50 protein-coding genes and 5 tRNA genes (1 of these 55 running past the window's edge) are annotated in these 57,671 nt (G+C 33.1%); 12 read left to right on the forward strand and 43 right to left on the reverse strand.

Features of this window, described 5'->3' with window-relative positions; translation table 11 throughout:
- On the reverse strand, positions 1–3,613 hold a 3,613-nt coding region (locus ACTG3Y_RS03950), incomplete at its 3' end, for a beta strand repeat-containing protein (protein ID WP_439151630.1).
- 390 nt (positions 3,614–4,003) lie between these two features.
- Here ACTG3Y_RS03950 and ACTG3Y_RS03955 point away from each other — a divergent pair.
- Positions 4,004–5,593, forward strand: coding sequence for a peptide chain release factor 3 (locus ACTG3Y_RS03955; RefSeq protein WP_439151631.1), 1,590 nt, complete (start codon positions 4,004–4,006; stop codon positions 5,591–5,593).
- A gap of 139 nt (positions 5,594–5,732) precedes the next feature.
- Entirely contained in the window at positions 5,733–5,963 is a 231-nt protein-coding gene (locus tag ACTG3Y_RS03960; RefSeq protein WP_439151632.1) for a (4Fe-4S)-binding protein, read from the forward strand.
- A gap of 244 nt (positions 5,964–6,207) precedes the next feature.
- Here the strand turns inward: ACTG3Y_RS03960 and ACTG3Y_RS03965 are convergent, their stop codons facing one another.
- The 23 genes from ACTG3Y_RS03965 to ACTG3Y_RS04075 form a co-directional block, all read right to left on the reverse strand.
- Positions 6,208–6,525 (reverse strand): DUF3467 domain-containing protein, encoded by a 318-nt coding sequence (locus ACTG3Y_RS03965; RefSeq protein ID WP_439151633.1) that lies wholly within the window; start codon positions 6,523–6,525, stop codon positions 6,208–6,210.
- Between the two features lie 175 nt (positions 6,526–6,700).
- Positions 6,701–11,002, reverse strand: coding sequence for a DNA-directed RNA polymerase subunit beta' (gene rpoC / locus ACTG3Y_RS03970; RefSeq protein ID WP_439151634.1), 4,302 nt, complete (start codon positions 11,000–11,002; stop codon positions 6,701–6,703).
- A gap of 61 nt (positions 11,003–11,063) precedes the next feature.
- The gene (gene rpoB / locus ACTG3Y_RS03975; protein ID WP_439151635.1) at positions 11,064–14,876 is read right to left on the reverse strand and encodes a DNA-directed RNA polymerase subunit beta; all 3,813 of its coding nucleotides are present in this window, start codon (positions 14,874–14,876) and stop codon (positions 11,064–11,066) included.
- Between the two features lie 123 nt (positions 14,877–14,999).
- A complete protein-coding gene (gene rplL, locus ACTG3Y_RS03980; RefSeq protein ID WP_439151636.1) occupies positions 15,000–15,377 on the reverse strand; it encodes a 50S ribosomal protein L7/L12 in 378 nt (125 codons plus the stop codon).
- A 58-nt stretch (positions 15,378–15,435) separates the two neighbouring features.
- A complete protein-coding gene (gene rplJ / locus ACTG3Y_RS03985; RefSeq protein ID WP_439151637.1) occupies positions 15,436–15,957 on the reverse strand; it encodes a 50S ribosomal protein L10 in 522 nt (173 codons plus the stop codon).
- 19 nt (positions 15,958–15,976) lie between these two features.
- Positions 15,977–16,666: a 50S ribosomal protein L1 gene (gene rplA, locus ACTG3Y_RS03990; protein WP_439151638.1), complete on the reverse strand. Its 690-nt coding sequence runs from the start codon at positions 16,664–16,666 to the stop codon at positions 15,977–15,979.
- Between the two features lie 10 nt (positions 16,667–16,676).
- Entirely contained in the window at positions 16,677–17,117 is a 441-nt protein-coding gene (gene rplK, locus ACTG3Y_RS03995) for a 50S ribosomal protein L11 (protein ID WP_411767705.1), read from the reverse strand.
- Between the two features lie 72 nt (positions 17,118–17,189).
- The gene (nusG, locus tag ACTG3Y_RS04000; protein WP_439151639.1) at positions 17,190–17,735 is read right to left on the reverse strand and encodes a transcription termination/antitermination protein NusG; all 546 of its coding nucleotides are present in this window, start codon (positions 17,733–17,735) and stop codon (positions 17,190–17,192) included.
- Positions 17,736–17,754: 19 nt separating this feature from the next.
- Positions 17,755–17,949: a preprotein translocase subunit SecE gene (gene secE / locus ACTG3Y_RS04005; protein WP_439151640.1), complete on the reverse strand. Its 195-nt coding sequence runs from the start codon at positions 17,947–17,949 to the stop codon at positions 17,755–17,757.
- 45 nt (positions 17,950–17,994) lie between these two features.
- Positions 17,995–18,067: transfer RNA gene (locus tag ACTG3Y_RS04010), tRNA-Trp, on the reverse strand.
- A gap of 118 nt (positions 18,068–18,185) precedes the next feature.
- On the reverse strand, positions 18,186–19,373 hold the full coding sequence (tuf, locus tag ACTG3Y_RS04015) for an elongation factor Tu (protein ID WP_439151641.1): 1,188 nt from the start codon (positions 19,371–19,373) through the stop codon (positions 18,186–18,188).
- Positions 19,374–19,440: 67 nt separating this feature from the next.
- A tRNA-Thr gene (locus tag ACTG3Y_RS04020) sits at positions 19,441–19,512 on the reverse strand.
- 55 nt (positions 19,513–19,567) lie between these two features.
- A tRNA-Gly gene (locus ACTG3Y_RS04025) sits at positions 19,568–19,640 on the reverse strand.
- A 154-nt stretch (positions 19,641–19,794) separates the two neighbouring features.
- Positions 19,795–19,877, reverse strand: a tRNA-Tyr gene (locus ACTG3Y_RS04030).
- A 28-nt stretch (positions 19,878–19,905) separates the two neighbouring features.
- Positions 19,906–19,979: transfer RNA gene (locus ACTG3Y_RS04035), tRNA-Thr, on the reverse strand.
- 111 nt (positions 19,980–20,090) lie between these two features.
- Complete coding sequence (gene hpf / locus ACTG3Y_RS04040; protein WP_439151642.1) at positions 20,091–20,393, reverse strand: ribosome hibernation-promoting factor, HPF/YfiA family; 303 nt, start codon at positions 20,391–20,393, stop codon at positions 20,091–20,093.
- A gap of 74 nt (positions 20,394–20,467) precedes the next feature.
- Positions 20,468–21,358 (reverse strand): tyrosine-type recombinase/integrase, encoded by an 891-nt coding sequence (locus ACTG3Y_RS04045; RefSeq protein ID WP_439151643.1) that lies wholly within the window; start codon positions 21,356–21,358, stop codon positions 20,468–20,470.
- 111 nt (positions 21,359–21,469) lie between these two features.
- Complete coding sequence (locus ACTG3Y_RS04050) at positions 21,470–22,636, reverse strand: acyl-CoA dehydrogenase family protein (protein ID WP_439151644.1); 1,167 nt, start codon at positions 22,634–22,636, stop codon at positions 21,470–21,472.
- Between the two features lie 15 nt (positions 22,637–22,651).
- The gene (locus ACTG3Y_RS04055; protein ID WP_439151645.1) at positions 22,652–23,524 is read right to left on the reverse strand and encodes a ComEA family DNA-binding protein; all 873 of its coding nucleotides are present in this window, start codon (positions 23,522–23,524) and stop codon (positions 22,652–22,654) included.
- Between the two features lie 15 nt (positions 23,525–23,539).
- Positions 23,540–25,165, reverse strand: coding sequence for an alanine/glycine:cation symporter family protein (locus ACTG3Y_RS04060; RefSeq protein ID WP_439151646.1), 1,626 nt, complete (start codon positions 25,163–25,165; stop codon positions 23,540–23,542).
- A 97-nt stretch (positions 25,166–25,262) separates the two neighbouring features.
- Positions 25,263–26,291 (reverse strand): potassium channel family protein, encoded by a 1,029-nt coding sequence (locus ACTG3Y_RS04065; protein ID WP_439151647.1) that lies wholly within the window; start codon positions 26,289–26,291, stop codon positions 25,263–25,265.
- Positions 26,288–26,515, reverse strand: a complete 228-nt coding sequence (locus tag ACTG3Y_RS04070) for a PspC domain-containing protein (protein ID WP_439151648.1) — start codon at positions 26,513–26,515, stop codon at positions 26,288–26,290. Before ACTG3Y_RS04070 ends, ACTG3Y_RS04065 begins: the two co-directional genes overlap by 4 nt.
- 13 nt (positions 26,516–26,528) lie before the next feature.
- Positions 26,529–27,800, reverse strand: a complete 1,272-nt coding sequence (locus ACTG3Y_RS04075; protein WP_439151649.1) for a DUF2851 family protein — start codon at positions 27,798–27,800, stop codon at positions 26,529–26,531.
- Positions 27,801–27,929: 129 nt separating this feature from the next.
- Here ACTG3Y_RS04075 and ACTG3Y_RS04080 point away from each other — a divergent pair, with 129 nt between their 5' ends.
- The 3 genes from ACTG3Y_RS04080 to ACTG3Y_RS04090 all read left to right on the forward strand — a co-directional run bounded on the left by ACTG3Y_RS04080 (position 27,930) and on the right by ACTG3Y_RS04090 (position 29,543).
- A complete protein-coding gene (locus ACTG3Y_RS04080) occupies positions 27,930–28,385 on the forward strand; it encodes a hypothetical protein (RefSeq protein ID WP_439151650.1) in 456 nt (151 codons plus the stop codon).
- A 57-nt stretch (positions 28,386–28,442) separates the two neighbouring features.
- The gene (locus tag ACTG3Y_RS04085; protein ID WP_439151651.1) at positions 28,443–29,072 is read left to right on the forward strand and encodes a hypothetical protein; all 630 of its coding nucleotides are present in this window, start codon (positions 28,443–28,445) and stop codon (positions 29,070–29,072) included.
- 63 nt (positions 29,073–29,135) lie between these two features.
- A complete protein-coding gene (locus ACTG3Y_RS04090) occupies positions 29,136–29,543 on the forward strand; it encodes a hypothetical protein (RefSeq protein WP_439151652.1) in 408 nt (135 codons plus the stop codon).
- A 74-nt stretch (positions 29,544–29,617) separates the two neighbouring features.
- On the opposite strand, the gene ACTG3Y_RS04095 is transcribed toward ACTG3Y_RS04090, so the two are convergent.
- Both ACTG3Y_RS04095 and ACTG3Y_RS04100 read right to left on the reverse strand, forming a co-directional pair.
- On the reverse strand, positions 29,618–30,598 hold the full coding sequence (locus ACTG3Y_RS04095) for a PLP-dependent cysteine synthase family protein (RefSeq protein WP_439151653.1): 981 nt from the start codon (positions 30,596–30,598) through the stop codon (positions 29,618–29,620).
- Between the two features lie 73 nt (positions 30,599–30,671).
- Positions 30,672–31,904 carry an ABC transporter permease gene (locus ACTG3Y_RS04100; RefSeq protein WP_439151654.1) on the reverse strand — a complete coding sequence of 411 codons (1,233 nt, stop codon included), beginning with the start codon at positions 31,902–31,904 and terminating at the stop codon, positions 30,672–30,674.
- 8 nt (positions 31,905–31,912) lie between these two features.
- Here ACTG3Y_RS04100 and ACTG3Y_RS04105 point away from each other — a divergent pair, with 8 nt between their 5' ends.
- On the forward strand, positions 31,913–33,181 hold the full coding sequence (locus ACTG3Y_RS04105; protein ID WP_439151655.1) for an exo-beta-N-acetylmuramidase NamZ family protein: 1,269 nt from the start codon (positions 31,913–31,915) through the stop codon (positions 33,179–33,181).
- Here ACTG3Y_RS04105 and ACTG3Y_RS04110 read toward each other — a convergent pair whose 3' ends face one another.
- The 5 genes from ACTG3Y_RS04110 to ACTG3Y_RS04130 all read right to left on the reverse strand — a co-directional run bounded on the left by ACTG3Y_RS04110 (position 33,182) and on the right by ACTG3Y_RS04130 (position 36,915).
- Positions 33,182–33,619 carry a hypothetical protein gene (locus ACTG3Y_RS04110; RefSeq protein WP_439151656.1) on the reverse strand — a complete coding sequence of 146 codons (438 nt, stop codon included), beginning with the start codon at positions 33,617–33,619 and terminating at the stop codon, positions 33,182–33,184.
- Positions 33,620–33,761: 142 nt separating this feature from the next.
- Positions 33,762–34,676 (reverse strand): glycerophosphodiester phosphodiesterase family protein, encoded by a 915-nt coding sequence (locus ACTG3Y_RS04115; RefSeq protein ID WP_439151657.1) that lies wholly within the window; start codon positions 34,674–34,676, stop codon positions 33,762–33,764.
- Complete coding sequence (locus ACTG3Y_RS04120) at positions 34,639–35,481, reverse strand: sterol desaturase family protein (protein ID WP_439151658.1); 843 nt, start codon at positions 35,479–35,481, stop codon at positions 34,639–34,641. The genes ACTG3Y_RS04115 and ACTG3Y_RS04120 overlap by 38 nt, the downstream gene beginning before the upstream one ends.
- A 5-nt stretch (positions 35,482–35,486) precedes the next feature.
- Positions 35,487–36,386, reverse strand: a complete 900-nt coding sequence (locus ACTG3Y_RS04125; protein ID WP_439151659.1) for a hypothetical protein — start codon at positions 36,384–36,386, stop codon at positions 35,487–35,489.
- Between the two features lie 37 nt (positions 36,387–36,423).
- Positions 36,424–36,915 carry a YkgJ family cysteine cluster protein gene (locus tag ACTG3Y_RS04130; protein WP_439151660.1) on the reverse strand — a complete coding sequence of 164 codons (492 nt, stop codon included), beginning with the start codon at positions 36,913–36,915 and terminating at the stop codon, positions 36,424–36,426.
- 65 nt (positions 36,916–36,980) lie between these two features.
- Here ACTG3Y_RS04130 and ACTG3Y_RS04135 point away from each other — a divergent pair, with 65 nt between their 5' ends.
- Positions 36,981–37,685 carry a class I SAM-dependent methyltransferase gene (locus ACTG3Y_RS04135; protein ID WP_439151661.1) on the forward strand — a complete coding sequence of 235 codons (705 nt, stop codon included), beginning with the start codon at positions 36,981–36,983 and terminating at the stop codon, positions 37,683–37,685.
- Between the two features lie 39 nt (positions 37,686–37,724).
- Here the strand turns inward: ACTG3Y_RS04135 and ACTG3Y_RS04140 are convergent, their stop codons facing one another.
- The 3 genes from ACTG3Y_RS04140 to ACTG3Y_RS04150 all read right to left on the reverse strand — a co-directional run bounded on the left by ACTG3Y_RS04140 (position 37,725) and on the right by ACTG3Y_RS04150 (position 44,228).
- Positions 37,725–39,458 carry a TonB-dependent receptor gene (locus ACTG3Y_RS04140; RefSeq protein ID WP_439151662.1) on the reverse strand — a complete coding sequence of 578 codons (1,734 nt, stop codon included), beginning with the start codon at positions 39,456–39,458 and terminating at the stop codon, positions 37,725–37,727.
- Between the two features lie 29 nt (positions 39,459–39,487).
- Positions 39,488–42,511 (reverse strand): tetratricopeptide repeat protein, encoded by a 3,024-nt coding sequence (locus ACTG3Y_RS04145; RefSeq protein WP_439151663.1) that lies wholly within the window; start codon positions 42,509–42,511, stop codon positions 39,488–39,490.
- A gap of 115 nt (positions 42,512–42,626) precedes the next feature.
- Positions 42,627–44,228: a hypothetical protein gene (locus ACTG3Y_RS04150; RefSeq protein ID WP_439151664.1), complete on the reverse strand. Its 1,602-nt coding sequence runs from the start codon at positions 44,226–44,228 to the stop codon at positions 42,627–42,629.
- A gap of 100 nt (positions 44,229–44,328) precedes the next feature.
- Here ACTG3Y_RS04150 and ACTG3Y_RS04155 point away from each other — a divergent pair, with 100 nt between their 5' ends.
- Positions 44,329–45,012, forward strand: coding sequence for a cell division ATP-binding protein FtsE (locus ACTG3Y_RS04155; protein ID WP_439151665.1), 684 nt, complete (start codon positions 44,329–44,331; stop codon positions 45,010–45,012).
- A gap of 2 nt (positions 45,013–45,014) precedes the next feature.
- Positions 45,015–45,884, forward strand: coding sequence for a hypothetical protein (locus tag ACTG3Y_RS04160; protein WP_439151666.1), 870 nt, complete (start codon positions 45,015–45,017; stop codon positions 45,882–45,884).
- A gap of 8 nt (positions 45,885–45,892) precedes the next feature.
- Here the strand turns inward: ACTG3Y_RS04160 and ACTG3Y_RS04165 are convergent, their stop codons facing one another.
- Positions 45,893–46,714, reverse strand: a complete 822-nt coding sequence (locus ACTG3Y_RS04165; RefSeq protein WP_439151667.1) for a 2OG-Fe(II) oxygenase — start codon at positions 46,712–46,714, stop codon at positions 45,893–45,895.
- Positions 46,715–46,838: 124 nt separating this feature from the next.
- Between ACTG3Y_RS04165 and ACTG3Y_RS04170 the strand changes: the two genes are divergently transcribed.
- The gene (locus tag ACTG3Y_RS04170; RefSeq protein ID WP_439151668.1) at positions 46,839–48,143 is read left to right on the forward strand and encodes a capsular polysaccharide export protein, LipB/KpsS family; all 1,305 of its coding nucleotides are present in this window, start codon (positions 46,839–46,841) and stop codon (positions 48,141–48,143) included.
- A complete protein-coding gene (locus ACTG3Y_RS04175) occupies positions 48,144–49,082 on the forward strand; it encodes a glycosyltransferase family 2 protein (RefSeq protein ID WP_439151669.1) in 939 nt (312 codons plus the stop codon).
- A gap of 27 nt (positions 49,083–49,109) precedes the next feature.
- Here the strand turns inward: ACTG3Y_RS04175 and ACTG3Y_RS04180 are convergent, their stop codons facing one another.
- Positions 49,110–50,204 carry a glycosyltransferase gene (locus tag ACTG3Y_RS04180; RefSeq protein WP_439151670.1) on the reverse strand — a complete coding sequence of 365 codons (1,095 nt, stop codon included), beginning with the start codon at positions 50,202–50,204 and terminating at the stop codon, positions 49,110–49,112.
- Between the two features lie 29 nt (positions 50,205–50,233).
- On the opposite strand from ACTG3Y_RS04180, the gene ACTG3Y_RS04185 reads away from it, so the two are divergent.
- Positions 50,234–51,391, forward strand: a complete 1,158-nt coding sequence (locus tag ACTG3Y_RS04185) for a glycosyltransferase (protein ID WP_439151671.1) — start codon at positions 50,234–50,236, stop codon at positions 51,389–51,391.
- On the opposite strand, the gene ACTG3Y_RS04190 is transcribed toward ACTG3Y_RS04185, so the two are convergent.
- The 7 genes from ACTG3Y_RS04190 to typA all read right to left on the reverse strand — a co-directional run.
- The gene (locus tag ACTG3Y_RS04190) at positions 51,388–52,677 is read right to left on the reverse strand and encodes an O-antigen translocase (RefSeq protein ID WP_439151672.1); all 1,290 of its coding nucleotides are present in this window, start codon (positions 52,675–52,677) and stop codon (positions 51,388–51,390) included. The genes ACTG3Y_RS04185 and ACTG3Y_RS04190 overlap by 4 nt on opposite strands.
- Before the next feature lie 10 nt (positions 52,678–52,687).
- Positions 52,688–53,995 (reverse strand): O-antigen translocase, encoded by a 1,308-nt coding sequence (locus ACTG3Y_RS04195; protein WP_439151673.1) that lies wholly within the window; start codon positions 53,993–53,995, stop codon positions 52,688–52,690.
- A 57-nt stretch (positions 53,996–54,052) separates the two neighbouring features.
- Complete coding sequence (locus ACTG3Y_RS04200) at positions 54,053–54,448, reverse strand: sugar 3,4-ketoisomerase (RefSeq protein WP_439151674.1); 396 nt, start codon at positions 54,446–54,448, stop codon at positions 54,053–54,055.
- A gap of 10 nt (positions 54,449–54,458) precedes the next feature.
- On the reverse strand, positions 54,459–55,028 hold the full coding sequence (locus ACTG3Y_RS04205) for an acyltransferase (protein WP_439151675.1): 570 nt from the start codon (positions 55,026–55,028) through the stop codon (positions 54,459–54,461).
- A gap of 163 nt (positions 55,029–55,191) precedes the next feature.
- Positions 55,192–56,280: a DegT/DnrJ/EryC1/StrS family aminotransferase gene (locus tag ACTG3Y_RS04210; protein WP_439151676.1), complete on the reverse strand. Its 1,089-nt coding sequence runs from the start codon at positions 56,278–56,280 to the stop codon at positions 55,192–55,194.
- Positions 56,281–56,288: 8 nt separating this feature from the next.
- A complete protein-coding gene (locus tag ACTG3Y_RS04215) occupies positions 56,289–57,236 on the reverse strand; it encodes a FemAB family protein (RefSeq protein ID WP_439151677.1) in 948 nt (315 codons plus the stop codon).
- Positions 57,237–57,296: 60 nt separating this feature from the next.
- Positions 57,297–57,671 carry the 3' portion of a translational GTPase TypA gene (typA, locus tag ACTG3Y_RS04220; RefSeq protein WP_439151678.1) on the reverse strand. The gene runs 1,425 nt beyond the window's last position, so 375 of the gene's 1,800 nt are visible here — the last part of the coding sequence; its start codon lies off the right edge, out of view; the stop codon is at positions 57,297–57,299.

Consider the following 57,671-nt stretch of genomic DNA (forward strand, 5'->3'; position numbering starts at 1 on the left):
AAAAAGTAGTATCATAAATGATAAACGCTTTACCATCTCCACCATCACCAGTCGTTGCACCTGATTGTGTTACTCTAATTCCACGTAAAGTTGTACCCGAAGGTACGAATGCTGTTAACGGATAAATTGCCATATGGACATTTTGAGTAAAATCAGTTTCTACACCTGTATCAAAATAATCTGTAGGATCTACAGTAACTATTGTTCCTATCGGAGTATATGTATTATTTAATGCTTGAACTGTTACTTCATTATTACCATCCCTTTCTGTTATAACAACATATCTGTTGGATGCCGCATTAATTAATTTATTATATCTAAACTCAACAAAATCTGTGGGTGATATTGTATTATCTAATGACAGATAATGTCTTAGGTCATTTTCTGAATTTGCAGCCAATAAAGAAGGGTTAAATATTGCTGGCCCATCTGTAACATTGGCTTGCGGAAATGTTTGATCTCTTATAAATTGGCTTGTTGCTGCTGGATTATCAAATTGATAGTTTGCCTGATTTGGTCTGAATATTCCTGTAAATGGATTCGGTTGACCTGCTATGGTGACAGAATTAAGTACGGCAGGAGTATTTGTTGCTGCAGCTGCAGTTATATTTAAAGTTACATCTCCACTTGCAACTGGACCTGTTGGATTTCCTGGTGGAATAATATCTGGACATTCATCATCACTACACTCAAATGGTGCTGTGAATACATTACTATTTGTAAATGTACAAGCTCCGTCATCTGAGAATGTTGCTGTCAAATCAATATTACCTCCGTCTGCAGGTAATACTACATCAACAAAAGTATGCGGTGAGGTTAAACCAACAGCAGTAACTGAAGCCGTGCCATCACCAGTTAAATCTAATGTTCCTGTAGCTGGAGCAAAATTAAATGTAACTGTTATGTCAGCAGTAAAAGTATCATCTGTTAAAATCGCAGGTGTTCCGTTGTCAGAACATACATCAATATTAGATTCAGTAATACTTGATATAAAACAAACATCACACGCAGATGTGTCACCAGAATCCGTTACACTTGAATTTGTACCTAGATATGTTGCAGTAACAACAGTTCCGTCTGTATTGACCTCACCTTCGCCTAAGATCAAAGGGTCACCCGCACCATATTGCTCACCATCGCCACTATCGGCGTTAATATCGCTATATGCTTCATTTGCATCACTACATCCATCACCATCACTATCAGTATCTAAATGATTTGAAATTCCATTATCATCACTATCGTAAACATCCGGGATTCCGTCTCCATTAGTATCTGTATAATTAGTAGTAGAACCATCGCCTGTTCCACCGTTGTCAATATTATCTGCAAAATTAGGAACTCCATCACCATCTTCATCGCCAAGTGGGTCATTGCTACCTTCAGCTTCAGCTGTATCTAAAATTCCGTCATTATCATCATCTAAATCTTCAGAATCTAAAACTCCATCGTTATCGGAATCTGTAACATCTCTAAAATCAACATCATTTAAACCGTCAGTATCCTGTAATATTGCGGTATCGTTTATTATACCATTTGGATCTTCTAGCCCTGTAGTAATATCAACGGCGTCATCTAACCCGTCAAAATCTGAATCATTACCAGTTAATGTGATTACAGATTCTATAGTATCACTTAAGCCATCATTATCAGAATCTGTATCTAAATAATCAGGAACTGTGTCTCCATTTAGAAGTGGTCCATCTGTATTAACAACAGCTATTCCATTGCTGCCAGACGGTCCACTTAGGTTTGAATCATAAATATCTGGAAGTCCATCACCATCTATATCATCAGGAAGTCCATCGTTGTTAGAATCTGCAGGTGGGTTATAACCCACCGTAGTCTGCGCTTCATTATTATCTGGAATACCATCTCCATCAGAATCTAAATCATATCCGTTTGGAATTCCATCACCATCAGTATCCGTAAAATTAGTGAGTGGGTTATTATCTAAATCTAGATTTTCATCTTCTTCCGTATCTAAAATACCATCGTTATCATCATCAATATCAACAGAGTCTAAAATTCCGTCTCCATCCCAATCTAATGGGTTTGCACCTATCTCACAACCGAATCCGTCGTTTTGACCCGATGGATCAGCAATTAATACTTTAGTGAACGCTGTCCCAGTTGTAGCTGTTGTAACATCTACTATCTGATATATATCGCCATTTCCATTATTAAATGCATAAAAATTATCTTGTTCGTCCTGCCAAACTGCCCCAAAAGTTGGATTTGTAATTGGGTCAGTATTTGTGGTTGCATTTGCAAGTGCTAAATTAAAACGTTGTGATACTCCAGTTGTAATATCGACTTTAGTCAGTCTTGGAGTAGTTAATGCACCATTCATAGTCATACCATAAACATAGTTACCAATCGAAGCGTAATCTGCAGCCCCTGAAAATGTTCCTGATACCGTAGTATTTGATGCAGGGCGTGATGCAGGATAAGATACGATTCCAGTTACATCAAATGTAACTATATAATCTGTACCAGCATTTGAATTAATATAACCTACCGTGTTTCCAATTGAAAATAATCTAAATGTAAATCCTGCTGAAGCACCAGTTACTGTTATTTCCCCGACAAAAGAATAATTATTTGAAGGGTCATAAACTCTAACTACGTTACCTCCTGTACTTGAATAAACATATTGAGTAGCGGCACTGTAAGCACTATTTGTTGCCGAATTATTTGATACTCCAGGAAGAGTTCCAATATTTACATAAGCCTGGAGAAATCGATTTAATCTAAATATTTCAGTTGTTCCATTACCACTATTCCCTCGAGTTTGATAAAACGAATTAATTACTCCACATTGTAAAGAAGCCAATGTGCAAACGGAAGAAATAACGTCTGTAACAGCAGAATTAGTTCCTAAAGAATAGACCACACCAACTTCAATAACCAAACCATTACCATCTACTGTTGCCGGATCAACGATACCAAACTGCCCACCGTCGTTACCATCAGCACCATTGAATCCGTAAGCCTCGTTGGCGTCGCTACAACTATCATTATCGCTATCAAGATTTTGAAAATCAAAACTTCCATCACTATTTGTATCAATTGGCAGTTGTAATTCTGCTATATCATCAGCTCCGTTAGAATTTATATCCGCAAATCCAGAATCGTTTATATCAATACGTCCATCAGTATTTGTATCTTGTAATCCATAACCTGCTTCTTGTACATCGTAGATTCCGTCATTGTCTGCATCTAAATCTAGATAATCTGGAATACCGTCCATATCAGTATCTGTAGGATTAGTAGCTGGATCATTGTCTAAATCGGTATTAAAGTCTTCTATACTATCTAAAATGCCATCGTTATCATCATCTAAATCAGAACCATTCTCCACCAAGTCAAAATCACAATCACCAGTCGAAGACGTATCTGCACATTGCGCATTGACCGTATTTGAAAACAAGGCTAATAATAAAAACAGTAGCGCAACACGCTTTATTAAATTAATAGAAAACGAGAATCGATTTGTGATTTTCATAATAATGTTGGGTATTGGATGAGTTGAAAATATAGAATTAAATGCGAAAGATTCCATCCTAATTTTTGTTGTAGGCTGTTCAGAGAATCGGGTAAAGATTTTCATAATAATATTTTATAAATATATTCTTCTAAAACGTAATATCGTAAAGTCAGGTTAGTCGGTAAAGTGCAAATATATTCGTTAAAGTGTGATAAACAAATAATTTCGTAAGATTATTCTGTTTAAGAATAGTCTTATTCATTTAAATTTAATTCAGACGTATTAGGAAGTCTGTAGGTTAAACAATATTTGACTAAACAAAAAAACTCGAAAAGATTGGCTATTAATCAACTTGTGAAGTATTTAATAATAAAAATTATCTTAAATTTTTCTTAAAGCGAAAATACAAAAAAAGGGAATTAGCAATAGTTAAATATTTTGAGATTAATCGATGGATTCAATTTATATTAAGTCTAAATATACCCTTATATTTGCAGTCATTTTTAAAGATTTATGGGTTTCACAGAAGAAATTAAAAGACGACGAACTTTTGGAATAATATCGCATCCTGACGCTGGTAAAACAACGCTTACTGAAAAATTATTGTTGTTTGGTGGCGCCATACAAGAAGCTGGTGCTGTAAAAAGTAATAAAATAAAAAAAGGAGCTACGAGTGACTTTATGGAAATTGAGCGTCAGCGTGGTATTTCTGTAGCTACATCTGTATTAGCTTTTGAATATGACGGCATTAAAATTAATATCTTAGATACACCTGGTCACAAGGACTTTGCTGAAGACACCTTTAGAACCTTAACTGCCGTAGACAGCGTTATCGTTGTTATTGATGTTGCAAAAGGTGTTGAGGAACAAACAGAAAAATTAGTTGAAGTTTGTCGCATGCGAAATATCCCTATGATTGTCTTTATAAACAAATTAGATAGAGAAGGTAAAGATGCGTTTGATCTTTTAGATGAAGTTGAACAAAAATTAGGGTTAAGAGTTACACCGATGAGTTTCCCAATTGGTATGGGCTATGATTTTAAAGGTATCTATAATTTATGGGAAAAGAACGTAAATCTTTTCACAGAAGACAGCAAACAACATATTAATGATACTATTGAGATTACTGACCTAAATTCTTCAGAATTGGATAAACTGGTTGGTGATAAAGCCGCTGAAACCCTACGTGATGAAATTGAATTAGTAGATGGTATTTATCCAAAATTTAATAAGACTGAATACTTGGATGGTCATCTACAACCTGTATTTTTTGGTTCAGCATTAAATAATTTTGGTGTCAGGGAACTGCTAGATTGCTTTATTGAAATAGCACCTAAACCAAGACCAAAGCAAAGTGAGGAGCGTTTAGTGAAACCTGATGAAGATAAATTTACTGGATTTGTGTTTAAAATACATGCCAATATGGATCCTAATCACCGAAACCGGTTAGCATTTATTAAAATTGTTTCTGGTGAGTTTAAAAGAAATACGCCATACCTTCACGTGAGACTCAACAAAAAACTTAAATTCTCTAGTCCAAATGCCTTTTTTGCCGAAAAGAAAGAAATTGTAGATATATCTTATCCTGGTGATATTGTGGGCTTACAAGATACAGGGAACTTTAAAATTGGTGATACCTTAACTGAAGGAGAAATTATTAATTATAAAGGAGTTCCTAGTTTTTCACCAGAGCATTTTAGATATATCAATAATGCAGACCCTATGAAATCCAAACAACTATATAAAGGGATAGACCAACTAATGGATGAAGGTGTAGCCCAATTATTTACATTAGACTATAACGGAAGAAAAGTTATAGGTACGGTCGGAGCATTACAATATGAAGTTATACAATACAGACTTGAACATGAGTATGGTGCCAAGTGTACTTATGAAAACTTAAATGTTCACAAAGCTTGTTGGGTAAAAGCTGAAGACGAAAAAAATGAAGAATTTAAAGAATTTATACGCGTAAAGCAGCGCTACTTAGCCAAAGATAAACAAGGTCAGTTAGTATTTTTAGCAGATTCTATGTTCTCATTACAAATGACACAGCAAAAATACCCAAGCATTGCCTTCCATATGACTTCAGAATTTGAATAATTTGAGCGTGCAGTTCATCGAATGATGGTTTAAATTATAGCTTTTAATCGATGTTATTTGCTTTTTGTCGATGTTTTAATTATTCTTACTAATCAATTTATACATTCAATATAAGATAAATCCCAAACTAATCTACTTTATGGAAACAAATGCCAACGTTTTCAGTAATGATGATATTACTATAACCTACAACCCAAAATGTTGTGCGAATGCAGAACTTTGCGCAAAACAACTCTCAGATGTATTTAGAAGTGCTGTTATACCATGGATTAATTTAGATGGTGCAAAAACAGACCAAATTATTCAACAAGTTAAAAAATGCCCTACTGGTGCATTACAATATTATTTAAATCAAAAAGATGTCGCCTAATTAAACAGGTAATTGAAACGCTTAAAAAAACCCTTTGAAAATGATTTCAAAGGGTTTTTAATTTTTTTGCTTAACAATAAAAGTGTCAAGATAATAAAATTGGTATTTAGAAATTCATCAAAACACACCTAAAGCCCACTCAAGGAGACCTTCCTTTTATTTAAGCTTGACCTGTTGGTGCGAAATTCAAAGGAATTGGTGGCTGCTCATGTAAACATGTCGAGCAACTTATTATCTTATAAAATTAAGCTTGTCCGGTTGGTCCGAAATTCAATGGAATTGGTGGTTGCTCGTAATCTTTGATTTCACCATGGGCTTTTTCAAAACGTGTAACATTATCACCTAATGCTTTTAATAATCTTTTAGCATGTTGTGGAGTTAATATTATACGAGACTTTACTTTACTCTTTGGAGTGCCTGGCATAATACTCACAAAATCTACTACGAATTCTGAAACAGAGTGATTTATAATCGCTAGGTTAGAATATGTTCCTTCTGCAACTTTTTCATCTAATTCTATATTAATTTGCCCTTTTTTAGGAGTTTTCTTTTCGTCTGCCATCTTATTTTATTTTTTATTCTTTTTTTAAATTATTAAAAAAGCCTTCAAACTTAATTAGATTGAAGGCTTTTGTTTTATGATATTAGCTCAGTTCAATGAGATCCCGAAACTAGTTCGGGATAAATTCGACTAGCAGACTTTACTACGCCTTCGGCTTGTAAAGTCCGAGTCTCATTTAGTTAAAATTCATTTCTTCTTTAGCCTTCATCATTTCATCAAACTCTTCTTTAGAACCTACAATAATGCTATCGTATTCTCTAACACCTGTACCTGCTGGAATTCTGTGACCAACAATTACATTTTCTTTAAGTCCTTCTAAAGTATCAACCTTACCATTAACTGCAGCTTCATTTAACACTTTTGTAGTTTCCTGGAAAGATGCTGCTGAGATAAATGACTTGGTCTGTAATGATGCTCTAGTAATACCTTGTAAGATAGGTGTTGCTGTAGCTGGACTAACATCTCTGGCAGTTACAAGATTCTTATCTTCTCTACGCAACCTAGAATTTTCATCTCTTAGATCTCTAACTGATACGATCTGACCTGATTTTAAATTCTCAGAATCACCGGCGTCTTCAACCACCTTCATTCCGAACATTCTATCATTTTCTTCAATGAAATCCGATTTGTGAACTAATTGATTTTCTAAGAAAATGGTATCACCAGAATCAATAATTCTTACTTTACGCATCATCTGTCTTACAACAACTTCAAAGTGCTTGTCATTAATCTTCACACCTTGTAAACGATATACTTCTTGCACTTCGTTAACTAAGTATTGTTGTACAGCTGATGGCCCTTTGATATTTAAGATATCGTTTGGTGTTATAGAACCATCTGATAATGGCATACCAGCTTTGACATAATCATTTTCCTGTACAAGAATCTGATTAGATAACTTCACTAAGTATTTCTTAATCTCACCTAATTTAGATTCAATGATAATCTCACGGTTACCACGTTTTATTTTACCGAAAGACACCACACCATCAATCTCACTTACTACAGCAGGATTAGAAGGATTACGTGCCTCAAATAATTCAGTTACACGTGGAAGACCACCAGTAATATCACCAGCTTTAGCTGATTTTCTAGGGATCTTAACTAAAATCTTACCGATATCAATTTTCTCACCGTCATCAATCATGATGTGAGCACCAACAGGTAAGTTATATGAACGAATTGTTTCACCTTTCTTATCTTCAATTAACAAGGTAGGAATCAATTTCTTGTTTCTAGATTCTGAAATTACTTTTTCTTGGAAACCAGTTTGTTCATCAATTTCTACTTGATAAGTCACACCTTGTTCAATGTTTTCATACTTCACTTTACCAGCAAATTCTGAAATAATTACACCGTTGTAAGGATCCCATTGACAAATTACATCACCTTTCTTAACTTTTTTACCTGGCTTCACAAAAATGTGAGAACCGTATGGAATATTATTAGTACTTAAAACAATGCCTGTTTTTGCGTCTACTAATTTAAGTTCTGAAGTTCTAGAAATTACAACATCTACTTCATTACCCTCTTTATCTTTAGACTTAACTGTTTTTAAATCTTCAATTTCTGCAACACCGTCAAACTTTACAGTTAATTTATTCTCTTCAGAAATGTTACCTGCAATACCACCAACATGGAACGTACGCAGCGTTAACTGTGTACCAGGCTCACCAATAGACTGAGCAGCAACGACACCAACAGCTTCACCTCTTTGTACCATTTTACCAGTAGCAAGATTACGGCCGTAACATTTAACACAGATTCCTTTTTTAGCTTCACATGTTAATGGCGAACGTACTTCAATAGACTCAATCGGAGAATCACCGATTTTCTTAGCAATGGCATCATTAATATGACCTCCAGCTTCGATTATCAATTCTTCAGTCAATGGATTGTAAACATCATTAAGTGATGTTCTACCAACAATCCTTGCTTCTAATTTTTCAACGATTTCTTCATTTTTCTTAAGTGCTGAAACTTCAATACCTCTTAGAGTACCACAATCTTCCTCGTATACAATAACATCTTGTGATACATCCACTAAACGACGTGTTAAGTAACCAGCATCAGCTGTCTTAAGTGCAGTATCGGCAAGACCTTTACGCGCACCGTGAGTAGAGATAAAGTATTCTAAAATTGAAAGTCCCTCTTTAAAGTTAGAAAGAATTGGATTTTCAATAATTTCTCCACCACCAGCATTAGATTTTTTAGGCTTAGCCATTAATCCACGCATACCTGTTAACTGACGAATCTGTTCTTTCGATCCACGAGCTCCAGAATCTAACATCATAAATACTGAGTTAAACCCTTGTTGATCTTCACGAATACGCTTCATAGACAATTCTGTTAATTCAGCATTTGTCGATGTCCAGATATCAATAACTTGGTTATAACGTTCGTTATTAGTAATAAGTCCCATATTATAGTTACCCATTATACCATCTACTTGCTTATTAGCAGCATCGATCATTGTGTGCTTTTCTTGCGGAATAATAATATCACCTAAACTAAATGATAACCCACCTTGGAATGCAAACTTATAACCTAATGTCTTAATTTCATCTAAGAACTCTGCAGTTTCAGGTACAGATGTTACTTTAAGAATACCATGAATAATATCTCTTAAAGACTTCTTAGTTAATACCTCATTGATATAACCTGCTGCTTCAGGTACTTTTTCATTAAAAAGTACACGACCAACCGTAGTTTCAATAATTTGAGTAGTTAACTCTCCTTCTTCATTAAAGTCTTTTGTTCTAACCTTAATCCCTGCATTAAGGTCTACCATCTTCTCATTGTAAGCAATAGTTACTTCCTCTGGAGAGTAAAAGGTTAAGCCTTCACCTTTTACAGTATAGTCTTTATCTGTTTTTCTATGCTTGGTCATATAATATAAACCAAGTACCATATCTTGAGAAGGTACAGTTACTGGTGATCCGTTTGCAGGATTCAGAATATTATGAGAAGCTAACATTAATAGTTGCGCTTCTAATATTGCTTCTGGTCCTAATGGTAAATGCACAGCCATCTGGTCACCATCGAAATCGGCATTAAATGCAGTACACACTAATGGGTGTAACTGAATTGCTTTACCTTCGATAAGCTTTGGCTGGAATGCTTGGATACCAAGTCTGTGTAACGTTGGAGCACGGTTTAGTAACACTGGATGTCCTTTTAGAACATTTTCTAAGATATCCCAAACAACAGGCTCTTTTCTATCTATAATTTTCTTCGCAGATTTTACAGTTTTTACGATACCTCTTTCTATTAATTTTCTAATAATAAAAGGCTTGTAAAGCTCTGCAGCCATACCTTTTGGCAATCCGCACTCAAATAATTTTAATTCTGGTCCAACTACAATTACGGAACGTGCAGAATAATCAACACGCTTACCAAGTAAGTTTTGACGGAAACGTCCTTGCTTACCTTTAAGTGAATCTGATAATGATTTTAATGGTCTGTTAGAATCCGTTTTTACGGCAGACGATTTACGTGTGTTATCAAATAATGAATCTACTGATTCTTGTAACATACGTTTTTCATTACGTAAAATCACTTCTGGTGCTTTAATCTCAACTAATCTTTTAAGACGATTATTACGGATTATTACACGACGATAAAGATCGTTCAAATCTGATGTTGCAAAACGACCACCATCTAAAGGCACTAAAGGCCTTAATTCTGGTGGAATTACAGGAACAGCCTTCATAATCATCCATTCTGGTCTGTTCTCTCTGTTTTTATTCGAATCTCTAAAGGCTTCAACTACTTGTAAACGCTTTAAAGCCTCAGTTTTACGTTGCTTAGAAGTTTCGTTATTTGCTTTGTGTCTTAAATCATATGATAGTTGATCTAAATCTATTCTTGCTAATAAGTCAATTAAACATTCAGCACCCATTTTAGCTATAAACTTATTCGGGTCTGAATCTTCTAAATATTGATTTTCTTGTGGAAGTGTTTCAAGAATATTTAAATATTCTTCTTCCGTTAGGAAATCCATTTTTTGTACTGGTTCACCTTCAGCATTCACAGCAGTTCCTGGTTGAATAACTACATAACGCTCATAATAGATTATCATATCTAATTTCTTAGATGGTAATCCAAGAAGGTATCCTATTTTATTTGGTAAAGAACGGAAATACCAGATATGAGCTACAGGAACAACTAAATTGATATGACCTACTCTATCTCTACGTACTTTTTTCTCCGTTACTTCTACACCACAACGATCACACACAATACCCTTGTAACGAATTCTTTTATACTTTCCACAAGCACATTCAAAATCCTTTACAGGACCAAAAATACGCTCACAAAATAAACCATCACGCTCAGGTTTGTGCGTTCTATAATTAATAGTTTCTGGCTTTAATACTTCACCACGTGACGCTGCTAAAACAGATTCAGGTGATGATAAACCGATAGAAATTTTATTAAACTTCTGTACTGTATTTTTATCTTGTCTTCTTGCCATGTTATTTTTAATATTCAGTTTGAAGAAGCAGTTTAAAAAACTACTTCTTACTCACCTAAATTTATTCTTCTAATCTAATATCTAAACCTAAACCTTTCAATTCGTGCATAAGTACGTTGAACGATTCTGGTAATCCTGGTTCTGGCATTGGCTCTCCCTTAACGATAGCTTCGTAAGTTTTTGCTCTACCAATAACATCATCTGATTTCACAGTTAAGATCTCACGCAATGTACTTGATGCACCATATGCTTCAAGTGCCCAAACCTCCATTTCACCAAAACGCTGACCACCAAACTGTGCTTTACCACCTAATGGTTGTTGCGTAATTAATGAGTAAGGTCCTATAGAACGAGCGTGCATTTTATCATCAATCATGTGACCAAGCTTAATCATATAAATCACACCAACCGTAGCTGGTTGATCAAAACGATCACCTGTACCACCATCATATAGATAAGTGTGACCAAATCTTGGAATACCAGCTTCATCTGTATACTCATTAATTTGATCTAATGTAGCACCATCAAAAATAGGTGTTGCATACGTACGTCCTAAATCTTGTCCTGCCCATCCTAATACGGTTTCATATATCTGACCAATATTCATACGAGAAGGTACACCAAGTGGATTTAATACGATATCAACTGGAGTTCCATCTTCTAAGAACGGCATATCTTCTTGACGAACGATACGAGCCACAATACCTTTGTTACCGTGGCGACCTGCCATCTTATCACCTACTTTAAGTTTACGCTTTTTAGCGATATACACTTTAGCAAGTTTGATAATACCTGCAGGTAATTCATCACCTACAGAAATTGTAAACTTCTCTCGACGAAGCGATCCTTGAAGATCATTTTCTTTAATTTTATAGTTGTGAATTAAATCTGCAACTAATTCATTAGTATGATCATCTGTCGTCCACTTACCAGAAGTTAAATGCGTATAATCATCAACCGCATTTAACATTTTTAAAGTGTACTTTTTACCTTTTGGTATAATCTCTTCACCTAAATCATTATATATACCTTGAGCCGTTTTACCATTTACAATTGTAAATAATTTCTCAACTAATACTGATTGTAAATCATCAAAACGCTTGTCATAAGCATTTTCCAATGCTTCAATATCCTCTTTATCCTGTGCTCTCTTTCTTTTATCTTTAACTGCTCTTGCAAATAATTTTTTATCAATTACTACACCATTTAATGATGGTGATGCTTTTAGAGATGCATCTTTAACATCACCTGCTTTATCACCAAAAATTGCGCGTAATAATTTTTCTTCTGGAGTTGGATCAGACTCACCTTTCGGAGTAATCTTACCAATTAAAATATCGCCTGGTTTAATTTCTGCGCCAATGCGAATCATTCCATTTTCATCTAAATCCTTAGTTGCTTCTTCAGAAACGTTAGGAATATCATTAGTTAATTCTTCATTACCTAATTTGGTATCTCTAACTTCTAATGAATATTCATCTATATGAATAGATGTGAAAATATCATCACGTACTACTTTTTCAGAAATTACAATTGCATCCTCAAAGTTGTAACCTTTCCATGGCATGAATGCCACCTTCATGTTACGACCTAAAGCTAACTCACCATTCTGTGTAGCATATCCTTCACAAAGAACTTGTCCTCTAGATACCTTATCACCTTTTTTAACGATTGGTTTTAAGTTAATAGAAGTTCCTTGATTGGTTTTTCTGAATTTTACTAATGGATATGTTTTAGTGTCGCTATCGAAACTAACCATACCTTCTTCTTCAGTACGCTCGTACTTAATAGTTATTTTTTCAGCATCTACATACTCAACAGTACCAGCTCCTTCAGCATTAATTAATACTCTAGAGTCTGATGCTACCTGACGTTCTAATCCAGTTCCTACAATTGGTGCTTCAGGTCTTAATAATGGCACTGCCTGACGCATCATGTTAGATCCCATTAATGCACGGTTGGCATCATCATGCTCCAAGAATGGAATTAAAGATGCCGAAATCGATGCAATTTGATTAGGTGCAACGTCTGTATAATTTACATTAGACGGATCAATTACAGGGAAGTCACCTTCTTGTCTTGCAATAATCTTTTCAGGTTGTATCTTACCTTTACCATTAACTTCTATTGTAGCCTGTGCAATTAACATATCTTCTTCCTCTTCAGCACTTAGATATGTTGGTGTGTTTTTAATATCTACTACACCTTTTTCTACTTTTCTGTATGGTGTTTCAATGAATCCCATAGAATTCACCTTAGCAAAAACAGATAAAGAAGAAATTAAACCAATATTTGGTCCTTCTGGAGTTTCTATAGGACATAAACGTCCGTAATGTGTATAGTGAACATCACGAACCTCAAAACCAGCTCTTTCTCTTGATAAACCACCTGGACCTAATGCTGAAAGACGGCGCTTGTGCGTAATCTCAGCGAGAGGATTTGTTTGATCCATAAATTGAGATAGCTGATTAGTTCCAAAGAATGAATTAATTACAGACGATAAAGTCTTAGCGTTAATTAAATCTATTGGAGTAAATACTTCGTTATCACGTACATTCATACGCTCACGAATAGTACGTGCCATACGAGCTAAACCAACTCCAAACTGAGAAGATAACTGCTCACCTACTGTACGTACACGACGGTTTGATAAGTGATCAATATCATCAATCTCTGCCTTAGAGTTAATTAACTCAATTAAATATTTTATGATGGTTATAATATCTACTTTGGTAAGTACTTGCTTATCCATTCCGATATCCAAACCTAATTTCTTATTCATTCTATAACGACCTACTTCACCTAACGAATAACGTTGGTCAGAGAAAAATAATTTGTCAATTATACCACGTGCTGTTTCTTCATCTGGCGGCTCAGCATTACGTAGTTGACGATAGATGTGTTCAACAGCCTCTTTTTCAGAATTTGTTGGGTCTTTCTGTAATGTATTATGGATGATTGCGTAATCTCCTTGTTGTGCACTTTCTTTATGTAATAAAATAGTTTTTACACCTGCTTCAAGGATTTCTTCAATATTTTCTTTGTCTATTACTGTATCACGATCTAATACTATTTCGTTTCTCTCAATAGATACAACCTCACCAGTATCTTCATCAACGAAATCTTCGTGCCATGTATTAAGTACACGAGCAGCTAGCTTACGACCGATAACTTTCTTTAATCCAGATTTAGAAACTTTTACTTCTTCTGCCAGATCAAATATTTCTAAAATATCTTTATCTCTCTCAAATCCGATTGCACGGAAAAGTGTTGTTACAGGTAATTTTTTCTTTCTATCAATGTAAGCATACATTACGCTGTTAATATCTGTCGCAAATTCTATCCATGATCCTTTAAAAGGAATTACTCTGGCAGAATATAATTTTGTTCCATTAGCATGGAATGACTGGCTAAAAAATACACCAGGTGATCTGTGTAACTGTGATACTACTACACGTTCAGCACCGTTGATACAGAATGTACCACTTGGCGTCATGTATGGTATAGTACCTAAGTATACATCTTGAACGATTGTTTCAAAATCCTCGTGTTCAGGATCTGTACAATACAACTTCAATCTTGCTTTTAATGGCACACTGTATGTTAATCCTCTTTCAATACATTCTTCGATAGAATATCTTGGCGGATCAATGAAGTAATCTAAAAATTCTAATACGAATTGATTACGCGTGTCTGTAATTGGGAAGTTTTCCATGAAGGTGTTGTATAAACCTTCTGCTCCTCTTTCTTCTGACTTTGTTTCTAATTGGAAAAAATCCTGGAAAGATTTTATTTGGATATCCAAAAAGTCTGGGTAATCTGTTCTATTTACAATAGAAGAGAAATTAATTCTTTCAGCCTTTTTTGCTAACATTGATGAACGAGATTTTTATTAAATAAAAACTATAATATGTATATAACGTTTATATACACAAAAGGGTTTAGGTCTTAGAGGGACACTCCAGACCTAAACCATATGTTGTAGGTTAAGTTGAGCTTACTTAAGCTCAACCTCAGCTCCAGCTTCTTCTAAAGAAGATTTTAAGCCTTCAGCTTCATCTTTAGATACACCTTCTTTAATTGTACTTGGTGCATCATCTACTAAACCTTTAGCATCTTTTAATCCTAAACCAGTTAATTCCTTAACTAATTTTACAACTGCAAGCTTAGAGCCACCTGCCGCTTTAAGGATTACGTCGAATTCAGTTTGCTCTTCTGCAGCGTCTCCACCAGCAGCAGCTCCACCAGCAGCAACAGCTACAGCTGCAGCAGCAGGCTCAATACCGTACTCGTCTTTTAATATTGTTGCTAATTCGTTAACTTCTTTTACTGTTAAGTTAACTAATTGTTCTGCGAAATCTTTTAAATCTGCCATTTTCTATTGTTTTAATGTGTGTGTTTTTTATTTAATTTTCTAAGTGTGTACTAGTTAATTATCCTTCTCTTTCGGATAATGTTTTTACAATACCAGCAATTGTTCCTCCACTAGATTTAAGTGCTGAAATAACGTTCTTAGCAGGAGATTGTAATAAAGTAATAATCTCACCAATAAGTTCTTCTTTAGACTTAATATCTACAAGTGTGTCTAATAAATCATCTCCAACGTAAATTGCTTCTTCAATGAATGCACCTTTTAACAAAGGTTTTTCAGATTTTTTACGAAACTCTTTAATTACTTTTGCTGGAGCATTACCAGTTTCAGAATACATTACTGACGTGTTTCCTTTTAGAGTTTCTGGTAATTCACCGAAATCTTTATCCGATGCCTCCATAGCTTTCTCTAAAAGCGTATTCTTTACAACCGCTAACTTAATGTTAGACTTGAAACATGCTCTTCTTAAATTTGAAGTCGTTGCTGCATCTAATCCAGAAATATCTGTTAAATAGATATTTGTATTATCTGCTAATTGAGCAGTTAACTCTTCAATTACTTGGGATTTTTCTTCTCTTGTCATAATATTCTAAGTTTAACTACTATCCTATTTTTGTATCAATTGCTATGCTTGGACTCATTGTGCTAGACATATAAATGCTCTTGACATATGTTCCTTTTGATGCAGTTGGTTTTAACTTCATAATTGTAGATAATAACTCTTGTGCGTTACCAACAATCTTCTCGGCACTAAATGATGCTTTTCCAATTGGTGCATGCACAATACCTGTCTTATCCACTTTAAAATCTATCTTACCAGCCTTAACCTCAGACACAGCTTTTGCTACATCCATTGTTACGGTTCCGGTTTTAGGGTTTGGCATAAGACCTCTTGGTCCTAAAACTCTACCTAACGGTCCTAACTTACCCATAATACTTGGCATTGTAACGATAACGTCAACATCTGTCCAACCATCTTTTATTTTTTGTAAGTATTCATCTAACCCAACATAATCAGCACCAGCTTCCTTAGCTTCTGCTTCCTTATCAGGAGTTACTAACGCAAGAACCTTCATATCTTTACCTGTACCATGAGGCAAAGAAACAACACCACGAACCATTTGATTGGCTTTACGTGGATCTACACCTAATCTGATTGCTAAATCTACTGAAGCATCAAATTTTGTAAATGTTATTTCTTTAAGTAAAGCTGAAGCTTCTTCTAAAGAGTAAATTTTGTTATTATCAACTTTTGCTCTTGCTTCTTTTTGCTTCTTTGTTAATCTTGCCATTTCTAAAAATTTAGTTTGGAGCTTCACCTCCTTTTACGGTGATACCCATCGATCTTGCTGTACCAGCTACCATTTTCATAGCTGATCCGATTTCAAATGCATTTAAATCTTGCATTTTATCTTCAGCAATCGCTTTAACTTGATCCCAAGTTACTTTTGCTACTTTACGTCGGTTAGGTTCTCCAGATCCTTTCTTTACTTTGGCCGCTTCTAATAATTGTACTGCTGCTGGTGGAGTCTTGATTACAAAGTCAAATGATTTGTCTTTGAAAACAGAGATTACCACAGGTAATACTTTACCTGGTTTATCTTGGGTTCTAGCATTAAACTGCTTACAGAACTCCATGATATTTACTCCAGCGGCACCTAAAGCGGGTCCAACCGGTGGCGATGGATTCGCTGCACCTCCCCGAACTTGTAACTTAACTACTTTGTCTAGTTCTTTTGCCATTTTCTAAAATTTAATGCGTTTGCCTATAATTGGAAGCATAGACAATTACGCTTTCTTTAATTGTAACAATTATTATAACTTTTCAACTTGCATATAGCTTAACTCTAATGGTGTCTTTCTTCCGAATATTTTCACCATTACTTCTAGCTTACGCTTTTCTTCGTTTATCTTTTCAATAGTACCATCAAATCCGTTGAATGGTCCATCAATAACTTTAACCGTTTCACCTTTTGTAAACGGAATAGCTACGTTTGCATCTGCTTCAATAGCTAACTCATCTACCTTACCTAACATTCTGTTAACTTCAGATTGTCTTAATGGTACAGGATCACCGCCTTTTGTCTCACCTAAAAAACCAATTACATTAGTAATAGATTTAATGATGTGAGGAATCTCACCACTTAAATTAGCTTGAATCATTATGTATCCAGGAAAATAAACTTTCTCTTTGTTTATTTTCTTTCCATTTCGGATTTGGATTACTTTTTCTGTTGGGACTAAAACCTGATCAACATAATCTTCTAAACCTAATCTTGAAATTTCATTCTCGATATAAGTTTTAATTTTATTTTCTTGACCACTTACGGCTCTAACAACATACCATTTTTTATCAGACATCTTCGCTCTTGTATAATTGTTAGTTTAAAAAATCAAAATAAGCTTTAACTGCTCTACTAAAAACAGTATCTACTCCCCAAATAGCCAGTGAAAAAATAATTGAGAACACAGCAACAATCACTGTTAGTCTTTGAGCCTCTGGCCAAGGTGTCCAAGACACATTGTTCTTTAACTCCTCGAACGACTCTTTTACATATGTTATTAATACTGCCATTTGTTATTATATTTTTAAGCTGTTAAATTAGCTTATTATACTTTGCACGGGTTGAGAGACTCGAACTCCCGACACCTGGTTTTGGAGACCAGTGCTCTACCAACTGAGCTAAACCCGTATTTGAGTTTCACTCTTTTCACCGATTTATTTCTACCGGAACGAGCTAACCCGTAAATAATAATCAAGGCGTTCCGAAAAATCGGAACACCTTAATTAACTATTTAACTTTTTATAGTTTAGTCTAAAATTTCAGTTACCTGACCAGCACCAACTGTTCTACCACCTTCACGGATAGCAAAACGTAAACCTACGTTCATTGCAATTGTGTTGATTAACTCTACTGTGATAGTTAAGTTATCTCCAGGCATTACCATTTCTACACCATCAGGTAATTGGATATTTCCAGTTACGTCAGTTGTACGTACGTAGAACTGAGGACGGTAGTTATTATGGAATGGAGTGTGACGTCCACCTTCTTCTTTCTTAAGGATATAAACCTCTGCTTTGAATTTAGAGTGTGGTGTTACAGAACCTGGCTTAGTAATAACCATACCTCTAGAGATTTGAGTTTTTTCAATACCTCTTAATAAGATACCTGCGTTATCACCAGCTTCACCTCTATCTAAAATTTGACGGAACATTTCAATACCAGTAATAGTAGATGTTAATTTTTCAGCACCCATACCAATAATCTCAACAGGATCACCCGTGTTAGCAACTCCAGTCTCAATACGACCAGTTGCAACAGTACCACGACCTGTAATAGAGAATACATCTTCGATAGGCATTAAGAACGGCTTGTCCATATCACGAACAGGTTCTTCAATCCACTCATCTACATTCTTCATTAATTCCATTACTGTATCAACCCACTTTTGCTCACCGTTAAGTGCTCCTAAAGCAGATCCAGCGATTACAGGACCATTATCACCATCATATTCGTAGAATGATAATAAATCTCTGATTTCCATTTCAACTAATTCTAATAACTCTTCGTCATCAACCATATCCACTTTATTCATGAATACAACGATACGAGGAATACCTACTTGACGACCAAGTAAGATATGCTCACGAGTTTGTGGCATAGGACCATCTGTTGCAGCAACAACTAAGATAGCACCATCCATTTGAGCAGCACCAGTAACCATGTTCTTTACGTAATCCGCGTGACCTGGACAGTCAACGTGAGCGTAATGACGATTTGCTGTTGCATATTCTACGTGAGAAGTATTAATTGTTATACCTCTTTCTTTTTCTTCTGGTGCGTTGTCGATTTGATCGAAATCCTTCGCTTCAGATAAACCTGCATCAGCTAATACTTTAGTAATAGCAGCAGTTAAAGTTGTTTTACCGTGATCTACGTGTCCAATAGTACCAATGTTTAAATGTGGTTTTGAACGATCGAAAGTTGCCTTTGCCATGTTTAATTTATTTAATCTTATTTAATATTAGTGTTCAATTTTATTCTAATTCTATCTTAGAAAAAAGAGCCAATGACGAGATTTGAACTCGTGACCTCTTCCTTACCAAGGAAACGCTCTACCCCTGAGCTACACCGGCGTAAAGTGTTTAAATTCTCACAACTGTGAAATTCCTGCCTTCGCAGGAATATTAGAGCGGGAGACCGGGTTCGAACCGGCGACATTCAGCTTGGAAGGCTGACGCTCTACCAACTGAGCTACTCCCGCATTATAATTAAGTCTTCTTAATTAATGGTTTTCAATATTTCAAAGTTTAGATTACCTCGCTTTGCTCGGCGATCCTGGATTAACAAAACAATCCAAAGATTTTTTCGTAGCTACAAAAACTTAACTTTTGCAAAACTTCGTTAAAAAATCATTGTGGGGAGAGCAGGATTCGAACCTGCGAAGTTAAAAAACAACAGATTTACAGTCTGTCCTCGTTGGCCGCTTGAGTATCTCCCCAAATCACTATTTTATGAACTTTTAAAAGAGCCGATAGAGGGACTCGAACCCACGACCTGCTGATTACAAATCAGCTGCTCTAGCCAGCTGAGCTATATCGGCTTTTATACTTTTCTGACCTCAAAAAAAGACCATAAAAAAGTCCGCTATTTCTAACGGACTGCAAATGTAGTGTTTTATTTTTTTATTCAAAACATTTTTGAAAAAATTTTACTAGTTGTGCGCTCTTAATTTTTCTTTTCGCTTTTTAATCCGTCTTTCTAACGACGCAATAGCTACATCAGCACCTTCTTCAAATGTTTTACATTGTTTTTTAACCACAAAACTATCACCAGGCACTCTTACCCTAGCTTCAAAAACTTTGTTTTCCTTATCACTGGTATTTTCAACTTTTAAATATACATCAGATTGAATGATTTTATCATAGAACATGTCTAATTTATCCATTCGCTTTTGAACAAAGTCGATAAGTTTTTTGTCTGCTGTAAAATTTACAGATTGAGTGTTTACTTTCATACATTTCTTTTTAAGTTAAACTTTAGTGCAACATTAATTAGTTATACACAGCTTGTATCAGACTAAATATTAATTCAGCCCTTATTTCTTGGATGCGCATTTGCATACACCTTTTTTAATTCATCTATACTATTATGAGTATAAACTTGCGTTGCTGCTAAACTGGTATGTCCAAGAAGTTCTTTAACAGCATTTAAATCTGCACCTTGATTGAGTAAATGTGTAGCGAACGAATGCCTTAAGACATGAGGACTACATTTGGCTTTACTCGATGCAATACTAAAATACTTATTTATTATTCTGTAAACAAGCATTTCGTAAATTTTAAGACCCTTTATAGTTAATAATAAAATTTCACTATCCCTTATTTCAGAAAGTTCTTGACGGTATTTTAAATACTCTTTTATGGTGCTAATAACGGGGTTAATTAATGGAATGTAGCGTTCTTTATTACGTTTTCCAAGAACTTTTAATATTTTACTACTAAAGTCTATATCTGATATTTTGATATTCACTAATTCTATTCGTCTAATGCCTGTGGCATAAAACAACTCTATGATTAATCTGTTTCTTGCACTTTCAAAATCATTAACCGTTATAGAGTTTTCTATAACATCCTTTAATTCATGTTCTGAAAAAGGTAACTGAACGGATTTACCAACTTTTAGTGCTTTGTGTTGATTAAGCGGATTAGAACTAATAATCTCAACTTTTAGACAAAACTTGTAATATCCATTTAATGAGGAAATTTTGCGATTAATAGATCTATTCAAAATACCTGTATTTACTAATTCAACAATCCATTGTCTTATTTCTGAGTATTTAGCTTTGAATATATCTATTGAATCGTGATTGTCATCAAGGAAATCTTGAAACTCCTGAACATCTTTTATATATGCCAAGATGGTATGAGGAGAATACTTCTTCTCGAATGATAAATATTCTGAAAATGATTTGAGACTCATAAATTTTTCGCAATAGTTTAAATATAACTCATTTGGTTGAAATTATTTATAATAAGAAACAAAAAATCCTACACATATGTAGGATTTTGACTTAGTATATTTTTAAAAAACTTAAGTTACTGGTTTGTAATCTTTATCGTCTATTACCATTTTAGCTATTATTTCTTTAAGGATCTCAGAAGTACCACCACCAATTGGTCCCAGTCTACTATCTCTAGCCATACGCGCTAATGGATATTCTTCCATGTATCCATAACCTCCTAAAAACTGAAGGCATTGATAAATCACTTCATCTGCCATTCTAGTAGATTGTAACTTAGACATTGTAGCTTCTTTTACTACATAATCTCCCATGTCTAGTCGTTTTGCAACATAATAGTTGAATTGTTTACAAATTTCCATCTGTGTTTCAGACTCTGCATAAGTATGTCTTAACGCCTGAAATTTATCTATTGTTCTACCAAATGCTGTTCGCTCACTCATATATTGTTTCGCATATTCCAAAGCATATTCTGCTCTAGCATGTGCATTGACTCCCATAATTAATCGCTCTAAAGCAAAATGTTGCATGATATATGGAAAGCCTTGATTTTCTTCTCCCATTAAATTTGAAGCAGGGATAATCACATTATCAAAAGCTATTTCCCCCGTATCTGAAGCTCTCCATCCTAACTTTTCTAATTTAGTAGCAGAAACTCCAGGGGTTTTTCTATCTATAACAAAAATGCTAATCCCCTTATTTCCGAGTTCAGGATTTGTTTTTGCAGCTACAATTAAATAATCACTATAAACACCGTTTGTAATAAACGTTTTTGAACCGTTAATCACATAGGTATCTCCCTTCTTCACAGCTGTAGTTCGCATACCTGCAACATCGCTTCCTCCAAAAGGTTCAGTGATACATAGACAACCTATAGCATCGCCTAAGGCGCTTGGAGTTAAATACTTTTCTTTCTGCTCATGATTGCCTTCTTTATTAAGATGCGTCATTGCTAAATAAGCATGCGCCCAAATCGCTGCCGCAAAGCCACCAGAGTTTATTCTTTGCATTTCTTCTAAAAGAATGACGGTATAGAACAAGTCTAAATCCAATCCGCCATATGCTTCAGGTGTTGCCAAGCCAAAATACCCCATATCTCCAAATTTCTTCCAAATAAAGCGTTCAATATGTCCCGTTTCCTCCCATTTATCAATATGTGGCACTACTTCTTTCTGTAGAAATTCTCTAAGACTCTCTCTAAATAAATTATGTTCTTCTGTGAAATATAAATCAGACATTTATCGCAATTTTTTTTACAAATGCAAATATAACTTAATTATCTCGATCTTCTTGACTGGAAAATCTTCAACTTTTGTTAATTCTTCTAAAGATTTAAAGCCATCTCTTAGAGTCCGTTCTTCAATAATATTGTTGGCTACGTCGTAATCTATATATTGTATAGTTACTAATTCATCTCTAGTTGCAGTATTCAGATTGAACTTTTTTATTGATCTTGGTGATTTTACTGTAAAATCATTTTTGATACGCTCAATTACCTCTGGAGATAATCCCCAAACTTCTAAGAGCTCAACATCAGCAATGAAACCACCTCTAAATTTACTTCTGTATTTTATGATTCTTTCGGATAACTTTTCTCCTACACCATAAATCTTCTGAAGCTGACTAGATGTAGCTTTATTTAAATCTATTTTTTGAGCAAAAGTCTTTGGAGTATTATTAGCGTATGAATTGCTAAAAGAGTTGTTTCTAGGTTTGGGATTAGTCACCCAATCTGGAAATTTAAAGTAAGGTGACATTTCTGCTAATAATGAATCTGAAACTTTCGTTATCTGCTGAAACTCCTTTGCAGAATTTACCCATTTATTAGTTTCTCTAAACTTGTGAAGTCTATCTATTTCTTCGCTAGACATCCCTAAAGTGTACCCTTTATAATCCGTTATATAATTTGGGTTAAAAGGATAGATTTTAGGTTTAGAATTTTCAATTTCTACAAGCCTAAGAGAGTCTAATTCACTTCTGAAAGCATCTATTTCATCTTGACTTTCTGGAACTACATCATGAGAAAAATCAACAAAAGAATAAACGCATTGAGCAACAACTATAGTTAACACCAATAAAAATATCCCACTCCGCTGCTTATTTGAAAACTGGAAATGGGATTTCATATGTTTAACTTTCGTTTAAAGAATCTCGTTTAAATCATCTGCTCCATCTTCGATTGCGTCATCCTTAACAGCGATTGCTTTATAATACTTCTTCAATTCTCCTCTAATTATTGGAGATAATAATACAACACCAATAATATTTGGAACTACCATTGCAAAAATCATCGCATCAGAGAAGTTAATTACGGCACCTAAACTAATAGACGCACCTACCACAACAAAAAATAAGAATAATACTTTATATGCCAAATCGGTTTTTTTACCTTTTCCGAATAAAAATACCCAACCTTGCATACCATAATACGACCATGAAATCATAGTTGAGAATGCAAATAATATAACTGCGATTGTTAAGACGATTGAGAAATGCGGAATTACAGAATCGAAAGCAGTTGCAGTAATTTCTACACCCTCTTTTACTTCTACACCATATTCCATAAATGAACCATCAAAATTGGTAATTACAATAACCAAAGCAGTCATAGTACAAATTACAACAGTATCTACGAAAGGCTCAAGAAGAGCCACAATACCTTCTGAAGCTGGATATTTAGTACGAACAGCAGAGTGTGCTATAGCAGCAGACCCTACACCAGCCTCGTTTGAGAATGCGCCACGGCGAATTCCTTGTATCATAACACCTACTAATCCACCTGCTATACCAAGACCAGAGAAAGCTCCTTCAAAAATTAGTGCAAAAGCATCATCTATCAACGTGAAATTTGCTCCTAAAATAATTAAGGCAGCTAACACATATATACCTGCCATAAATGGTACAATTTTTTCAGTAACCTTAGCTATACGCTTAATACCACCAATAATTACGATTGCCACTAAACCTGCCATTACAAGCCCAAAATATAAACCTGCATTAGAAGAAGCTTCTAAGTCAAAAAGTTTTACAAATTGCGCAGCGGCCTGATTGGCTTGAAACATATTACCACCACCAAACGAACCTCCTATAACAAAGATTGCAAAGATTACAGCCAGCACTTTTCCGAATCCTCCCATGCCTTTTGATTTTAAACCTTTGGTTAGATAGTACATTGGACCACCATAAACCGTTCCGTCATCTCCCACATCTCTATACTTAACACCAAGTGTACATTCTGCAAACTTCGATGCCATACCTAATAGTCCCGCGACAATCATCCAAAACGTAGCTCCTGGACCACCAATAGATAAGGCTACGGCAACACCAGCAATATTACCTAAACCTACTGTAGCAGATAAAGCCGCTGTAAGTGCTTGAAAATGTGAAACTTCACCATCAGCACTTTCATCTCTTATTGTTTCGATGATATCTCCACCCTCATTTGGGGTAGAATCTCCATATAAAGTATCAGCACCATGTTTTTCAATATCTTCATATTGTCCTCTAACAACTTTAAAAGCTGTTCTAAAACCTGTGACATTGATAAACTTAAAATAAATTGTAAAGAATAATGCACCACCAATTAAAACAATGAGTACCCATGGAATTTTGTATGTTTCGGAGAATGGAATTTCGTAAAATATTCCATCCACAAACCAACCTGTATAATCTTTGAAAATTCTATCAATTTTTTCTGATGTTGTTTCTTGTGCAAAATTTAAAAACGGTAAGAGTAATGCAAAAAATGAAAGAAGATATTTCTTCATGAGTTTAGTTATTAGTTAGTGTTTTATATTTAAAGTCGACAAGATGCTAAAAAAAATTGAGTTTTTAAAGTTAGTGACGTTAAAATGGTTTTAAAACCTAAGCAATATCATACTCCGTATTCAGCTTGTGAATTTGTTCCGGTCGTCCTAAAACAATTATTTTTGACCCAGGAACTAGTCTTGTGCTCGCTTCAGGATTAACAAGATATTCACCATTTTCATCCTTAAAACCAATTACAGTACAACCTGTTTTTTTTCTTAGATCTAACTCTCTAATGGTTTTGATATTTTTAGTGTCGTAAAGCTGTTCTACTTTTACCTCCTCTACATTTATATTTCTTTCACCTACAATACCCAAATTATCAATAAATTCAATTAAATCTGGTATTACAACTAAAGATGCCATATGATCACCACCTATTCTGTCTGGTAGTATAACATTATTTGCCCCAGCTAACTTTAATTTGTTATAGGAAGTTTCCTGAGATGCTCTACTTATAATAGTCATTTCACCATTTATCTGTCTTGCAGATAATACCACAAATAAATTATCTGCATCGCTAGGCAAAGCGCTTATTAGAACACTTGCACGCTCTACACCAGCCTCGAACAACGTATCATCTTCATTGGCATTACCACAAACAAAAGGCACGTCTTCTTCACTAAACTTTTCTATAATTTCCTTATTGCGCTCTATTATTACAAAAGGTTTTTTATATGCTAATAATTTGCGAGCGGCTTGCTTGCCATTACGCCCAAAGCCACATATAATGATATGGTTAGACAAGCCTTCAATTTTCTTTTGCATTTTGCGTTGTTTTATGTCTTCTAAATTATTTTTACTAAGGATGTATTCGGTTATTATTGAAATGGCATAACCTACTATAACTACACTAGATAATATTAAAAAAACTGTAAATATTTTGGCATTTGCATCTAGTGGTTTAACTTCTTCAAAACCAACAGTGGTGATCGTAATCACTGTCATATAAATTGCGTCTATCCAACCATAATCTGCAATTAATCTAAAACCGATTACACCAATACTAAGCACAAATATTAACAATAATAGCGCCGTATATATTTTGGATTTAAATAATTTGAGTAAAGGGTTTTTTACTTTCATAAATCAAAAACTGACGATCGTTTAGTGTAAATAATATCTTTAATTCGCATCCAGAAAGCTAAGAATAGATATAAGGCAAAACCAAAACCTACAGTGACAAAGGTAAGATACATAAAAGACGTTCTTACTATTTTAGCTCTAATTCCCAAACGGTCAGCTATTCGCTGACACACGTAATAACCTCTTTTCTGAAAATATAGTAGTAAGGAGTAGAACCAAGTCATGGTTGCAATTTACTTAATTTTTAACAATCAAACTATTACCAAGAGCACATTGTAGGCATTTATTTTTATCACAATAGTTTTGTTTTAATTCTAAAAGAGCTTGCGAATTTAAAGCGGTCTTTTCTATTGCTTTTAAATCCAAAAACTTATTCACTACAGAATTATTCTCAATCTTAATTTCCGTAATTAATTCAAATATTTGTTCATCTTTAGATTGTCCTAGTGACTTTGCATAAGCAAATTTTAAAGGTATAATGGTATTAATAATCAGTAAATCTATAAAGGTTTTGGTAAGTAACTTTTTTGATGTTTTTGATGTTTTCTCAAACGTATAGTGTGTCATCCAATACTCTGAAACACCATGGCTAAATAATGCATATAAATCATCTAACTTTGATATGGTAATAATCTTAGAAAAAAGGTTGGGCTCAACAGTATATAATCTTGCAAATTGTGATAATCTAATGGTTGGAAAATTTGGTGGTCGTAATCTAAAAAATTGTATTGGTATGACACCTTGGTTATTCAATCTGAATTTTTGTTTAAGAAATGAAAAGTACTCCTTCAATTCCTTAAAATAAGTATCTTCTTTATTTTCATTAAGCAAACCAGCCTGACCAAATAACAATGCCTCCATTTCAATGGTATTGTTTTGGAGTTTTCGTACAACTGAGAAATCCAGAGAGTTTGCTATGCTCAAGAAAGATTCGCCATTAGCTTTTAAACCAAAGTTTTTCAATAACATCTTAAACATTACTTCTTCCCAATTATTTTGAGAGCTTTTTAATAATTGTTCGATGTCCTTAGATTTACGTTCTAAGCGCTCTATAAATATGCGTTCAAGCCAACTATTGAGAATAAAATCATCAATAGCTGGAAAGTCTGCTTCGCAATTTATCCAAGACTTTGAAGCTAAAAGCGACTTATAGTTTTTTAATAAATCTATATCTGTATAACCCTTTAATTCTAGAGTAGGAATTTTAGAATTATCGCTTCTGAATATTTCAGAATCGTGCTCCCAAACGACGTGGAGAATAACATTATCATAAGCTTTATCCGTTTCATGATTATGAAGATACCAGTCTGAAGATTTAAGATGTATTTCTAAATTCCCAGCCCAAAGTTGATCATCAATAATCAACTGAGCATTGAAAAAATCTGGTCCGGAATTGTGGTTATGAAGTCCTAAATTTTTTACTGTAATAGCCTCACCTTCTGTAGTCTTTAATGATACAGTAGAAAATGCTTTATGTTTCCAGACGTAATGAAGAAAGTCTTCTTGCATTATTCGAAAATAAATATTTGAATTTTAAATAAAAAACATCGGGAATAAAAATTAAAAAATAGGTAGTTCTACGCATAAAAACATATTGATTTTATGCTTAAATTGTCTGTAGATCAAAACCTTAACATTATGCGCTATTTTGCCTTAAAACATGATTTCCAGGAATTAAAAGAACGTCAACGTGTTATTAAGCGTTTGACTAGTTTAAAAGAAGACTTAGATAACAGAATCCCAGAAAAAATATTTAATGAAAATGTACTAATAGCCACTTGGAATATTAGAGACTTTGATTCTAATCAATATGGTTATGGACCTAGGACTAAAGAAGCATTTTTTTATATGTCTGAAATTATTTCAAGTTTCGATTTGGTTGCCATCCAAGAAGTCAATGAAGACCTCTACGCTTTTAAACGGCTTATGTATGTTATGGGTGATCAGTGGTATTATATAATGACAGATGTTACCGAGGGACGCTCTGGTAATGGCGAACGTATGGCATATATTTATGATACCAACCGTGTGTCTTTTGAAAAGATTGCTGGTGAAATTGTATTAACTAAAAGCCAGCTTATTAGTGAAGAATAACAATTTGCACGAACGCCATTTTTAGTTGGTTTTCAATCTGGCTGGTTTAATTTCAAATTGTGTACGGTTCATATCTATTTTGGATCTGACTCAGGAACAAAATTAAAACAGCGTATTGAAGAAATAGACACTATTGCTGCCAATATTAAAAAACGAGCTAAACGTTATAATGAAAACTTAATCTTATTAGGTGATTTTAATATTTACAGCCCAGAACATAAAACTATGAAAGCCTTAAAAAAGCATGGTTTTAAAATACCAAAAGGTATTGAAGATAATCCATCTAATATGTATCAGACCAAACACTACGACCAAATTGCTTTTATGGAGAAAAAAGGTGAAGTCATCCACGGTAAAAAACCTAATAGTGCAGGCGCTTATAACTATTACAACCGAGTTTTTAGTACACGTCAGTTTAAAGACTATCAAGAAGTCGTGAAGGCTAATTTAGAACATAAAATCGAAGAACAAAAAGTAAAAAAAGCCAAGGAAACCACGGCAGAAAAAAAACAAAAACGCCAAAAATCTATTGATGATTTTAAAGCTATTCTAGCAAGTGAAATCAAACAGAAAGAGTACTACAAAAAAGAATGGCGTACGTTTCAGCTTAGCGACCATTTACCAATGTGGACTGAACTTAAAATAAATTTTAGCTTAAGTTATCTGGAAAAAATCAAGAATGAATAGCGATTGTTAATTAACTTGTTTATTTAAAGGGTTTTATATAATTTTAGTTTAAAATTTATGGCAATGAAAAAACAACTTTTACTTTTATTCGCTTGTGCAACCATAATAAGTTGTGATACAAGCGATGACGCAGACATTAATGTATCTGGTATTGATCCATTAATTGGTACATGGACCTTACAGAATAGATTACTTAATAACGAAACTCCTTTAGCCATTGACGAAGAAGTTTTAAATATCACAGATGATAATAGCCTGAGTAATTATAAAGGCAACTATGAATTGATTACTACTGGAAGCGAAAATGGTGCATTTAGCTTAGATACTGAGTTTGCAACAATTACTTTTACAGCAGAAAATAATGACGAAACCACCTATCGTTTCTATCTTAATGGTATTACATTACAACTGTTTATAACTCTAGAAAATGGTGATGAAATTATGGATCAATGGGTAAAAACTATTGATTAAATTATTTCACAATATTTAAAAAAATAAAATCCTGAGTTGTCTCAGGATTTTTTATTCTATTTGATTCTAAATTCTTAATCGATATAGCCCATTTTTCGCATCCATTCGTCATTGAACATTTTACCTACATATCTACTGCCATGATCATGAAATAATACCACAACAACATCATCTGGTTTGAAATGTTCTTTTAATTGTAAGACTCCTTTAATCGCTGCTCCAGCAGAATTACCTAAAAACATCCCTTCTTCCTTAGCCAATTTCTGTGTATAAACAGCTGCGTCTTTATCAGTTACTTTGGTAAAACCATCTATAATATTAAAATTGACATTTGCTGGCAATATATCCTCTCCAATTCCTTCTGTGACATAAGGGTATATTTCATTCTCGTCAAAAATACCTGTTTCGTGATATTTCTTAAATACAGAGCCATAGGTATCCACTCCCCAAACTTTTACATTAGGGTTTTTCATTTTTAAATAACTACCAACACCAGAAATGGTTCCTCCAGTACCAACTCCAACAATAAAGTGTGTTACTTTACCATCTGTTTGCTCCCAAATTTCTGGTCCTGTGGTTTTAAAGTGAGCTTTGCAATTGCTTGGATTATCATATTGGTTGACGTACCAAGAATTTGGAGTTTCTTCACCCAATCGTTTAGATACAGAATAATAACTTCGAGGATCGTCTGGCTCTACGTCTGTTGGGCAAACAACAACCTCTGCACCAACAGCACGCAGAATGTCCATTTTCTCTTTTGATTGCTTGTCACTTATAACAAAGATGCACTTATAACCTTTAACAATGGCTGCAAGAGCTAAACCCATCCCAGTATTTCCAGAAGTTCCTTCTATAATTGTACCTCCAGGTTTTAATCTACCATCAGCTTCAGCGTCTTCTATCATTTGTAAAGCCATTCGATCTTTGACCGAATTACCTGGATTAAAAGTTTCGTATTTAGCTAGAACAAGGCATGGTAATTCTTCTACCATTTTATTCATCTTTACTAATGGAGTATTACCAATAGTACCTAATATATTCTCTGCGTATTCCATAGATTTTAATTGCGATGCAAATTTACAGCAATTCTATGGTATTGAAAATAATATCTGAATTGATTTTAGTCTATCAATCAAATCTAATCGCCTTAACTGGTGAGATTTTTGAAATAATAATTGACGGAATTAAGAGCATTAACAAGCATGCTAGAAACGTTCCTAAATTGAGCAGTATTATATAATCTAAGCTCAAATAAACTGGTGCTTCCGTAACGTAATAGGTGTCTGGGTTTAGTGGGAAGAGCTTTAAGTACTTCTGAGCAAACAATAAACCTAAGCCTATAATATTTCCCCATAGCAACCCTAAACCGATTAAATAAGAGGCATTATATAAAAACACTTTTCTAATACTCCAATTAGAACTACCCAAGGCTTTTAATATACCTATCATAGTTGTACGTTCTAAAATAAGTACCAAAAGAGCAGTAATCATATTTATACCTGCCACAATAATCATTATAGCGATGATTCCGTAAGTATTATTATCAAATATTTTAATCCATTCAAATACTGTATAATATTTTTGATTGATTGGTGTGGCGTTTAATAACGACGGAATTTCCTTGTAGACTTCCGTATATATTGTTTCGAGTTCTGAAAAATCTTCAATGAATACCTCAAAACTACCCACCTGATCTTTATCCCACTTATTAAGACGTTGAACATGTCTTAAATCAGCAATACAAAATTTCTCATCCAACTCCTGAAATCCAGAATTATAAATTCCAACGATTTCGAAATTTATGATACGAGGCATTTTATTTAAATTCTCACCGAATAAGGTTTGAAATTTATCACCAACTTTAAAACCTAATCGATTCACTAAGTATTTAGAGATTAGAATTTCTTCATTGCGTCCCTTAGTAAAATCTGGTAATCGTCCTTCTATTAAAAAATCATGAAAATAGTTCCAATTATAATCTGCTCCAACACCTTTTACAATCACACCTTCAAAATCAGTTTCTGTCCTTATAACTGCAAATTTGGTTGCTACACCTTGTATATGACGAATACCTTCTACACTATTAAACTCTGGATAAAAGTCTTGATTTGTGGTGATTGGTACCTGAGATTCGTCAGAAGCGTTGGTATCATAATTAGTAATTTCTATATGGCCGTTAAACGCCACAACTTTATCTCTAATTTTCTGTTGTAGTCCAAGGCCTGTGGCAATGGCAATAAGCATAACAACCACACCAATAGCAATTGCAGCGATACCAATTTTAATAATTGGTGCCGAAACACTACTTTTATACGTTTTATTGCTAATAATACGTTTAGCTATAAACAGCTCAAAATTCAAACCTATATATGCGTTTTAAGGTATTCAAAAATACGTTTTTCCCAATAACTATTGGGATTGTTTTGATAGCAATTTCTTGTGGTTCTAAAACGAAGAATGATCTCTCTTCTAATGATGAGATCCCGAAACTAGTTCAGGATGACAAAAATGTCATTGTAGGTGCTAATCAAACTGAAGACTATCTGCCTGTGCTTAATGGAAAACGCGTGGGTATAGTAGCTAATCAAACTTCTGTGATTTTTAAAAGCGAAAATCAAGAGAGGAATAATGATACCCAATTTTATACGCATGTAGTAGATTCATTATTAGCGTTAGATATAGATATTAAAAAAGTATTCTCACCAGAACATGGTTTTAGAGGAAAAGCTGATGCTGGTGAACTAGTAAAAGATGGTGTCGATACTAAAACTGGTTTACCTATTTTTTCATTACATGGCAAACATAAAAAACCAACCAGGCAACAATTAGAAGATTTAGACGTAATGATTTTTGACATTCAAGATGTTGGTGTTCGTTTTTACACTTATATTTCTACATTACACTATGTGATGGAAGCTTGTGCGGAACAAGATATTCCACTACTAATATTAGACCGTCCAAATCCGAATGGCAACTATGTTGATGGTCCAGTATTAGAAAAAGAGCACAGTAGCTTTTTGGGCATGCATCCTATTCCTTTGGTTCATGGCATGACAATTGGTGAATATGCCAGGATGGTTAATGGTGAAAAATGGCTAAGCAATGGTGTAACTTGCAATATCACAGTTATTGAAATGAAAAATTACAATCACAATAGCTTTTACAATTTACCAATTAGACCTTCGCCGAATTTACCAAACGATCAGTCTATTATATTGTATCCAAGTTTAGGTCTGTTTGAAGGCACTAACATAAATGCAGGTCGTGGCACAGAATTTCAGTTTCAACGTTATGGTGCGCCATTTTTAGATGAGACACATTATTCGTTTAGCTATACTCCAAAATCCAATTTCGGTTCTAAATATCCGAAGCATAACAATGACGTATGCTATGGTGCAGATTTATCTAAAGTAAACACTAGAAGGCAATTTACACTTAAGTATGTTATTGATGCTTATAAAAATGCTAAAGATAAATTTAAAGTATTCAACACTGCTAACTTTACAGTGCACGCCGGAACTGCAAAATTACAGCAACAAATTGAAGCTAGGCTAAGTGAGTCTGAAATTAAAAGGAGCTGGCAAGAAGACTTAGAAAGTTATAAGAAGACGAGAACTAAATACCTAATATACAAATAACTAACGTTCTTCATTTTCGTTTGAGGCAATTTTTGTTACTTCAGCAACTACTGGCTTTTCAGTCTGTACTTCTAACGGTTTTTCTTTTGGAATATCTTTTAAAATGTGAATCACAAAAACGATACGCTTTGGCGATTGCACTGCCACTAAAACATGCTTTCCTACAGTGAGTTTATTTAAAGGTAATTTATAAGATGTTGTATCTATGTAAAAATCAAATTCTCTCCCATAGTTTTTATTTATAGAATACAGATAACTAATCTTATTTTTACTTTTAAGAATTAAAGTGTCTTTGGTTTTATTTAAATCATGAAATAATCCAGCTGCCTGAATATTTCTGTTCTTATCTATTTTGGCATAAGATTCTTGTGCCTGAAGTGAAAGTCCTAAGAGTAAAAGAAGGATAACGACTAAACAAATTCTGATTAAATTTTTCAAATAAAAAAACCATTAAGTTAAACAATGTGTGTCTAAGCCTAACAGTAATTAATTAATCCAAACCAAACATAATTGGTTTTATTTATAAAAATGTAATTTACTCCACTAACTACAATTTTTATAGAGGAAATACGTATTTGTGTTAATAAGTCTGTTGATAACCTTGATTTAAAACCATTTCTAACAACTGATCTGGATAGTCCGAAATAATACCGTCTACATGCCATTTTAGCATTTGTTCCATGTCTTCTTTGGTATTTACTGTACAGGGAATAATGAGATAGTCTTTGGATTGATATTCGCTTATAATATTTAAATTCAATAATTTATAACACGGACTAATAATCTCTGGTTGATAAGAAAGCTGACTTAGTTTCTCTTTAATAGTTTCTCCTTCATGTATAAGCAATGCCACTTTCATTTTAGGTGATTGCTTCTTTATTTCCTCCAGAATTACCAAATCAAAAGACTGAAGATTGACTCGATTGAACATCTCATTTTCGATAATTTCATCTAATACAATCCTTACATTCGCTTTAGGATGTGGAGTATAAATTCCATAGTATTCTGGTTTAGATTTTATTTCGATATTAAACCTCACATCTGAATGCATAGCTTTTGTTAATTGGAAGACTTCAGCTAATAACGGCTTATAAGTTTTCAGCTTTTTCTGTTCTGGATAAGATGGATGAGTTTTAGATCCACAATCGAACTGTTTTATTTCTTTATGAGTCATTTGATATAAATTATACTTCATATCCATAGCTTCTGGTATTTCTTCGCCAGAAGGATTATAACAAATAGTTCTACTTATAAATGGTTCATGCGAGACTACAACCTGATTATCTTTTGTTATAGCTATATCTAGTTCTAGCGTATGAACCCCAAGTTCAATAGCTTTCTTAAATGCTGTCAACGAATTTTCAGGAAACAGACCTCTGCAACCTCTATGGCCTTGAATATCAATTTGTGATTTAGTACTGCAGCTCATAAAGACAATAAGACTAAATAAAACAATTTTATTTCTCCAAATCCGCAGAGAGTGTGGGTTTTTCATATTTTTGAAAGGGCTGTTTCAATAAGTCTTTGATGTTACTATTTTTTACCTCATCTGGAAAGACATCAACTCCATACACCAATTTTTCACGATCCATGTACATATATGTACCAAAAATTCTATCCCAAATACTAAATATGTTTCCATAGTTAGAATCTGTATAAGGCAGTCGGTAATGATGATGCGTTTTATGCATATCTGGAGACACAATAAAGTAGCTCAAGGTTTTATCTAAACTTTTAGACATTTTAATATTGGCATGTGTAAACTGTGTAAAAATGAGCGACATCGCTTGGTATAACATAATCAATGCTATTGGTGTCCCTACTATGAAGACTCCTAATAATGTAAATGTAAACCTAATTAGGCTTTCTATAGGATGATGTCTATTTGCTGTTGTCGTATCTACCTTATGATCTGTATGATGAACCAAATGCACCATCCAAAGAGGTTTTACTTTATGTTCAACGTAGTGCGCTAAATATGCACCAAAAAAATCTAATAATAAGACACCTAATAAAGCGTATAACCATAGCGGCATTGTTGGTAACCAATTTAAAATTCCGAATTCATTCTTAACGACCCAATCCGCACTGCCTAATAACAACCATGCTAATCCAAAGTTTATAACGATTGTTGTCAGTGTAAAAAACAAATTAGGAATGGCATGTTTCCATTTTTTGTAATTAAACTTAAAAAGAGGAATACCTCCTTCTAGTAACCAGAAAAACGTCAAACCACCTACCAGAATAAGACTCCGATGTGAGGATGGAATGGTTTCGAAATAATTAATAATAGTTTCCAAATAACTTAAGAATTAAGATTAATAATCAAATTAGATTTCCTCAAATTTACTAAAGAAACTTTTGACCTCCATTCTATAGCTTTATTTTCGTTCTTTAAAATTTTATGTGCCGTAAAATATAAAAATGCTATTAAAGGCGCATTACTGTTTTCAATGGTATCGGCATCCATTCTCCTTAATTGGCGAAGCACTCTTTTAGGTCGTTTTAGAATTAAATCTTCCTGAATTTTAAGTAAGTCACACCTTTGCTGCAGTATCAAGCGATCTTCTTCTTTTTCAGATTGAATAAATCCTACAGCTTCTTTAAGATAGATATTTGATAAGTCAATAATCTCTGGTCTAATCTTTTTGTTGGTATATAATGAAAAGTCTAAATATTTTGAAGCTAAATAATAGGCCGAATAGAAGTCTTTCTCATCCATATAGTTTTTCAATTCAGCAAAAACATAAGCAGTATTAAGGGAATATTTTTCAATCAGTTTGGAAATATTCACAAAATCGAATGACGACATGGAAACATTAATAATATTTCCATTTACATCCATTATTTTAATACTATCATCATTGAGCTTATCTATATAGCTTTGTTTTCTTTTACCTTTGACTTCGTTATAAAGGTCTTCATATTTATATTCATTTACTATAACCGGAACAAAATGCTCCCAAATTAATGGACTTAGTTTTTCATTAGTGAACAAATCTCTAATATAAATAGTATTCCCTTCATCGTCATTTACAAAAACCGGATATTGATACTGAGTCGTTTCTTCCCATACCATAAGTATCATTTTATTCTGAACAAATGCCAATTTTTTTGCAATATCCAGAGATGTCATCCATTCTTGAGAATGACCTATTTGAACAATAAAAAAAAAGAAAATGGTTTTTATAATTATCTTTTTCATGCGCTTTTTTCTCAATTTATTCATCAAAAATTGTTCTTTAATTAATTCTTCGTTTCATTTCCTCGACAATATTAAAGGCGGCCGGACAAATAGCTATATTCTTTAAGGTGAGACTAGATATTTGCTGAAATTTTTTACGATCTGTATGCGGAAATTCTCTACACGCTTTTGGCCTCACCTCATAAATTGAACAATAATTATCTACACCTAAAAATGTGCATGGTACTGAATGTAATACATAGTCATTCTCTTCATCTAATCGGAGATACGTTTCAATAAATTGCTGCGCTTTCATTTTAAAATGTTTAGAAATACGCTGTATATCCTTATCTGTAAAAAGTGGTCCTGTGGTTTTACAGCAATTAGCACATTGCAGGCAATCTGTGCGCTCAAATTCATCGTTATGTAATTCTTGCATAAGATAATCCAATTGCTTTGGCGGCTTCTTTTTTAGCTTCGCAAAAAACGATTTGTTTTCCTTATGCTTATCTTTGGCACGCTTAGGAAGTTTATTGATTTGGTTCTGCATATAACAAATTTAGTTAAAGTTCTTGATACTATAGGGATAAAATAAAAACTCATACTTAAAAATCCATGTTTAAAGACCTCTTCGGAAAAGCATTATTAGATTATCAAAACGGTAATTATTCTGAAGATATTCTTACCTGGACCAATATCTCAGATAAAGATGTATTACCACTTCCCTATTTATTTAGAAGTTATACTGAAATGCCACTATTAGAACAACATGCCCTAAAACTTGCTAAAGGAACAATCTTAGACGTTGGTTGTGGTGGTGGCTCACATGCCTTATGGCTTCAAAACCAAGGATTTATGGTTAAAGCTATAGACTCATCTTTTGGTGCTATAAAAGCGGTGCAACAACGAGGAATTTTACACGCAGAACGTAAAGCATTATTAGAGGAAACTAAACAATTTGACACCATTTTACTATTAATGAATGGCACAGGAATTTTTCAGGAACTATCTCAAGTCTCCAGGTACCTGAACCATTTAAAATCTCTACTTAAACCTAAGGGACAGGTACTTATAGATTCTTCTGATATTTCATATATGTATGAAGATGAAGATGGAGGTACATGGGTAGATTTAAATAGTGGTTATCTTGGTGAACTTGACTATTTTATAAGTTACAAGGGAGAAATAGAATCACCGATGAAGTGGCTCTATTTAGATTTCGAAACATTGCAAACAGCATGCAGCATTATAAGTCTTGATTGTGAAAAAGTAAAAGACGGTGACCACTACGATTATTTGGCAAGACTCTCTCTTCAATGAATGTGAAATCCTGAAATAAATTCAGGAAGACACTGCGTGTCAAAAATCAAATTGATAGGTCGCTCCTGCTAACACCTGAATACCTTGTACAGGGAAATTTAAATAACGCTGATAATCTTGATTGAGTAGATTGTTCACTTTACCAAAAACAGATAACTGGTCGCTTATCTTATATCCTAAATGTGCATTGATATCAAAATAACTATCTAAAGTTGCTGAAATTGGCTCAACAAAAATTAAAGTTCCTGTAACGTCTTGTCGATCTTTTCTTTCACCAACAAAGAATGCACTTGCACCAGTATACCACTGTTCTGAAATTTGAAAATCCATAAAAATTGAGCCCGTTACATCTGGTAAATTCCATGCTTCGTCTTGCTCATCCATGCTATAATTAAAATACTCTCCTTTAATACCTAAAGTGAAATTTCTGTTGACATCAATATTTAATTCTCCAGCTACGGAAAAGGTAGTTACATCATCGTATACAATATCAAATGAATTACCGTATTGGTAATCTTCTAATTCCACAACATCTGTACTTATAGAATTTGCCTTGTAGAGCGCTTTATTTTCTTCGGCAAAGTAATTACCCTTTATATTATAGCTTACATTATTAGAGAGCTTTCCTTTTAATCCAATGAAACCATTATAACGTTGATCTGTAGGGGCTATAAATAACGATGGTGCAACAAATGGATTTTCATTAGCAAAATCGTAATATGAGTTTTGTATTAATCCGCCTTTTATACCACCATATGCAATGACTATTTCATCAATTAAACGATACGTTGCTTCAATATTTGGGTATATAAAAAACTTGTTTTCATCGAACTCGGTATCATTTAAATACACCAATCTTAAACCTAAATCTACGGTTAGATCATCTTGTTTTAACTGATACGAAGGAGCTAAACCAAATGTTATATTACCATATTTTAATTCTTCATTAGAATTTAAAGAAGTATCAAAACTACCTCCTAAGTAATCGATATAGAATTCTGTGCTTAAGTCCTGATCTTGAATAGGAATATCAAAACTGGTTTTAGCAATAAATCTATTTTCACCAGAATCTTGATTATCACCAAATCGTCTAAATCTTACACTTCCGTCATTTACTAAAGCATCTTCAAAATTTAATTTACCACCAATGTTAAAACTATTGAATGTATGACTTGGGTCAATATCATTTATTTCAGAATCGGTATAAAAATCCTCTGGTAAACCATACCAGTTGTAAGATTGTAAATCGAAACCTGCATCAATCTTCCATGAAAAATCTCTTAACTTCTGTGAGTAATGAGTATTGAGACTTGTTTTAGAAAAATTATTATCCAATACTACATCGTCTATGCCTCCTGCAGATGAATGATGACTAAAATAACCGCCTACATTTTCAGTACTACTCAGTTCATGATTTAAATACACTTCACCCAATATCGTGGTGTAGGTACCTACACCCAATGACGCATAATTATCATATAATTTTACTGCGCTAGCTTTGTCTACTGTCGCTGCTTTTCCTTTAGCCGGCGTAAATGTTGATGCCACAGGAATTGAAAATATATTATACTTCACTGCTTTCTTTTTCACTGCGTTAGAATCATTCAATTTTGGTGTATCCTTTATTTTAAAGGCATCAGAAATTGTAGGAGTATATGGCTTTACCACATTAACCACCTGATCGTCTATAGTATCCTTGGTTCTTTCTTGAGCATTTATAAAAGAAAGAGAAACCGATATGGTAAGAATAAAAATTAAAAACTTGATTTTCATTTTATATGTTTTGATTGTACTCTAACGAATTAATTATCGCCAGTTTCGATTGATGAATTTGTTTTAGCTTCTTCCGCTTTTATATTATTTAATTCAATAGAAGCTTCATCTACAACATCGTCATATTCTGGGAAATTAGACATTACGCTTTCTAAAATATAAGTCGCTTGAAAGGCATCACCCAAAGCATAGAAATTCTTAGCCATAACTACTAATCCCTTAGCGCTATAATATTTGTAACTACTGTAATCTTTAGCTAACTTTTGAATGGTTGTGTTAGACGCTTCATATTTACCTTCCTTGTTTTTAAAGTAACCGTTATAGAATAAAGCTTCAGCCGCAACACTACCTGTTGCAATTTTCTCAACATCTGCATAAGCTGCTTTCGCTTTAGTTTTATCACCAGTTTTTATAGCTGAACGCGCTATGATAATTTTAGCATCACTCTTTACCTTATTATCTAAACTTGTATTTGTCAGCACTTTTTCAGCATAAGTATCAGCCGAAGTATAATCTTCAGCTTGATAATAGGCTTTCATTAAGTTTGATTGCGCATATAACACATTCTGTGGATAATCAGCTTCGAGATCTAAGCGTTGTAAAGTTGGAATTGCTTTTGCCCAATCTGAGTTAGATAAATAGATTTCACAGAGTTTTACAGTTGCTTGTTCTGTATATTCACTTTTAGATGCATCTACCACGTACTTGTAATGCGGTTGTGCGTTATCATATAAATCCTTTTTGTAATACAATTGTGCCAAATAAAAATGTGACTTTAAGGCATGTATTCCGTTGGGAAATTGATTTAAATATTTATTAAACTGACGTATGGCTTTGTCTGTATCATTCTCCAAATATGGTTTCTCTGCTGCTAAATACATGGTGTTATCTAGGTCTACATCAGTAACCTCAACATAATCTAATGATTGTACCCACTTTGCATATTCATCTACTCTACCTAAATCAATATAGATTAAGCGTGCTGTAGAAACAGCCTGAACCGCTTCACCTGAAGAAGGAAAATCATTAGCAACTTTTTTAAACTTATTTAATGCAAGTTCGTTGTCATTGGCATTATAATACACCAACCCTTGTCTTAATAAAGCCTTAGATGTAAATGCGCTTCTTCTATATTCGGAATTTAATCGATCGTACATCTGCATGGCCTTATCTGTATCGTTAATCTTTACATAAGTATTGGCTAACTCATACATAGCATCATCGCGTAAGGCCGATTTGGAATAACCTTCAATAAAGAATTTGAGTTCAGAAATTTTCTTTGCACTCTTACCTAAATATCCATGGCTCATAGCTTTTTGAAACGCTGCATAATCGGTTTCAATTTCGTTTATTTGAATTGCTTTATCATAAGCACTTATAGCATTCTCATATTTACTTGACACAAAATAACCATCGGCTAATCTTAAATAAGCATCATTTCTTCGAAGCCTGTCTTCACTATTCGTATTGATGAATTTTTGAAAATACTCAGTAGCTTTGTTGTAATCCTTAAGTTTAAAATAAGTGTACGCTAGGTTATAATTTAGGTTTTCATTTTCTGGTAGGCTACTAGCTTCTGGCATACCAGCAAATTGCTTAAATCCTATTAATGCATCATTATAATTAGTGAGATTATATTCTGTTTCAGCTTTCCAAAACGTTGCTTTTGCAACATAAATAGGATCTCTTGGTTCTTTTAAGGAACTATTAAACAATGCTAATGCTTCGTTATAATCCGTTTCGTTATACAATTCTATTCCTCTAAAAAATGCTACTTTTTGGTAAGCAACTTTATTTTCATAACTAGTTTTTCCTTTTAATAATTCTAAAGCTTCTTTGTTATTTTTTGAAGTGATATAAGAATCTATGAGTAAGGTTTCAATTTCTTCCTTATAACTCGTTTCAGGATATTTTTTCAGATAACCAGCTAACACCTGTGGTACGGATTGATACGGATTACCAATTTCATAACTGATTTTAGCATAGTTTAGCCAGGCATCTTCTTGTATCTTGGCATCATAATCCATTTCTGAAGCATTTCTAAAGGCATTTAAGGCTTCTTGCTTCTTGTCTAAATTAATATAGCTCTCACCTAAATGATAGTAAGCATTTTGTGCTACAGCATTATTACCATCTATAATTTTATTGAACTCTGAGATGGCCTTTTCAAAATCATTTTGCTTATAATAGGTATAACCTAGCTGATAGTAATCTGTATTATTCCATTTTCCTCTTTTACCCTTATAGGCTTGCAGATAAGGAATAGCTTCAGTGTACTTTTCAAGATTAAAATAGCTTTCTCCAATGATTTTATTGAGTTCAGATTCTTCGACACCTCTACTGTTTGGTAATTGCTCTTTTGCTAATTTAATAGCTTTTTCAAACTTTCCTAATTTAAAATTTAGATCTGCCTGATAATAGGAAAGCTTCTCTTTATACTTTTCGTTATCACTTACCTGATCAAAATATTCGTTCGCTGTATCATAATCATCTCCTTCATAAGCCATATAACCAATGTAGTACTTGGCTTGTGAACCATATTCCTTGGAGTCTACAACTCTATTTAGATATTTTGTGGCTTGCCTTTCACTACCCGTAGAATATAATGAATAGCCATAGTTAAAGTTATATCTATCGCGTTCAGAACGAGCAATACTTAACTCGTCAACCTTCTCATACCATTTTCGGGAATAGGCATATTTTGAATTTTCGAAATAATAATCAGCCACATCTAAAAATGCGGTATTGCGTTTTGTACTAGTTGGGTACTCTTCAACAAATTCTAAAATTAAATCATCTGCGTTTTTCTGATTTAAACGTACCGCACAATTAGCTATATAATACGAGCAATCTGATTGCAATATAGCATCATCTGTATTAGACTTTATATCGTCAAATAGTGACTGTGCTGCTTTATATTGTTTGTTATTATATAAGGTTAATGCTTTCTGATAGTCTTGTAAATCACTAGTGTAAATTGCAGATTTTTGAGCTACACCAAGCAAAGAAAAAGTAAGAAAAAAGATGATTAACTGTCTTTTTGAAAATAGCATTAGTTTCGTTTTTTGATTATTAATTATTGATGATTTTATATCAATTCAAATATAATTTAATACAAAACCTATAACGATAGAAATTCTGTATAATTATAAACAGTGCTATTAAATGTTAAAATAACCATCTGAATAAGCGCTCAAAAAATCCTCTCTTTTTCTTCACTGCTTCAAACTCAATTCTAAATACACCAAAGTTGTCTGCCGATTTCTTAGCTTTTGTATTATGTAATAGCATTTTTATGGCTTTCAAACCCATTGGGAACTCTATTTTTAAGTCTTTACCGACTTCACCAGACTTTACAACAACGCTTCTATTTTCAATATCATAAATCTTGTATTGCATCCCTTCTTCAATCTCATAATCGCGAAAATCTACCAATACATCCTCGCCATTTTTATCTAACAAAGCAATATTGAAGTGATTAGAATTTGAGCTAAGTGGCACAACTTTTAATACTGTATTACTCTTAAAGTTCTGTCGCAATCGCCATTTACTGTTACTGTCTAATCCAAAGGATTGTTGCCATTCAGAAAAACGATAATCCTTATCCTTGGCAATTCTAAATGCAGTACTATTCTTAGTAAAATATTGGTTATTATTTAGCAGGATTTCTTTTGTTTTCAATCCAGCAAGAGATGAAGGCTGAAAGTGTATATAACCAGCATAGATTGTATTATTTTGAATATTAGCACTCTTAGCATGATAAATATTGAACGCATTATTTTGGCCTATGATATAATTACTGGTAACGCTAACATCTTCTACCAATGAATTTTTAATAAAACCAAGTGTTAATGAAGCTGCCTTACCAGAGTTTTTATGACTTATTAAGTCTATATTATGGTAAAGTACATTACCCTTAATATTTATATGCTTCGCTACATTAATACCTTCTTTATCATTAGAAGCTACAATGATATTTCCACGATGACCACCAGATGGTATTCCGCTGTTAAAAATGATATTATCAACAACATCTATATGCTTTACAAACTCTCTTTTTCTGCCTGAACTTGCAGACCAAACTTCAATGCCTTTGTAATAGTTATTAAAAATGATAATATTTCTTATCAAACGTATTTTATCACTATAATTCTGAACATACATACCTTCACCTACACCACGTTTTGCACCTAAAAAACCATTGTTATAGATAATACAATCTTCTATAATTGTACTTCCAGTAGCTTTCCAAGAACCAAAACCTAAACCAGGAACATTATGAATAATTAAATTTTGAAACTTACAATCTTCACCAGAACTATGGTTAATACTTTCGAGAGATGGCAAACTACCATCAGTACCATTTCTTGAAAATTCGCCTAGATAAGTAACTTCAAAATTTCTATAAATCACATTCTTTCCTTTAACCTCCAAGACATAGTTCTTTGTTGAACTCACATTTCCGTTTAAAACAACTTTATCTTTTTTATATGCAGAAACAGTTACATATTTATTCTGAATAGTAGATTGTAGCTTACTTTTAAAACGACCAGTATAAATCCCTTTATGAAGCCAAATAATATCTCCACCGTTTACACGTTTTGAAGATTGAGATAAGGCAGTTTGTAAATCCCAAGGATTAGATAAAGATCCATCGCCATAAGGAGAACCTTTGATATCATTTGCATCTATCGGGAACACATGAAACTCTTGCTGCGCTAACGAACTGGAAACAAACAAGAATAGAAATATAGTAATTAAATGTCTCATGAATATAACTTTTCAATTTCCATGCTATTTTATAATTGGTATTTGGGAATTGTCTTTTTAAACAATACATTTACATTAATCTAAATTACAACAAAAAAATATGTCCGAAACAGTTTTACAACTAAAAGATGCTACGATTTTTCAAGGAGAAAGTATGGTACTATCTAATGTAAATTTTGAAATGCAAAAAGGTGATTTTGTATATCTAATTGGTAAAACTGGGAGTGGTAAAAGTAGCTTTATGAAAACACTCTATGGAGATTTAGAGTTAACCGAAGGTGAAGGTTCTGTAGTAGATTTTAACTTAAGAACTATGAAAGAAAAGGATATCCCATTTTTAAGACGTAAGCTTGGTATTGTTTTTCAGGATTTTAAGTTATTACCAGACCGTACAATCAACGGAAATTTAGAGTTTGTTTTAAAAGCAACCGGCTGGAAAGACAAAGATAAAATTAAAGACCGAATTGAAACGGTTTTGGATAAAGTTGCCATGAAGACGAAAGGTTTCAAATTTCCGCACGAGTTATCTGGTGGCGAACAACAACGTATTGCTATTGCCAGAGCCTTATTGAACGATCCAGAGTTAATTTTAGCTGATGAACCAACTGGAAATTTAGATCCACAGACCAGTATTGAAGTCATGGAAGTTCTACAAGACATTAACAAAAATGGGAATACAATTTTAATGGCAACGCACGATTATGCATTGCTTTTAAAGTATCCGAGTAAAACACTAAAGTGCAACGAAAATAAAGTTTTTGAAGTCGTACAGAGAAAACAATAACTATGGGTTTTCTTTTTAAACGCTTATCGAAAAAACGCATTTGGAATAGAATCTATAAAGAACGCCTTTCTGAACCTTTACATTTAAATTTTATAAGTCTTTTTATCTATATTTTTGGATCCTTTAGACGTAAAGTATTTTATGATTTAATTTTAAGACCGCATCACGCATTCAGTATTTTAAAAGCTGCAGACGAAGCTAAAGAAAGAGGTTTTAATGAAATCGATATTTTAGAGTTTGGTGTTGCCCATGGCAGTGGACTAATGAATATGATAAAGATTGCTGAAAGAGTTAGCAAAACCACTAAAGTTAAAATAAACATCTATGGTTTTGATACTGGTGAAGGCATGCCAGAACCTATAGATTACAGAGATCATCCTGAATATTATAATACTGGTGATTTTCCTATGAATAGGGAATTACTGGAAGGTAAAATCAATGGTAAAGCCCATCTTTTTATTGGCCCAATAAAAGAAACATTACGAGACTATTTAAAGCAAAAGTCTAAAATGTCACCTATTGGATTTGTATCTATTGATGTAGATTATTACAGCTCTACAAAAGATGTTTTTGAATTGTTTAAACATGACGCGCAATCATTTCTGCCACTAACCTATATATATTTCGATGATATTTTTATGGACAACCATAATAATAAATGTGGTGAACTTCTCGCCATTAAAGAATTTAATGAAGAAAATAAGTTGCGTAATATTGCTTATCACCGTTTTTTGGAAAATAAACGCCTATTTAAAAATTCGAATTGGATAAAACAGATTTACTTTTTACATGTTTTAGATCATGATTATCGATTTAATACAAATAGAGATGAATCAAAACGTGTATTAGATAATCCTTATTTAAATATTTAAGATGCGTCTTAATCCTTATAAATATGAGGGTTTTTTCTAATTCCTTTTTTAAATATTTTCCTTAGTAACATTCGTAAGTTTGCATCAATATCTAAAATAATATTCTTAAAGGTTTCTTCTGGTCTACCTCTGTATTTAGTCACATGAAACTTGTCGGTTTCCTTTAAAGGATCTGGACTAAAGTAATAGTTAGAAATACAACATCTAGCAGCCGATTCTGACTTTACTTTATTTACAGAATGCCAAGATGTATCATGAGTGGCCATAACTGCCAGGCGATTAAATTTACTCTCAATGACAACAGGCTCTTTTTTTGGTCCATTTGGCCAAAGCTCTAAATGTCCACCATCCTTTAATTCCCAATTTGGTGTAACATAATACAACAAATTAAATACGCGCCATCGCTCTCTTTCGGCATCATGAGAATTATCTAAATGTGGATTTAAAAAATTGTCTTTCGCCATTTTAGACAAACCGCCAGCATATAGTGTTTTATCTGCAAAAAGTGTATTCACATTGCAGATGTCACCAATTAACTCCACCACGCTTTTGTGTTGAAATGCATACAATACTTTTTCCAATAAAGGATGATGCTTGTTCATCTGCGCAGAAACGTATTTGTATTCTCTAATACTATTTAAACAGTGCATGTCATCTTCAGTTGGAAATACCTTATAGCATTCTGTCGCAATATCTTCAGGTAATAGATTATCTATAAAAAAGTGACCTATATTTGATTTTGTAGAATTATAGGAATCCACAAGATCTTCTTTTTGTGCCCTTATTTTATCACAAATATGCTTTACTAATTCTTCTGAAGTTATATCCAAATCAAAAACTATTTATACTACCGCAATTTAAATTAAATTCAATTAAAGCTATAGTCTTTGAGCATCATTTATAAATTAATTACATTGTACTCAAATTAATTCGTTCAGCCAACGTTAGCTATAAATGAAGATTATCTGCTTTAGTACATTCGACAAATTTTCTAGATTTTATCTTGATATTGAGCGTAACCTGAAGACCAAATATACAGGCCATATAATAGTTAAAATTTATAGCCTTTACTTTAGTGGGTTTCTCTACACTTTTCTGAGATTTAAATTTAGTAGTTGGATTTCTCTAAAGGCTTGGAGATTAGCTAGAAAAAATAAAAATCATTATAAGGAAATTATTGAAACTCAAGACCAGTATAAAGGTCTGTATTTTAATAATTTAACTAAGTTTCATGTTGCCTTAGATGACCGTATCTCAACTGAGGCCTTACAACTGCAAGCTTTGGCTTATATAGATGTTTTTGACACTATTTACAGTAAATTTCAGCCAGATTATATTATTAGTATAGGTGATTCTAGAATGTGTATAGAAATAGGTATCGCTTTAGCCAAGCTAAAAAATATCACAGTTTTTTATATAGAACAAGGACCTTTTAATACTACATTTTTTGATAATAAAGGTGTAAACGCCAACATTAGTATACGTGAAGATTTTAAAACTTTAGACTTAAAAGAAGATGCTAATTTCTCGTCTATTGCTGTAATTAACAAGACTAAAAAATACAATAGATCACCACTGTATAGAGGGTTAGATATGATAATTAAGTCACTTTTTGAAAAAACTCGTTTCTATCCTCCCGATTTAAAATTTACAGATATAAATAGCTATACATCCAAAAGGTGGATAATAAATAAGGAACACTCAAGTACATTGCATAAACCGATTTACTTACTTATCCTGCAAGTACCTTTGGATGTTAATATGATTTGTCATAGTCCTTTTTTTAAAACGCACTTGGATATCGTAAAATCAGTGTATAAAAATTTACCTGAAGGAATAGATTTAGTAATAAGGGAACATCCTCTGTACATTAAAAAATATGAATCTGAGCTCTATGATTTTGTTTCTAAGAACAATATTCTTATCGATAACTTAACGAATTTAGATGAATCATTAAAAACAGCTAAAGTTGTTATCGTAAATAATTCTACAGTAGGAATAGAAGCCCTTTTAAATTACAAAACAGTAGTTGTTTTAGGCAATGCCTTTTATGATGATAAAAAGATTGTTTTAAAACTTAAAAGTAAAGACGAATTGAAAGTAGTATTAGAGTCTGCTTTAAAATACCAGCCTAATAAAATTAATATCGATAATTTTAAGGCCTTGCTATTTAATAAGGTACTTTTGGATGGTACTATTAGTGATAAAAATCTAAAATCATCTCGTGCCATTGCAGATTATATAATTGAAGATCATTAAATGCCATTTTTCTCCGTTGTTATACCACTTTATAATAAAGCCGAATATATTTCAGCCTGCATAAACAGTGTATTGCAGCAATCGTTTAACGATTATGACGTCATTGTGGTCAATGATGGTTCTACAGATGATAGCGTGGGTATTGTTGAAGCTATTTCTTCAAATAAAATTTCTATTTTCAATCAGGAAAATTCTGGTGTTAGCATCGCCAGAAATAACGGAGTAAAATTTGCTAAAGGTGAATTCATAGCTTTTTTAGATGCAGATGACATCTGGAAAAACAACCATTTAGAAATACTTAATCAAAGTATTCAAGCCTTTCCTGATGCTGGATTGTATTGTAGTAATTACGAAATTAATTATAACGGAAACTACACTAAACCTGCACAATTAAATTTTGAATATGCCAATACTCCAATGCTGCTAAAAGATTTCTTTTTAGCGAGTTTGAAAGATACGGTTGTTTGGACGTCAGCATCTGCAATTTCCAGACAAAAATTCTTAGACATAGGTATGTTTAATCCCATTTATATTACAGGTCAAGACTTAGATTTATGGATACGAATAGCTCTAAAAGACACTATTATTTTTCATCCTGAACAAACCATGATTTATAATAAATCTATTACTGATAGCTTATCAAAATCTGAACATAACGAAGCCAGGTTTGCATTGTTTAGTTCATTTGTATTTTACGAAAATGACAATCAAAATCTTAAGCGTTATCTCGATAAAAAACGATATGGTTTAGCTTTAAGAACTAAAATACATGGTGAGTTAGAAATTTACAGAAAGACCATCAAACTAATCAATAAGAACAATTTATCTTTTAAACAAAAGACCTTTTTAAACTTACCTGGATTTATACTTGCACCACTTAACAAAATACGACCATTTATTATCTCAAATAAACTGTATTTATCGCTTTTTAAGCGTTAACTAATGATAAAATATCTTTGTGAATTTCTATATAGAGTCTAAGAGAACTTCCCATTTTCTTGAAATAGAAGCAACCAAATAAGGTTCTATACTTTTTAACGTATTCAACTTACAGTTTTGATATAAGTTTTCGTCTTCAAAAAACCGATTCATCGCATTACTAAAGGAGTCTGGATTATTATCAACCAGTAATCCGTTAAAACCATCTTTAATAATACCATATTCATAATTCTTATATTTCACACTAACCACGGGTACACCGCACGTCATAGATTCTAAAACTGTCATAGGAAAACCCTCATAACGGCTCGATAAAACTGTAAATTTTGAAGCATTTATATAGGCAAATGGATTGGTAGAAAATGGCAATACAACAACTGAATTTTCTAGCTGTAAGGCATTAATTTTTTCTATAATGAAATCCTTATCCTTTCCATCTCCCATTAGGACAAGTTTCGTTGCGTATTTCACCAAGTCCGATTTCTTATAAGCTTCTAGCAATAAAGACAGATGTTTTTGTTTTTCTTCAAACCGTCCATACCAAAATACAAATGGGGAAGTAATAGCTATGTTTTCAGATTTCAAATTATTGATGTAATCGATATCTATAGGATTATAAATAGTGGTTATATTGGTGAACCCATATTTCTCTTTGATAAGCGTTTCTATTCCTTTTGAAACAGCAACAATTTTAAAAGCCTTTTTGTAGAAAAGTTCAGTGAACCATTTTATTGACGGAAAATACCTTTCAATGGTATAATTATGTACCATATAAATAACATTTCTACCGTAAATAAACCCAGAAATGATACACTCAGACAGCGATTTAATCCGTACTCTATGGTCTATCACCACATCTATATTGTGAGTTTTGAGAAATTTTCTAAAAAGTAATAAACGATTGAAACGTCCAGAAACAGAGTCATTTTTTTCTTTAATTTCTCCTAAATTAAAAAGCGTTCCTTTAAAAGGATATTTAATACTATTCAGCACAGTTACTATGTAAACCTCATAACCAAGGTTATGCAAAAATATGGACTGCATGGCTGCTACTCGATCGGCTCCACCTTCGCTGAGAGATCTAGATACAATACAGATTCTTTTTTTATGTTTACTTTGCATAGTTAATAAATACGGCGTAAATATATTAAATGAAAAATCAACAACTAAAGGTTTTACTTTTTGGCGAGTTTAATAGAGCACAATGGAACATTAAACTTGGGCTAGAAGCACTTGGTCATCGCTGCATAGTTGTTAGTCATAGAGATGGTTTTAAAAAAGTAGATGTTGATATTGAATTAATAGATCCTTTTAGATCGACCCTTCAAAAAAAACTAAGGATTTTAATTTATAAGCTGTTTAGAATTGACATATCAGCGATTTCTATCAAAAAGCAAATTAGAGCAAAGCGAAGTGAGCTATCTGGTTTTAATGTTGTTCAGTTTGTAAATGAAGCACCTTTTGATTTTGATCGCAGATACCAAAAACAAATTTTTGATTGGATAAGCCAATGGAATAATCGTGTATTTTTACTTTCTGCCGGATTAGATTATCCCAGCGTAAAATATGCGTTTGATAAAAAATTTCGATATTCTGTTTTAACGCCATATTTTGAACATAGAGGCTCTCCATCTGATTTCTCACCAGCACTGAGCTATTTGTCAGAAGAGCATATAGAATTACATCATCATATTTTTAAGACTATTGAAGGAGTCATTTCTAATGATCTTGATTATCATCTACCACTATTGGATTATCCGAAGTATTTGGGTATGATCCCACATGCTATTAATTTATCTAAATTAACCTACAAAGAGCCTTTGATAGACGATAAGATTATTATATTTCATGGGATTAACACTTTTAACTATTATAAAAAAGGTAATGATATTTTTGATGCTGCGCTTAAGATCATTTCTGATAAATATGCTGACAAAATTGACGTTGTAATTGCAAAAAACCTACCCTATAAAGAATATATAAAGCGTTTTGACAAAGCGCATATTTTATTAGACCAGGTCTATGCTTATGACCAAGGATTCAACGCACTAGAAGCCATGGCTAAAGGTAAAGTTGTATTCACTGGTGCCGAAAAAGAGTGGTTAGATTATTATGATCTTAAGGAAGATAAGGTAGCCATAAATGCTTTACCTGATGCTGAGCAAATTGCTTATAAACTAGAATGGCTAATTAATAATCCTGAAAAAATCAAAGATATTTCGCTCAGAGGAAGAAAATTTGTAGAACAATATCATAATCATTTAGATTGTGCAAAACAGTATTTACAACTGTGGCAAAAAAATGATTAAGCCTCTTTAGGTTGTATTCTATTCATATTAATCCAAACTAATAAGGCAATGATGATAAAGCAAATAATAGATCTCACGAAGTGTGCAATAACCACACCTTCAGTGCCATAATCTGTTAAAAATATTTGAGTTAAAATGTAAAATAAAGCAAGTGATATCAACTCTGTAAACACAAAACTACGCACCAGTTTTTTAGCTAAAAACTGATATGACAAAACTAAACCTGCCAAACGTATAAAATCACCAAGCAACTGCCATTTAAATAAGGGTTCCATACCCTCAAACTCTGGATATACTATTTTAATAATATACGATCTTAGTAAATATACCAGAATCATTCCTAAACCAAATAATGGTAGAATTGATTTGTAAATGTGTAAAATTTCTTTTATAAATTCGGATTTACTATGAATACTGGCAAATTTTGGTAATACGTACAATGTAAATAAGCCAGTGGCAAATACCATATAGTTCTTAGAAATAAAGGTAATTGCTGTCCAATAACCAGCCTCATTAATGTTTATTTTGTTGGTTACCAATGTTCTAATATCTAACTCAATAAAGTTGATTAAAAATGCCGACACAAATGACATTAAGGTAAATGCAAGCAGCTGATTTTTATATCCTAAACTAAAGTTTAACCCTTTAAGGTAAAGATATTTTTTTAGCACCTTTACAAAAACAAATCCTAAAACTGTGAGCTGAATGACTGGTGCAATTGCAATGGCTATTATGACACCTTTTAAATTAGTACTATATAATCCAATTAATATAGCCACTGTTGCCAATAGATAACTAACTAATTCAATTTTTGCATAGCGTTTATAATCTGACAGGCCATTAACAACACCACTTACCATTCTATTAATGGCAATAAAAGGCACTATTACCGCTAATAATTGAAATACGTAGATATACGATTCTGAATTAAACACATAATTTGAAAAGAAACCAGCACCAAAAAATAATGTGAGTGCACTTATAACGGTTCCGGTTAAGGCAAATAATGTAGCTGTTGAAAAAAACTTGTTTAATTCTGGGTTATCGTCTTTAAATTCTGCTACATATTTTACAACACCACTAAAAGTGCCTAGTGTTGAGGTACTGGTTAGCATGGCAATTAGATTTCTGACTTGTCCAATACTAGCTATACCTGCTTCACCAACTGTAATAGCTAAAAGTCGCTGAATAAATATGGAAACTACCAATCTAATTGTAATGACAACTGCATTTAAAGAGGTTATCTTCAATACAAGGTTGTTTCCTATAAATTTTGGAAGTTTCACTTAGTCGGTTTTAATATTGGCGTTTATCGTCTTCGGTTAATACACCAAAGAGAGAACTTCCAAATATTAGTAATATTATTGCAAAATGCATAAAATAACTTAAACAATGACCCATTACAGCACCTTTAAGGCCAAATACATCGATTAAATAAATACTCGAAAAATACATTATTACAAATAAGAATATTTCAAGAATAATAAAATGAGCAAACATTTTCTTAGCCAAGAACTGATAGGCAATTACCATAGATAAGACTCTCATAAAATCACCTAATATTTGATAGCCAAATAAGTCTTCAACAGGTCTAAATTCGTCATTAAGTAAAAAACTTACTACATAAGCTCTGGTAAAATATATAATCAGCAACAGCACACCAAATAATGGCATAACAGTTTTATAAAAATTAAAAACCTCTTTTCTAAACGCTTTTTTAGAGTTTAATTCTGCAAAACGAGGCAATATATATAGCGTTACAAGAGAATTAATAAACATCAAATAATAGTCAGATATACGATTCATTGCCTCCCAATAACCAGCTTCTTTAATACCAATTTCAGTAATGAGATAATTCCGTATAATAATTAAGACAATAGGAATAGCTATGGTAGAAACCAAAGCCATAGTCATGTAAGGACTTAAGTTTTTTAAAGTACCAAAATTGAAACTACTAATCTTAATGGAAGACATTAGATTTTTTCTGTACAAAATCCCGACGATTGTAATAAGGAGATTTAGCGCTGGAGTAATAACCACAGCTACCAATGCTCCATCAATATTATTTTGCCAAATGAGCAGGAGTGTCACTAGTAAGCCTAATACCTGCCCAATAATATTTATAATCAATAGGATTTTATATTTTGAAAACCCATTCATTATTGAAAACACAAACATATTCAACGCATAAAATGGAAGAACCAGCGCTAAATATTTTATGACATAGGTGTAATCATTATAAAGAAAAATAAGGTCATTTACATATTCTGCATTATAATAACACAAAAATGACAATAGCATTGATGAGAAAAACCCAAAGTAAAAAACGGTAGATATTGTTTTGGTCAGTTCAACAACATTATTTTTAAACCTACCAATAAATTTAACCACGCCTTGGTATAAACCTGCGATGGCAAATGACTGTACTGCACTAAGAAAATTTCTAAGATTTCCGATTAGAGACATGCCTTCAGGCCCAATAAAAACCGCAATGAATTTTGTGATAATAAGTCCTGCTATTAGCTTAACACTAATGTTTGCCGTGTTTAGGTTTGCAGATTTAACTAAGACTTCAGTATTTATATAATGTAGAAACTTTTTCAATGCGTAGTAATTTAGGGCGACAATATTTCTTTTTAAAATATTGGAATAACTGGATAATTAGCTTTTAACGAAATTTAAAAATTCATTATAGTTTCTGATGTAATCGTTTTCAATATACACATCAGATGATAGCACCAAACATACACTTCCGGATGAAAAATTCTTTAACTCTCTCCAAATACCATTTAGTATTAGAAGTCCTTGGAAAGGTTTATTGAGCATAACAATTTCTTTATCCACACCATTATCTAACAATACTTCGAAACTTCCGCTTAACGCAATTAAAAATTCTTTTTGATCTTTGTGTGCATGACCACCTCTGTAAGCATCACTAGGCACATCATATAAATAATAAACACGCTTAATCTCGTATGGTAAACACTCTTTTTCGATTACCGAAATATTCCCTCGTCTATCTTCAATTTTTGGCAAATCTATCAATTGCACTTCCATATACTATGTTTTACTCCTCTATTTTATTTATAATTTTAGCTGGTATACCTGCAATGACGACGTTTGATGAAAAACTTTTTGTGACAACTGCATTAGACGCAATTACACTATTATCTCCAATAGTAAGTCCCTTTAATATCGAGACATTATTACCAATAAAAACATTCTCACCAATGATAACAGGCTGTGGATTAGGATCTGTAAGGGATCGTTTTGTTGAATTTAAGTCATGAAAATTACTATCTACAATGCTACAATTATAACCTATTAATACATTGTTTTTAATCGTAATCGCTCTTTCAGAAGTAACAGAGAACGCATTATTAATATGAACATTATCACCTATTGTAATTATCGAATCCTCCCCTCTTGCCTCTACGTAAGCATAAGTATTAAAAAAATGAGGTGAATTCATTATACCAAAAGTCACTCCCTTGCCAAAATTAATCTTCCCTTTTCCTCTAAGAACTACAGGTTGTATAGCTTTAAACTTACCAGTAATGTTCCTACAATTAGAAAAAGAACTATAGGTCAATTCTCGGAATAATAAGAACAATTTTGTGACTACCTTATTTATCATTCAAAAACTATGATTTAACCCTAAATAATCAATTCTTAAAAGTCCTAAGATACTATAATTTGGATGAATTGTGATATGCATAAACAAAAATCGGTTAAGTCATATACTATCACACCTTATATGCGAGTATAATGATTATAACAATTTTCAACTCGATAGAAATTTAATAAGAATTGATTGTTTTTATGACCTCTATAACTTCTTCGTCAGTCATTACCGGACTGATAGGTATACTTACTATAGATCTATGGATTTCTTCCGTAATAGGTAGGTCTAAATTGGAAAATTCTTTTAAAGCCTCTTGTTGATGTGGTGGCTTTGGATAATGAATTAAGAATCCTATTTTATTAGTTGTAAGATATTCAGTGAAAGCTTTCCTATCTTCTACCTGAACAGCAAAGACATGAAATACATGACCTTTTCCACCATCATAATACGGCAGTATTACTTTTTTATTTTTAATGTTTGACAGGTATTTTTTGGCGATACTTCGACGTCTTTCATTATCCTTATCTAAATGCGACAACTTAACACTTAAAAACGCAGCCTGAATCTCATCTAAACGCGAATTAATACCAATAAGGTCGTTGACATATTTAGACGATGTCCCATAATTTCTAAGCTTACGAATAATAGTTGCCAATTCTGCATTATTAGTCGTCACAGCACCACCATCTCCTAATGCTCCTATATTTTTACTGGGATAAAAACTGAATCCTGCAGCATCACTTAAATTACCAGCTCTTAGTCCATTTTTTGTTTGTGCTCCATGTGCCTGAGCAGCATCTTCAACAACTAACAACTCATTTAATTTGGCAATGTTATTTATAGCTTGCATATCTGCTAATTGCCCATATAAATGCACAACTAAAATGGCTTTAGTTTTTGCAGTTATATGTTTTTGAATCGTATCTGTAGATATATTAAACGTCTTTGGGTCTGGCTCAACAAAAATTGGTTTTAAATTAGCATGTATTACAGATAAGAAAGACGCTATATAAGTGTTCGCTGGTACCAAAACCTCATCACCTTCATTTAACTTTTTTAGCTCAATGAATGCTTTAAAAATTAAAGTTAGAGCATCTAAACCATTTGCTGTACCTACAGAAAACTTAGTTCCACAATATAGAGCATAGTCATTTTCGAATTGTTTTACCTTATTGCCTAAAATGTACCAACCAGAATCTATAAACGCGTCAAATGTGCTCTTAAACTCCTCTTCATGTCTGGCATTAATTTTATGTAAATTCAAAAACTCTATCATAAAGCAATCTTGTAGATATTTTGGGTAAAAGCCTTACAGCCTAACTCCTGTTTCTGTTTCAGCATACCTTCATTATAACCTTTTTCGCTATCGTCAGCTACTGTTCCCATTGAAAAGTAGTCTTTACCTTCCTTTTTAAAGGTATTTATTAATTCTATAAACAAATAATCTGTAGCCTTATTGTCCTCACCAATTTGAGAAGCCGCTCCGTATTGTGATTTAACAACATTGCCTTTATCAAAAATCGTAATTCCGGCAATGATTTCATTATTTAAATAGGCATTAAATTGTCTTATATGTTCAGGGAATTTATCTTTTAGATAACTTATTTCCGCTAGTGTATGAACCGGTTTAGAATTGTACTTGTTTTTTAACTTAGGGATAAGAATAGTATTCCAAAAGTCTTCAAAACTTTGGCTCTCTCTTAATTCAACTTTATTTCTAACAGCTTTTCTGTAATTCTTAAATTTAGACTTGTGAAAACTTAAATCACCCTTCAAATCTATAGCTAATGTCATATTAGATTTATAAACCTTGTATGACATTTTCTTAAGGTCTAATTGAAACGAAGGCTGTGTATAATAAAAATCTGGAAGTTGCTTTACCACGAGGGTTTTAAACGCATTAGCTTTTAAATAGTTTAAAATTTCTAGAAAAATATGCTCAAACGCTTCTAGAGTTGCTCTAGCATCAACAACAAGTCCTCCATAGGTTAATCCTTGATGGGAATGTAACTCCTTCCCTACTTTATTGGCAGGTAATACAGCGATAAGTTCATGATTATGAAAAATCAATAAGGAGTGGTCGTTGAAACGATCCTTATGATAGTCCATGAAATTACGATGAAATAAAAATGTTGTGTTTTTAGCTTCAGCTACAAAACTATTCCACAATTTAAAATCGTTTTCTGAATAAACTTCAATTTGGTAGGCATTCGGAATCATTAAATCGTTCTGATTTTTCGCAAATTAAAAATGTACGACAGAAAGATAATGATTTAATGCTTAAATTGATTTATTACGCTTACGATCTACTTCTTTTAATAAGATTTTACGTAGTCTTAAATGATTCGGAGTGACTTCAACATACTCATCTTTTTGAATATATTCTAAAGCCTCTTCTAAAGAGAATTTAATAGCGGGAACAATCTTAGCTTTATCATCTGCACCAGATGAACGAACATTGCTTAACTTTTTAGTTTTAGTAACATTCACAACCATATCGTCTCCACGAGAATTCTCTCCGATCACCTGGCCCTCGTAAATATCTTCACCTGGATCAACAAAAAACTTTCCTCTATCTTGTAATTTGTCAATAGAGTAAGGAATCGCTTGTCCGTTTTCCATAGATACTAAAGATCCATTTTGACGTTCTGGAAT

It is taken from the genome of Winogradskyella sp. (genome assembly GCF_965656915.1).
GTDB lineage: Bacteria > Bacteroidota > Bacteroidia > Flavobacteriales > Flavobacteriaceae > Winogradskyella.

Excerpts from the sequence above, each read along its gene's own strand:
- ACTG3Y_RS04045 (WP_439151643.1), bottom strand. The coding sequence starts at position 21,358 with ATGAGTCTCAAATCATTTTCAGAATATTTATCATTCGAGAAGAAGTAT.
- rplA (WP_439151638.1), bottom strand. The coding sequence starts at position 16,666 with ATGGCAAGATTAACAAAGAAGCAAAAAGAAGCAAGAGCAAAAGTTGAT.
- ACTG3Y_RS04205 (WP_439151675.1), bottom strand. The coding sequence starts at position 55,028 with ATGATAAATAAGGTAGTCACAAAATTGTTCTTATTATTCCGAGAATTG.
- ACTG3Y_RS04125 (WP_439151659.1), bottom strand. The coding sequence starts at position 36,386 with ATGAAAAAGATAATTATAAAAACCATTTTCTTTTTTTTTATTGTTCAA.
- ACTG3Y_RS04155 (WP_439151665.1), top strand. The coding sequence starts at position 44,329 with ATGTCCGAAACAGTTTTACAACTAAAAGATGCTACGATTTTTCAAGGA.
- rplJ (WP_439151637.1), bottom strand. The coding sequence starts at position 15,957 with ATGACAAGAGAAGAAAAATCCCAAGTAATTGAAGAGTTAACTGCTCAA.
- ACTG3Y_RS04065 (WP_439151647.1), bottom strand. The coding sequence starts at position 26,291 with ATGAAAGTAAAAAACCCTTTACTCAAATTATTTAAATCCAAAATATAT.
- ACTG3Y_RS04090 (WP_439151652.1), top strand. The coding sequence starts at position 29,136 with ATGAAAAAACAACTTTTACTTTTATTCGCTTGTGCAACCATAATAAGT.
- ACTG3Y_RS04180 (WP_439151670.1), bottom strand. The coding sequence starts at position 50,204 with ATGCAAAGTAAACATAAAAAAAGAATCTGTATTGTATCTAGATCTCTC.
- ACTG3Y_RS03960 (WP_439151632.1), top strand. The coding sequence starts at position 5,733 with ATGGAAACAAATGCCAACGTTTTCAGTAATGATGATATTACTATAACC.
- ACTG3Y_RS03965 (WP_439151633.1), bottom strand. The coding sequence starts at position 6,525 with ATGGCAGACGAAAAGAAAACTCCTAAAAAAGGGCAAATTAATATAGAA.
- rplK (WP_411767705.1), bottom strand. The coding sequence starts at position 17,117 with ATGGCAAAAGAACTAGACAAAGTAGTTAAGTTACAAGTTCGGGGAGGT.
- rplL (WP_439151636.1), bottom strand. The coding sequence starts at position 15,377 with ATGGCAGATTTAAAAGATTTCGCAGAACAATTAGTTAACTTAACAGTA.
- ACTG3Y_RS04115 (WP_439151657.1), bottom strand. The coding sequence starts at position 34,676 with ATGAAAAACCCACACTCTCTGCGGATTTGGAGAAATAAAATTGTTTTA.
- ACTG3Y_RS04200 (WP_439151674.1), bottom strand. The coding sequence starts at position 54,448 with ATGGAAGTGCAATTGATAGATTTGCCAAAAATTGAAGATAGACGAGGG.
- hpf (WP_439151642.1), bottom strand. The coding sequence starts at position 20,393 with ATGAAAGTAAACACTCAATCTGTAAATTTTACAGCAGACAAAAAACTT.
- secE (WP_439151640.1), bottom strand. The coding sequence starts at position 17,949 with ATGGCAGTATTAATAACATATGTAAAAGAGTCGTTCGAGGAGTTAAAG.
- ACTG3Y_RS04170 (WP_439151668.1), top strand. The coding sequence starts at position 46,839 with ATGAAGATTATCTGCTTTAGTACATTCGACAAATTTTCTAGATTTTAT.
- ACTG3Y_RS04185 (WP_439151671.1), top strand. The coding sequence starts at position 50,234 with ATGAAAAATCAACAACTAAAGGTTTTACTTTTTGGCGAGTTTAATAGA.
- rpoB (WP_439151635.1), bottom strand. The coding sequence starts at position 14,876 with ATGTTAGCAAAAAAGGCTGAAAGAATTAATTTCTCTTCTATTGTAAAT.
- ACTG3Y_RS04075 (WP_439151649.1), bottom strand. The coding sequence starts at position 27,800 with ATGCAAGAAGACTTTCTTCATTACGTCTGGAAACATAAAGCATTTTCT.
- ACTG3Y_RS04215 (WP_439151677.1), bottom strand. The coding sequence starts at position 57,236 with ATGATTCCGAATGCCTACCAAATTGAAGTTTATTCAGAAAACGATTTT.
- ACTG3Y_RS04140 (WP_439151662.1), bottom strand. The coding sequence starts at position 39,458 with ATGAAAATCAAGTTTTTAATTTTTATTCTTACCATATCGGTTTCTCTT.
- ACTG3Y_RS04070 (WP_439151648.1), bottom strand. The coding sequence starts at position 26,515 with ATGACTTGGTTCTACTCCTTACTACTATATTTTCAGAAAAGAGGTTAT.
- ACTG3Y_RS04095 (WP_439151653.1), bottom strand. The coding sequence starts at position 30,598 with ATGGAATACGCAGAGAATATATTAGGTACTATTGGTAATACTCCATTA.
- ACTG3Y_RS04145 (WP_439151663.1), bottom strand. The coding sequence starts at position 42,511 with ATGCTATTTTCAAAAAGACAGTTAATCATCTTTTTTCTTACTTTTTCT.
- ACTG3Y_RS04175 (WP_439151669.1), top strand. The coding sequence starts at position 48,144 with ATGCCATTTTTCTCCGTTGTTATACCACTTTATAATAAAGCCGAATAT.
- ACTG3Y_RS04060 (WP_439151646.1), bottom strand. The coding sequence starts at position 25,165 with ATGAAGAAATATCTTCTTTCATTTTTTGCATTACTCTTACCGTTTTTA.
- ACTG3Y_RS04130 (WP_439151660.1), bottom strand. The coding sequence starts at position 36,915 with ATGCAGAACCAAATCAATAAACTTCCTAAGCGTGCCAAAGATAAGCAT.
- ACTG3Y_RS04150 (WP_439151664.1), bottom strand. The coding sequence starts at position 44,228 with ATGAGACATTTAATTACTATATTTCTATTCTTGTTTGTTTCCAGTTCG.
- ACTG3Y_RS04050 (WP_439151644.1), bottom strand. The coding sequence starts at position 22,636 with ATGTCTGATTTATATTTCACAGAAGAACATAATTTATTTAGAGAGAGT.
- ACTG3Y_RS04135 (WP_439151661.1), top strand. The coding sequence starts at position 36,981 with ATGTTTAAAGACCTCTTCGGAAAAGCATTATTAGATTATCAAAACGGT.
- tuf (WP_439151641.1), bottom strand. The coding sequence starts at position 19,373 with ATGGCAAAGGCAACTTTCGATCGTTCAAAACCACATTTAAACATTGGT.
- ACTG3Y_RS04055 (WP_439151645.1), bottom strand. The coding sequence starts at position 23,524 with ATGAAATCCCATTTCCAGTTTTCAAATAAGCAGCGGAGTGGGATATTT.
- ACTG3Y_RS04105 (WP_439151655.1), top strand. The coding sequence starts at position 31,913 with ATGCGTTTTAAGGTATTCAAAAATACGTTTTTCCCAATAACTATTGGG.
- rpoC (WP_439151634.1), bottom strand. The coding sequence starts at position 11,002 with ATGGCAAGAAGACAAGATAAAAATACAGTACAGAAGTTTAATAAAATT.
- ACTG3Y_RS04160 (WP_439151666.1), top strand. The coding sequence starts at position 45,015 with ATGGGTTTTCTTTTTAAACGCTTATCGAAAAAACGCATTTGGAATAGA.
- nusG (WP_439151639.1), bottom strand. The coding sequence starts at position 17,735 with ATGTCTGATAAAAAATGGTATGTTGTTAGAGCCGTAAGTGGTCAAGAA.
- ACTG3Y_RS04080 (WP_439151650.1), top strand. The coding sequence starts at position 27,930 with ATGCGCTATTTTGCCTTAAAACATGATTTCCAGGAATTAAAAGAACGT.
- ACTG3Y_RS03955 (WP_439151631.1), top strand. The coding sequence starts at position 4,004 with ATGGGTTTCACAGAAGAAATTAAAAGACGACGAACTTTTGGAATAATA.